General features: G+C 69.2%; 54 protein-coding genes and 1 pseudogene (2 of these 55 running past the window's edge). 32 read left to right on the plus strand and 23 right to left on the minus strand.

The features are described from left to right. On the minus strand, positions 1 to 315 hold the beginning of the coding sequence (locus AB0H56_RS15010) for a hypothetical protein (RefSeq protein ID WP_357162529.1). It extends 615 nt beyond the left edge of the window; the window shows 315 of its 930 coding nt (coding positions 1–315); its start codon is at positions 313 to 315; its stop codon lies off the left edge, out of view. Positions 316 to 566: 251 nt separating this feature from the next. Between AB0H56_RS15010 and AB0H56_RS15015 the strand changes: the two genes are divergently transcribed. Further along, positions 567 to 998, plus strand: coding sequence for a MarR family transcriptional regulator (locus AB0H56_RS15015; protein WP_357162532.1), 432 nt, complete (start codon positions 567 to 569; stop codon positions 996 to 998). An 8-nt stretch (positions 999 to 1006) separates the two neighbouring features. Further along, positions 1007 to 1429, plus strand: a complete 423-nt coding sequence (locus AB0H56_RS15020; RefSeq protein WP_357162535.1) for an organic hydroperoxide resistance protein — start codon at positions 1007 to 1009, stop codon at positions 1427 to 1429. 198 nt (positions 1430 to 1627) lie between these two features. On the opposite strand, the gene AB0H56_RS15025 is transcribed toward AB0H56_RS15020, so the two are convergent. Together AB0H56_RS15025 and AB0H56_RS15030 are read right to left on the minus strand one after the other, a co-directional pair. Next, positions 1628 to 2167, minus strand: coding sequence for a TIGR04338 family metallohydrolase (locus AB0H56_RS15025; protein WP_357162538.1), 540 nt, complete (start codon positions 2165 to 2167; stop codon positions 1628 to 1630). Between the two features lie 374 nt (positions 2168 to 2541). Then, positions 2542 to 3342 (minus strand): DUF2786 domain-containing protein, encoded by an 801-nt coding sequence (locus tag AB0H56_RS15030; RefSeq protein WP_357162913.1) that lies wholly within the window; start codon positions 3340 to 3342, stop codon positions 2542 to 2544. Between the two features lie 198 nt (positions 3343 to 3540). Between AB0H56_RS15030 and AB0H56_RS15035 the strand changes: the two genes are divergently transcribed. From AB0H56_RS15035 to AB0H56_RS15060, 6 genes are all read left to right on the plus strand, one after another. Beyond that, positions 3541 to 4818, plus strand: a complete 1278-nt coding sequence (locus tag AB0H56_RS15035; protein ID WP_110037807.1) for an ABC transporter substrate-binding protein — start codon at positions 3541 to 3543, stop codon at positions 4816 to 4818. A gap of 45 nt (positions 4819 to 4863) precedes the next feature. Continuing rightward, the gene (locus AB0H56_RS15040; RefSeq protein WP_357162542.1) at positions 4864 to 5841 is read left to right on the plus strand and encodes a sugar ABC transporter permease; all 978 of its coding nucleotides are present in this window, start codon (positions 4864 to 4866) and stop codon (positions 5839 to 5841) included. A 92-nt stretch (positions 5842 to 5933) separates the two neighbouring features. Then, the gene (locus tag AB0H56_RS15045; RefSeq protein WP_357162916.1) at positions 5934 to 6740 is read left to right on the plus strand and encodes a carbohydrate ABC transporter permease; all 807 of its coding nucleotides are present in this window, start codon (positions 5934 to 5936) and stop codon (positions 6738 to 6740) included. 119 nt (positions 6741 to 6859) lie between these two features. Beyond that, complete coding sequence (locus AB0H56_RS15050; protein WP_357162545.1) at positions 6860 to 9163, plus strand: transglycosylase domain-containing protein; 2304 nt, start codon at positions 6860 to 6862, stop codon at positions 9161 to 9163. Positions 9164 to 9332: 169 nt separating this feature from the next. Next, positions 9333 to 9794, plus strand: a complete 462-nt coding sequence (locus tag AB0H56_RS15055; RefSeq protein WP_357162548.1) for a GyrI-like domain-containing protein — start codon at positions 9333 to 9335, stop codon at positions 9792 to 9794. Between the two features lie 2 nt (positions 9795 to 9796). Then, a complete protein-coding gene (locus AB0H56_RS15060; protein ID WP_280217514.1) occupies positions 9797 to 10228 on the plus strand; it encodes a GyrI-like domain-containing protein in 432 nt (143 codons plus the stop codon). 222 nt (positions 10229 to 10450) lie between these two features. On the opposite strand, the gene AB0H56_RS15065 is transcribed toward AB0H56_RS15060, so the two are convergent. The 4 genes from AB0H56_RS15065 to AB0H56_RS15080 form a co-directional block, all read right to left on the minus strand. Then, a complete protein-coding gene (locus tag AB0H56_RS15065; RefSeq protein WP_280338342.1) occupies positions 10451 to 11560 on the minus strand; it encodes an inositol-3-phosphate synthase in 1110 nt (369 codons plus the stop codon). After that, on the minus strand, positions 11553 to 12110 hold the full coding sequence (locus AB0H56_RS15070; protein WP_110037815.1) for a PadR family transcriptional regulator: 558 nt from the start codon (positions 12108 to 12110) through the stop codon (positions 11553 to 11555). Before AB0H56_RS15070 ends, AB0H56_RS15065 begins: the two co-directional genes overlap by 8 nt. Before the next feature lie 139 nt (positions 12111 to 12249). Further along, positions 12250 to 13041 carry a DUF1707 domain-containing protein gene (locus tag AB0H56_RS15075; RefSeq protein ID WP_357162553.1) on the minus strand — a complete coding sequence of 264 codons (792 nt, stop codon included), beginning with the start codon at positions 13039 to 13041 and terminating at the stop codon, positions 12250 to 12252. A gap of 7 nt (positions 13042 to 13048) precedes the next feature. Continuing rightward, positions 13049 to 14122, minus strand: a complete 1074-nt coding sequence (locus tag AB0H56_RS15080; RefSeq protein ID WP_357162556.1) for a DUF1707 domain-containing protein — start codon at positions 14120 to 14122, stop codon at positions 13049 to 13051. 123 nt (positions 14123 to 14245) lie between these two features. On the opposite strand from AB0H56_RS15080, the gene AB0H56_RS15085 reads away from it, so the two are divergent. From AB0H56_RS15085 to AB0H56_RS15095, 3 genes are all read left to right on the plus strand, one after another. Continuing rightward, positions 14246 to 14665 carry a DUF5318 domain-containing protein gene (locus AB0H56_RS15085; protein ID WP_186817370.1) on the plus strand — a complete coding sequence of 140 codons (420 nt, stop codon included), beginning with the start codon at positions 14246 to 14248 and terminating at the stop codon, positions 14663 to 14665. Between the two features lie 840 nt (positions 14666 to 15505). Further along, positions 15506 to 17713 carry a transglycosylase domain-containing protein gene (locus tag AB0H56_RS15090; protein WP_357162919.1) on the plus strand — a complete coding sequence of 736 codons (2208 nt, stop codon included), beginning with the start codon at positions 15506 to 15508 and terminating at the stop codon, positions 17711 to 17713. 81 nt (positions 17714 to 17794) lie between these two features. Further along, complete coding sequence (locus tag AB0H56_RS15095; RefSeq protein ID WP_357162922.1) at positions 17795 to 19474, plus strand: glycosyltransferase 87 family protein; 1680 nt, start codon at positions 17795 to 17797, stop codon at positions 19472 to 19474. On the opposite strand, the gene AB0H56_RS15100 is transcribed toward AB0H56_RS15095, so the two are convergent. Both AB0H56_RS15100 and AB0H56_RS15105 read right to left on the minus strand, forming a co-directional pair. Then, positions 19475 to 21040 carry a TerD family protein gene (locus tag AB0H56_RS15100; protein WP_357162559.1) on the minus strand — a complete coding sequence of 522 codons (1566 nt, stop codon included), beginning with the start codon at positions 21038 to 21040 and terminating at the stop codon, positions 19475 to 19477. Positions 21041 to 21068: 28 nt separating this feature from the next. After that, positions 21069 to 22430 (minus strand): TerD family protein, encoded by a 1362-nt coding sequence (locus AB0H56_RS15105; protein ID WP_357162561.1) that lies wholly within the window; start codon positions 22428 to 22430, stop codon positions 21069 to 21071. A gap of 168 nt (positions 22431 to 22598) precedes the next feature. Here AB0H56_RS15105 and AB0H56_RS15110 point away from each other — a divergent pair, with 168 nt between their 5' ends. Genes AB0H56_RS15110 through AB0H56_RS15120 form a run of 3 tightly spaced genes read left to right on the plus strand, consistent with a single transcriptional unit; the run spans position 22599 to position 24699 of the window. Next, positions 22599 to 23222 (plus strand): AIM24 family protein, encoded by a 624-nt coding sequence (locus AB0H56_RS15110; RefSeq protein ID WP_357162564.1) that lies wholly within the window; start codon positions 22599 to 22601, stop codon positions 23220 to 23222. Between the two features lie 9 nt (positions 23223 to 23231). Beyond that, positions 23232 to 23930 carry an AIM24 family protein gene (locus AB0H56_RS15115; protein WP_357162567.1) on the plus strand — a complete coding sequence of 233 codons (699 nt, stop codon included), beginning with the start codon at positions 23232 to 23234 and terminating at the stop codon, positions 23928 to 23930. Positions 23931 to 23934: 4 nt separating this feature from the next. Continuing rightward, a complete protein-coding gene (locus tag AB0H56_RS15120; RefSeq protein WP_232995822.1) occupies positions 23935 to 24699 on the plus strand; it encodes an AIM24 family protein in 765 nt (254 codons plus the stop codon). Between the two features lie 162 nt (positions 24700 to 24861). Here AB0H56_RS15120 and AB0H56_RS15125 read toward each other — a convergent pair whose 3' ends face one another. From AB0H56_RS15125 to AB0H56_RS15140, 4 genes are read right to left on the minus strand one after another with little or no spacing between them, the layout of a single operon-like run. Continuing rightward, positions 24862 to 25665, minus strand: a complete 804-nt coding sequence (locus AB0H56_RS15125; protein ID WP_357162925.1) for an HAD family hydrolase — start codon at positions 25663 to 25665, stop codon at positions 24862 to 24864. A gap of 38 nt (positions 25666 to 25703) precedes the next feature. Continuing rightward, positions 25704 to 28580, minus strand: coding sequence for a phosphoribosyltransferase domain-containing protein (locus AB0H56_RS15130; protein WP_357162570.1), 2877 nt, complete (start codon positions 28578 to 28580; stop codon positions 25704 to 25706). After that, positions 28577 to 29782 (minus strand): HpcH/HpaI aldolase/citrate lyase family protein, encoded by a 1206-nt coding sequence (locus tag AB0H56_RS15135; RefSeq protein WP_357162573.1) that lies wholly within the window; start codon positions 29780 to 29782, stop codon positions 28577 to 28579. Before AB0H56_RS15135 ends, AB0H56_RS15130 begins: the two co-directional genes overlap by 4 nt. Positions 29783 to 29809: 27 nt before the next feature. Beyond that, entirely contained in the window at positions 29810 to 30925 is a 1116-nt protein-coding gene (locus tag AB0H56_RS15140) for a hypothetical protein (RefSeq protein ID WP_357162576.1), read from the minus strand. Between the two features lie 285 nt (positions 30926 to 31210). Between AB0H56_RS15140 and AB0H56_RS15145 the strand changes: the two genes are divergently transcribed. After that, complete coding sequence (locus AB0H56_RS15145) at positions 31211 to 31786, plus strand: TerD family protein (RefSeq protein ID WP_019049996.1); 576 nt, start codon at positions 31211 to 31213, stop codon at positions 31784 to 31786. A 69-nt stretch (positions 31787 to 31855) separates the two neighbouring features. After that, on the plus strand, positions 31856 to 32962 hold the full coding sequence (locus AB0H56_RS15150; RefSeq protein ID WP_110037830.1) for a DUF475 domain-containing protein: 1107 nt from the start codon (positions 31856 to 31858) through the stop codon (positions 32960 to 32962). A gap of 72 nt (positions 32963 to 33034) precedes the next feature. Here AB0H56_RS15150 and AB0H56_RS15155 read toward each other — a convergent pair whose 3' ends face one another. Beyond that, positions 33035 to 34405, minus strand: a complete 1371-nt coding sequence (locus AB0H56_RS15155; protein WP_357162580.1) for a hypothetical protein — start codon at positions 34403 to 34405, stop codon at positions 33035 to 33037. A gap of 133 nt (positions 34406 to 34538) precedes the next feature. On the opposite strand from AB0H56_RS15155, the gene rpsF reads away from it, so the two are divergent. From rpsF to AB0H56_RS15180, 5 genes are all read left to right on the plus strand, one after another. Further along, the gene (gene rpsF / locus AB0H56_RS15160) at positions 34539 to 34826 is read left to right on the plus strand and encodes a 30S ribosomal protein S6 (RefSeq protein ID WP_357162583.1); all 288 of its coding nucleotides are present in this window, start codon (positions 34539 to 34541) and stop codon (positions 34824 to 34826) included. Positions 34827 to 34925: 99 nt separating this feature from the next. Then, positions 34926 to 35483, plus strand: a complete 558-nt coding sequence (locus tag AB0H56_RS15165; protein WP_110037832.1) for a single-stranded DNA-binding protein — start codon at positions 34926 to 34928, stop codon at positions 35481 to 35483. Between the two features lie 31 nt (positions 35484 to 35514). Then, on the plus strand, positions 35515 to 35766 hold the full coding sequence (gene rpsR, locus AB0H56_RS15170; protein WP_232995826.1) for a 30S ribosomal protein S18: 252 nt from the start codon (positions 35515 to 35517) through the stop codon (positions 35764 to 35766). 17 nt (positions 35767 to 35783) lie between these two features. Then, on the plus strand, positions 35784 to 36236 hold the full coding sequence (gene rplI / locus AB0H56_RS15175) for a 50S ribosomal protein L9 (RefSeq protein WP_019050002.1): 453 nt from the start codon (positions 35784 to 35786) through the stop codon (positions 36234 to 36236). A gap of 589 nt (positions 36237 to 36825) precedes the next feature. After that, positions 36826 to 39921, plus strand: a complete 3096-nt coding sequence (locus tag AB0H56_RS15180) for a replicative DNA helicase (protein ID WP_357162588.1) — start codon at positions 36826 to 36828, stop codon at positions 39919 to 39921. Here AB0H56_RS15180 and AB0H56_RS15185 read toward each other — a convergent pair whose 3' ends face one another. The 3 genes from AB0H56_RS15185 to AB0H56_RS15195 form a co-directional block, all read right to left on the minus strand. Continuing rightward, positions 39922 to 40146, minus strand: coding sequence for a hypothetical protein (locus AB0H56_RS15185; RefSeq protein ID WP_357162591.1), 225 nt, complete (start codon positions 40144 to 40146; stop codon positions 39922 to 39924). A gap of 295 nt (positions 40147 to 40441) precedes the next feature. Further along, positions 40442 to 40744: a MarR family winged helix-turn-helix transcriptional regulator gene (locus AB0H56_RS15190; protein ID WP_357162594.1), complete on the minus strand. Its 303-nt coding sequence runs from the start codon at positions 40742 to 40744 to the stop codon at positions 40442 to 40444. A gap of 42 nt (positions 40745 to 40786) precedes the next feature. After that, entirely contained in the window at positions 40787 to 41161 is a 375-nt protein-coding gene (locus tag AB0H56_RS15195) for a MerR family transcriptional regulator (protein ID WP_357162597.1), read from the minus strand. A 329-nt stretch (positions 41162 to 41490) separates the two neighbouring features. Between AB0H56_RS15195 and AB0H56_RS15200 the strand changes: the two genes are divergently transcribed. After that, positions 41491 to 41910, plus strand: coding sequence for an ATP-binding protein (locus AB0H56_RS15200; RefSeq protein ID WP_357162599.1), 420 nt, complete (start codon positions 41491 to 41493; stop codon positions 41908 to 41910). 30 nt (positions 41911 to 41940) lie between these two features. Here AB0H56_RS15200 and AB0H56_RS15205 read toward each other — a convergent pair whose 3' ends face one another. Then, positions 41941 to 42501: a TetR/AcrR family transcriptional regulator gene (locus tag AB0H56_RS15205; RefSeq protein ID WP_357162601.1), complete on the minus strand. Its 561-nt coding sequence runs from the start codon at positions 42499 to 42501 to the stop codon at positions 41941 to 41943. 60 nt (positions 42502 to 42561) lie between these two features. Between AB0H56_RS15205 and AB0H56_RS15210 the strand changes: the two genes are divergently transcribed. Genes AB0H56_RS15210 through AB0H56_RS15220 form a run of 3 tightly spaced genes read left to right on the plus strand, consistent with a single transcriptional unit; the run spans position 42562 to position 46188 of the window. Continuing rightward, positions 42562 to 43332, plus strand: coding sequence for an ABC transporter ATP-binding protein (locus tag AB0H56_RS15210; protein ID WP_357162604.1), 771 nt, complete (start codon positions 42562 to 42564; stop codon positions 43330 to 43332). Further along, the gene (locus tag AB0H56_RS15215) at positions 43332 to 44648 is read left to right on the plus strand and encodes an FtsX-like permease family protein (RefSeq protein WP_357162607.1); all 1317 of its coding nucleotides are present in this window, start codon (positions 43332 to 43334) and stop codon (positions 44646 to 44648) included. The genes AB0H56_RS15210 and AB0H56_RS15215 overlap by 1 nt, the downstream gene beginning before the upstream one ends. 40 nt (positions 44649 to 44688) lie before the next feature. Continuing rightward, positions 44689 to 46188, plus strand: a complete 1500-nt coding sequence (locus AB0H56_RS15220) for a carboxylesterase family protein (RefSeq protein ID WP_357162610.1) — start codon at positions 44689 to 44691, stop codon at positions 46186 to 46188. A gap of 22 nt (positions 46189 to 46210) precedes the next feature. Here the strand turns inward: AB0H56_RS15220 and AB0H56_RS15225 are convergent, their stop codons facing one another. Next, on the minus strand, positions 46211 to 46591 hold the full coding sequence (locus AB0H56_RS15225) for a Rid family hydrolase (RefSeq protein WP_357162613.1): 381 nt from the start codon (positions 46589 to 46591) through the stop codon (positions 46211 to 46213). 19 nt (positions 46592 to 46610) lie between these two features. Between AB0H56_RS15225 and AB0H56_RS15230 the strand changes: the two are divergent. From AB0H56_RS15230 to AB0H56_RS15240, 3 genes and pseudogenes are all read left to right on the plus strand, one after another. After that, a pseudogene (locus AB0H56_RS15230) lies at positions 46611 to 46811 on the plus strand (helix-turn-helix domain-containing protein); the annotation flags it as partial. A 31-nt stretch (positions 46812 to 46842) separates the two neighbouring features. Further along, a complete protein-coding gene (locus AB0H56_RS15235) occupies positions 46843 to 46998 on the plus strand; it encodes a hypothetical protein (RefSeq protein WP_357162935.1) in 156 nt (51 codons plus the stop codon). Positions 46999 to 47102: 104 nt separating this feature from the next. Next, positions 47103 to 47921, plus strand: coding sequence for an alpha/beta hydrolase (locus tag AB0H56_RS15240; protein WP_357162616.1), 819 nt, complete (start codon positions 47103 to 47105; stop codon positions 47919 to 47921). Between the two features lie 6 nt (positions 47922 to 47927). Here AB0H56_RS15240 and AB0H56_RS15245 read toward each other — a convergent pair whose 3' ends face one another. Beyond that, complete coding sequence (locus AB0H56_RS15245) at positions 47928 to 48698, minus strand: methyltransferase domain-containing protein (RefSeq protein ID WP_357162619.1); 771 nt, start codon at positions 48696 to 48698, stop codon at positions 47928 to 47930. 3 nt (positions 48699 to 48701) lie between these two features. Continuing rightward, positions 48702 to 49943 carry a serine hydrolase domain-containing protein gene (locus tag AB0H56_RS15250; RefSeq protein WP_357162622.1) on the minus strand — a complete coding sequence of 414 codons (1242 nt, stop codon included), beginning with the start codon at positions 49941 to 49943 and terminating at the stop codon, positions 48702 to 48704. Between the two features lie 303 nt (positions 49944 to 50246). On the opposite strand from AB0H56_RS15250, the gene AB0H56_RS15255 reads away from it, so the two are divergent. After that, a complete protein-coding gene (locus AB0H56_RS15255; protein ID WP_357162625.1) occupies positions 50247 to 51926 on the plus strand; it encodes a cutinase family protein in 1680 nt (559 codons plus the stop codon). A gap of 52 nt (positions 51927 to 51978) precedes the next feature. Here AB0H56_RS15255 and AB0H56_RS15260 read toward each other — a convergent pair whose 3' ends face one another. Together AB0H56_RS15260 and AB0H56_RS15265 are read right to left on the minus strand one after the other, a co-directional pair. Next, positions 51979 to 52860 carry a DMT family transporter gene (locus AB0H56_RS15260; protein WP_357162628.1) on the minus strand — a complete coding sequence of 294 codons (882 nt, stop codon included), beginning with the start codon at positions 52858 to 52860 and terminating at the stop codon, positions 51979 to 51981. A gap of 137 nt (positions 52861 to 52997) precedes the next feature. Further along, positions 52998 to 54176 carry an MFS transporter gene (locus AB0H56_RS15265; RefSeq protein ID WP_357162631.1) on the minus strand — a complete coding sequence of 393 codons (1179 nt, stop codon included), beginning with the start codon at positions 54174 to 54176 and terminating at the stop codon, positions 52998 to 53000. A gap of 106 nt (positions 54177 to 54282) precedes the next feature. Here AB0H56_RS15265 and AB0H56_RS15270 point away from each other — a divergent pair, with 106 nt between their 5' ends. The 3 genes from AB0H56_RS15270 to AB0H56_RS15280 form a co-directional block, all read left to right on the plus strand. Beyond that, positions 54283 to 54732 (plus strand): MarR family transcriptional regulator, encoded by a 450-nt coding sequence (locus AB0H56_RS15270; protein ID WP_280346812.1) that lies wholly within the window; start codon positions 54283 to 54285, stop codon positions 54730 to 54732. Between the two features lie 79 nt (positions 54733 to 54811). Continuing rightward, complete coding sequence (locus AB0H56_RS15275; RefSeq protein WP_357162634.1) at positions 54812 to 55636, plus strand: hypothetical protein; 825 nt, start codon at positions 54812 to 54814, stop codon at positions 55634 to 55636. 151 nt (positions 55637 to 55787) lie between these two features. After that, positions 55788 to 56657, plus strand: partial view of a wax ester/triacylglycerol synthase family O-acyltransferase gene (locus AB0H56_RS15280; protein WP_357162637.1) — the 5' portion only. The gene runs 477 nt beyond the window's last position; the window shows 870 of its 1347 coding nt (coding positions 1–870); its start codon is at positions 55788 to 55790; its stop codon lies beyond the right edge, outside the window.

Consider the following 56657-nt stretch of genomic DNA (forward strand, 5'->3'; position numbering starts at 1 on the left):
CGCGGTGCGTACCAATTGCGCGTCCAGCGGTGCCGGGTCGGCGAGTTCCGCGTTGAGCTCGACCGAGGTCAGCCGCTTGCGCGCCTCGTCGAACTCGCGCGCGGACTCCGGGTCGGCCTCGATCTGCCGGCGATAGTGCCCCTTTTCCGCTGCCCGGAATTCGGCGTGCCGAGAACGCACCGCGCGCCGTTTCTCCATCCGCTCGGTCGCGCGCGCGACGAGCGTCTCGACCGATTTCTCGATCGCGCCGCGGATGTTCTCCGGCACCTGGTCGTCGTAGTTGATGTCCGCGGTTGAAGTCTGTGTGTATCCCATTTCCGCCACCTTCGGTCGACACGGCCGCGTGCGCCGACGCCTTTGGGCGGTCGGCCACGACCACGTTCGTTCAGTTGCGGGCCCGATGATCAACACACCGATTGTCCTCCGCTGACGTCGTTGTGTCACCGATGATTCCGCTGTCTAAGCAGATATCTCGGAGCGGCCGCCCTACGGTCGATGCCGTGGCGTCGCCGACTCCGCGATACGGTAGATTGTGCACAACTGAATTGTGCGCTACAGTTTGGGTCATGACCGACGGACTCACCCTCGACGAGCAGCTGTGCTTCTCGCTCTACTCGGCCTCGCGGGCGATGACGGCGGTCTATCGCCCGAAGCTGGAACGGCTCGGGCTCACCTATCCGCAATACCTGGTGATGCTGGCGCTGTGGGAACGCGACGAACGCAGCGTCGGCGAACTCGGCAAGGCGCTCGACCTGGACTCCGGAACGCTCTCACCGCTGCTCAAGCGGCTGGAGGCGACCGGATACCTGGAGCGCAGGCGAGCGGCCGACGACGAACGTCGCGTCGACATCGTCCTCACCGAACACGGCAGGGCGCTACGGACGCAGGCCTGCGCGATTCCCGCCGAGATGGCCGAGCTCGTCGGCATCTCGACCGAAGAATTCACCGCGCTGCGCACGATGCTGCGCAAACTCACCGACACCCTCACACAGAAATGAGAGCTCCCATGCAGGTCCTCTACACCGCCGAAGCCCTCGCCAGCGGCGAAGGCCGCACCGGCACCGCGCGTACCACCGACGGCAAGCTCGAGGTGGTGCTCGCCCCGCCGAAGGAGATGGGCGGCGACGGCGCAGGCACCAACCCGGAGCAGCTCTTCGCGGCCGGGTACGCGGCCTGCTTCCACTCGGCGCTGCGCCTGGTCGGCAAGAAGGCCGGCGCGAACATCGCCGATTCGGCTGTGGGCGCGCGGGTTTCGATCGGCCCGAACGACAACGGCGGCTTCGAGCTCGCCGTCACCCTCGAGGTGACCCTGCCGCACCTGTCCCGCGACGACGCGCAGGCCCTGGCCGATCAGGCCCACCAGGTGTGCCCGTACTCCAACGCGACCCGCGGCAACATCGCCGTCGACGTGCAGGTCGCCGAGGACTGACCCCTGATCGCCCGAATCCCGCCGGTCGCGCACCGGCGGGATTCGTCGTGTCGGGGGCACCACAGGGACGCAACGCGCCCGGCAAGGTCTCGCGTCGGCTATCGCGACACGGCAAGGCGCACCACACTGTCCACCGCGTGCGGAGCCCGCCGCCGTACGTGTACCGCCGGGACAGAGCAGTGATGGGACGTCGGGTGTTCAGCCGAGCCGGACTCCGCATCCGGCGAAGGTCGCCCGGATCAGCAGTGCCGCTTCAGGTCCGATCACGCCATCGACCAATGCTAGGTAGCGGCTACAGAATTCGGGTCCGTGAGCTGCCTCGTCGTCGCCGCCCAGGTGATGGGCGAGTTCGTGCAGTACCACCAGCTCGCGCAATGCCCACGCGGTCGCCCCGGTGTGCAGCGGCACCGCCAACACCCCGGCCGCCGGTTCGTAGTGCGCGGCCGACCCGCCAGCTCGCGCACGGACCCGTACCGGCAACGCCGCCCTTTCCCATTGCGTGCGTATCCAATTCAGCGCGAGAACCTTGTCCACGTACGACTGCACCGACTCCACCGAGCCGAACCGCCGCTCTACCGGCAGCGTGAGCTGCGATCCGTACACATCGACGGTCCGGTGCCCGAACTCCTCCGCGCGATCGAACACCCCGCGCACCAACTGCTCGGCGTCATAGACCCTGGCCCGCTGCCCATCCCGGCGCCGCGCCGCATCACTCGCCACCGCGGCCGCCACCTCCACCCCGCACGCCGACCTCACCTCGGTACAGAATCGCTCGGCCTGTCCGCCCGCGCTCGGCGGCGACACCGCCCGCAGCGCCTACACCCCGCTCGGCGGCGACCCGATGCCCGGCATCACGCCCGCCTCGGCGCCGAAAACCCGTCTGGCGCCTATGAACGACTCCTCCGCCGCTCCCCGGCCGGCGCCGACCATCGGCTCGGTCTGCGGATACGTCGTTCGTGTGGACAGCTCCCGACGTCCGCTCCGCCGCAGCGGCGATGATCCATCCGGCGGCAGGGCCACGCCGTGGCGTTCGCCGGCATGTCGCGGGTGGCCTCGCGCAGGGGTCGGCCCTCACCGGTTCGCCCCGGCGACGCGCAGCGCGGCGGACCCGGTCATCGGCCCGTGAGTTTCGCCCGGGCAGCGGGCAATTCGGGTGACGTACCGAGCCGGGCCGCGCGACCCGCCCGGTCGCCGGCGCGGCGGGCGGCGGCGGAATGGCCGGTGGAGGTCTGTGGGCCACGCCAGGTGCCGCGCGCCTCGGAGGTGGCGGTGTAGAAGTCGGTGAGCGCCACTTCCTTGTCGCGCAGGGCAAGGGCGGTGCCGGTGGACTCCGACGGTGTCTCCTCGGCGAGGACCTCCGCCTTCACCTCCGCGAGGCGGGCGCCGACGCGCGCGGCGAAGGCCATCTGGAAGTTCAGGCGGGCCGTGACGCCTGCGACGGGAGCCTCCACCTTGCGGCGCACCGTGCGGCCGAAGCGCTTCTCGGCGACGATCTTGACCACGGTTGCCTCGCGGTAGGCGCCGGACTTGATGTAGTGGTCGGAGGCACGCACCATCTGGATCAGCAGGCTCGCGTACAGCGCCTCGCAGGTGTCGATGTCGGCGGCGAAGCCGTAAGCGTAGACCTGGGCGGAACTGCGGGCGACATCACAGCGCACATCGTTGGCCGAGGCGATCGCGACGAAGAGCTGGACGTAGGTGCGCAGTCCTTTTCGTCCCGGTTCACCGATCGGGATGATCCGCTGCACCGGCGCCGACCTGCGCTCGCGGTCGGCGACATGGGAACGGGCGACCGCGAGGTCGATGGAGGACTTCGTGGCCAGGCGCTGCGCCGCGGCGAGAAAGGCCTCGGCCTCGTGCTCGTTGTCGGTGGCCTCGGCCTTGCGCAGCAAACCGCCGATGCGGGTGAGCATGCGGTCGGGCGCCGACGGCGAAGGATTGGTCACGCACTCGAGCGTAGGACACCGCACCGACAACGGTTCCGCGCGGAACTGACCCGAAAGTAGGCGATGTGGCAGGACGATCGGGCGCGCGGACCGGCCACCATGTATGTTGACCCGTGCACCGCACGGGTGTGCTGCTGCTCACGTCTCGACCCTGGAGTGTCTGCGATGGCCTTGAAGTTTGTCCCGAGAGCGACGATGGCTGCTGCCTCGATTGCGTTGCTTACCGCATCGTTCGCCAGTGCCTGCTCCAGCGACAACGGAGGCAACGCACTCGACCAGAACCTGTCGGGCCGCGGCCCGATCACCTACGTCGAGGGCAAGGACACCACCGAGACCGGTGTGGTCAAGCAGCTCATCGACCGCTGGAACGCCGCCCACCCGAACGAGCAGGTGACGTTCAAGGAGCAGTCGGCCGACGCGAACCAGCAGCACGACGACCTCGCCGAGCACTTCCGCGCCAAGCAGGACGGCTACGACGTCGTCGCGCTCGACGTCCCGTGGACCGCGGAATTCGCCGCGAAGGGCTGGATCCAGCCGCTCAAGGACACCTTCGCCATCGACACGGCGCCGCTGCTCGCGCCCACCGTCGCCAGCGCCACCTACAACGGCACCCTGTACGCGGCCCCGCGCAACACCAACGGCGGCCTGCTGTACTACCGCAAGGATCTGGTGCCCAACCCGCCGCGCACCTGGTCGGAGATGATCGGCCAGTGCCAGGTGGCCCGCGACAACAACATCGGCTGCTACGCCGGTCAGCTCGCCCCCTACGAGGGCCTGACCGTGAACACCTCCGAGGTCATCAACGCCTTCGGCGGCAGCTTCGTCGGCGCCGACGGCAAGACCCCCACCGTGAACAGCCCGGAGTCGAAGGCGGGCCTGAAGGTCCTCGTCGACGCCTACAAGAACGGTGACATCCCCAAGGAAGCCATCACCTTCAAGGAAGGCGAGAGCGCCAGCGCGTTCGAGTCCGGCAAGCTGCTGTTCCTGCGCAACTGGCCCTACCTCTACGCCCAGGCCAACGCCGACACCTCGTCGGTGAAGGACAAGTTCGGCGTGGCCCCGCTGCCCGGCAACACCGGCGTCGGCGCCTCGACCCTGGGCGGCTACAACGCCGCCATCAGCGCGTTCTCCAAGAACAAGGCCACCGCGGCCGACTTCGTGCGCTTCCTGATCAGCGAAGAGGCCCAGCAGATCATCGCCTCCGGCGCCCTGCCCTCGGTGCGCGCCTCGCTCTACGACGACCCGGCCCTGATCGCGAAGATGCCGTACCTGCCCGCGCTGAAGGAGTCCATCGCCAGCGCCGTGCCGCGCCCCGTGACCCCGTTCTATCCGGCGGTGTCGAAGGCCATCCAGGACAACGCCTATGCTGCCCTGAACGGCACGAAGTCCGTCGACGACGCCGTCGCCGGCATGCAAAAGGGCATCGAGACCGCCGGTTCGTAGCGGAGCGCGCAGCGGACCCGACCAGACCGTAGGAGAGTAGAAACGGTGTCGGATCCTTCGGGAGCCAAGCAGCGCGGGCTAGCGCTGGAACTGCGACGATCCGGCAAGGCGTGGCTCTTCGTCACGCCGGTGCTCGTCGCGCTGGCCGTGGTCATCGGATATCCGGTGGTCCAGGCGATCATCATGTCCTTCCAGAAGGACTCGGGGATCGACCCGGCCACCGGAATGTTCATCGAGGGCGGCAGCGCCGGGCTGAGCAACTACACGCACTGGCTGCTGCAGCAGTGCAATTCGCTCGGCGGGGTCATCGACTGCCCCACCGGCACGCTCGGTTCCCAGTTCTGGTCCGCGGTCGGGGTCACCCTGTTCTTCACGGTGGTGATGGTGTCGATCGAGGCCGTGCTCGGGCTCGGCATGGCCATCGTGATGGGCAAGACCTTCCGCGGCCGCGCGCTGCTGCGCGCCGCGGTGCTGATCCCGTGGGCGATTCCCACCGCCGTCACCGCGCGGCTGTGGGAGTTCATGTTCCAGTACGACGGCGTCGTGAACCGCGTGCTCGGCACGCACATCCTGTGGACCTCGGACATGTGGGCGTCGCGGTTCGCGGTGGTCGTGGCCGACGTGTGGAAGACCACCCCGTTCATGGCGCTGCTGATCCTGGCCGGGCTGCAGGTGATCCCGGCCGACGTGTACGAGGCGGCCAAGGTCGACGGCGCGTCGGCGTGGCAGCGGTTCGTGCACATCACGCTGCCGCTGCTCAAGCCCGCGCTGCTGGTGGCGGTGCTGTTCCGCACCATGGACACGCTGCGCATCTACGACCTGCCCGCGATCATGACGCTGGGCAACCCGTCGACGAACACCCTGTCGATCCTGGTGGTCGAGCAGGTGCGCCAGGGCCCCAACAGCGCCGCCGCGCTCTCGACGATCACCTTCCTGCTCGTCTTCGCGATCGCGTTCGTCCTGGTGAAGGTGCTGGGCGCCAACGCCGTTCGCACGCAGGAAGAACAGCGGAAGGCGAACTGATGAGCACCTCGATGACGAAAGAGTCGCCCGCGACCCGCGAAGCCGCTGCGGTGCAGCCGATCTCGTGGCGCAAGCGCCTCGGCACCGTGCGGATGTACCTCGGCGTGCTGATCGTGCTGGTGTGGGGCCTCGGGCCGTTCTACTGGATGACGGTCGTCGCGTTCCGCGATCAGGCCTACACCTTCGACAGCACCCCGTGGCCCACCCACGTGACGCTGGACAACTTCCGCAACGCCTTCGACACCAGTCGCGGCAACAACTTCGGGCAGGCGCTGATCAACAGCGTGATCATCGGGTCGGTGACGACCGCGATCGCGCTGGTGCTCGGCGTGCTCGCCGCGTACGCGCTGGCCAGGATGACCTTCGCGGGCAAGTACTTGGTGTCGGGGCTGATCCTGTCGGCCTCGATGTTCCCCGCCGTGGTGCTGGTGACTCCGCTGTTCCAGCTGTTCACCGATCTCGGCTGGATCGGCGAGTACCAGGCGATGATCATCCCGAACATCTCGTTCGTCCTGCCGATGACGGTCTACATCCTTGCCTCGTTCTTCGCCGAGTTGCCGTGGGAGCTGGAAGAGGCCGCGCGGATCGACGGCGCCACCAAGGGGCAGGCGTTCCGGCTGATCATGCTGCCGCTGGCGGCGCCCGCGGTGTTCACCACCGCGATCCTGGCGTTCATCGCCTCGATCAACGAATATCTGCTGGCCCGCCTGCTCTCCGGTGAGCAGACCAGGCCGGTGACGGTGGCGATCGCCCAGTTCTCCGGCAACGATCCGCTGGTGCAGCCGTACGCGGCCATCATGGCGGCCGGTGTGATCGTCACGGTGCCGCTGGTGATCATGGTGCTGATCTTCCAGCGCAGGATCATCTCGGGTCTGACCGCGGGCGGCGTGAAGAGCTGACGGACGGCGCGTCCGCCGCCCCCAGCCGCTCCTCCCCGATTCCGTGACCAACCGCGGGTAGAGTCGCCTGCATCGATGCGCGCGTCGGTGCAGGTGTTCTTCCGTCGGTCCGGAAGGAGATGGTCGTGGCCTCCGAGGGTAGGCGTCGGCGGTCCGATGCGGACGCGCCGTACTCCTCGATCGCCGGCTTCAAGGACCCGCTCGGCCGGGACGAGCCACGCAAGGGCGCGGCCCGGCGGGCCCAGGCCGCGCGCCTGGCGGCCGACGGCGAGGATCCGCGACCGCCGCGCACCAGGGGCCAGAAGATCCGGCGGCTGCTGCTCGCGCTGTTCGTGATCTTCGTCTGCGTGCCGGTGCTGCTGTTCGTGGCGATCTACTGGAGCTCGGAGATCCCCGAACCCGCCGAGGTCGCGGTCGAGCAGCCCGCCACGGTGCTGGCCGCCGACGGCACCACGGTGCTGACGAAATTCATCCCGCCGCAGGGCAATCGGATCCCCATCCCGCTCACCGACGTGCCGCTGCCGGTGCGCGAGGCCGTGCTGGCCGCCGAGGACCGCAACTTCTACACCAACCCCGGCTATTCGACGAGCGGGTTCCTGCGGGCCGCCCGCGACAACCTGCTCGGCCACGACAACGCGGGCGGCGGCTCGACGATCACCCAGCAGTACGTGAAGAACGCCTTCCTCAGCTCCGAACGCACCGTCACTCGCAAGATGCGCGAGCTGATCATCGCGGCGAAGATGGCGCGGCAGTGGAGCAAGGACGAGATCCTGGCCGCCTACCTCAACACCATCTACTACGGCCGCGGCGCGTACGGGATCGCGGCCGGCGCCAAGGCGTACTTCAACAAGCCGGTGCCGGAGCTGACCCTGGCCGAGGGCGCCGTGCTCGCCGCGGTCATCCGCTCGCCCTCGGTGCTGGACCCGGAGAACCACCTCGAGCAGCTGAAGGCCCGCTGGCGGTACGTGCTCGACGGCATGATCGAGATGGGGGTGCTCGCCCCCGGCGAGCGCGACGCGACGGTGTTCCCGGAGATCATCCCGATCGCCGACATCCCGACCGAGCCCGTGGCGCTCGGCCCGGAGGGCCACATCCGCACCCAGGTGATGCGCGAGTTGCGCGCGGCAGGGCTGACCGACGCCGACATCAACACCGGCGCGCTGCAGATCACCACGACCATCGACCCCGTGGCGCAGGCGGGAGCCGTCGAAACGGTGCGCCAGCGGCTGCGCTGGCAGCCGCCGGAGCTGCGGGCCGCGGTGGTGTCGGTCGATCCGCGCAGCGGGGCGGTGCGCGCCTATTACGGCGGCGAGGACGGCACCGGTTTCGATTTCGCGCAGGCGCCGCTGCAGACGGGGTCCTCGTTCAAGCCGTTCGCCCTCGTCGCCGCGCAGCGCCAGGGCATTCCGACGACGCGGGCGATCGACAGCTCACCGGTGCAGGACCGCGGCACCACGATCACCAATGTCGACGGGGACTCCTGCGGACGCTGCCCGCTCACCGAGGCGCTCAAGCGCTCACTCAACACCAGCTTCTACCGGCTCACCATGACCATGGCCGACGGGCCGCGCTCGATCGCCGAGGCCGCGCATCTGGCGGGCATTCCCGAGCGCATCCCCGGGCTCGACGTCGAAACCCTCACCGAGGCGGGCGAACCGCCGCTCAACGGCATCGTGCTGGGGCAGTACCTGGTGCGGCCGCTCGACATGGCCTCGGCCTACGCGACGCTGGCCGCCTCCGGCGTGTACCACGAGCCGTACTTCGTGCAGCGCGTCACGACCGGGGCAGGCCACGTGCTGCTCGACCGCGGCGCACCGGAGAACCGGGTCGGCGCCCAGCCCGCGGAGCCCGAACAGCGGATCACCGCCGCGATCGCCGATGCCACCACCCAGGCCATGACCCCGATCGCCAACTACTCCAACGGGCACGGCCTGGCCGACGGCAGGCCGTCGGCCGCCAAGACCGGCACCACCCAGCTCGGCGAGAGCAAGGACAACAAGGACGCCTGGATGATCGGGTACACGCCCGCGCTGTCCACGGCGGTCTGGATCGGCACCGAGCAGCCGCAGCCGTTGCGTGGCGGCGGCGGTGGCGCGATCTGGGGCTCCGGGCTGCCGTCCGACATCTGGAAGCAGGTGATGGACACCGCGCTGGCGGGCACGCCGATCGAGCAGTTCCCCACCCCGGCGCTGCCCGGCGGCGGCTCGCCGGTCCCCGGGCCGGCGCAGGCGCCCGCGGCGCCGGGCGGCCCGTACGACATCCTGAACCCGCCGCGCAACGCGCCGCGCACGCCGCCGCCGGACATCTTCAACCCGCCGACCGCGACGTCACGCAACCCCGCGCCGCTGATCATCATCCCGCCGCCCGCGCCGCGGCCGTCCAGTTCGCCGGGCGAATTGTTCCCCGGTCTCGGCGGTGGATAGATCACGGATTGGCCACCCCGACCCGGCACCCCCGCGTTCATGGCAACATCGTTGGCCAGAGCGCGAGCCGCCCGACCGGCGTCGAGGAGTCCCGGCGCGAAACCTGTCATATCGATGCGGGAAGATATGCGCTCGAGCGACGACGAGACTAGACATAGGGGCTACGCAGGTGGATTTCAATGTCGTTGACCGTCCCGAGACGCTGATCGCGGGCACAGTGCTCCGCAGTCCGGCGCTCGCCGTGGAGGGGCCACGCCGTGCCAAGGTGGTGGAGGCGTGGCAGCACCTGCTGGCGAGACCCTCGTTACCGGGACCGATCGCGACGGGGTACGTCGATTTCGCGACGGAGATCAACTCCTACCTGACCCACATCGTCGGTTACGAGTGCAAGACCCTCGCCGATCTCGCGGTCGGCGACGTCTTGGCGCGCATCCCGGCGGGCCGCTACGCCCGGTTCTCCGCCACCGGCGACAACCGTGGCGACACCATCGTCGGCCTGTGGCGCCAGATCTGGGACGCCGAGGCCGCCGGGGAATTCGAACGTGCCTACGCCGGCGACTACGAGCAGTACCCGGACGACCGCACGGTCGAGATCTTTGTTTCGCTGATCGACGAGAAGGGGGGCGAGTAGCCATGACTGTCGATTTCGAGATCGTGACTCTCGACGACGGGCTGATCGCGGGACTCACCGTCCCGCTGGCCGGTCGCGAGGTGACAGCGCGCGACCTCGACCTGGTGAACTTCACCTGGGACCGCTACCTGGCCAGGGAGAAGACGGTGCCGCGCGCCGCGGCCTACATCGGCCAGAACGACCACGCGGTCGCGGTGCTCGGCTACGAGGTGTCCGGCCTGGACGACATCGACTCCGGCGACGTGCTCACCCGCATCCCCGCGGGCCGCTACGCCAAGTTCGTCGTCTCCGACAAGCCCTACGACCTGCTGCGCACCGCGTGGGCCCAGGTGATCAAGGCCGAGAACGCGGGCACCATCACCCGCTCGCACACCGCCGAGCTGGAGCGCTACACCGGCCCGACCAGCGTCGAGGTCTACGTCTCACTCGACTGAGCAGCACGAAAAAGGCCGGGCCACAGGGAAACACCCTGGGTCCCGGCCTTTGTCGATTTCGCAGCTGACACGACCCGACCTCGAGGAGGGTCCGCCGACGCAGTCGGCGCGTCGCGGCCGTCCCGCCGATCAGGCGCCGGTGCGCAGGCGACGAAGGAGCAAGCACCGGTGCCTGATCAGCGGGACCAAGGGGCCGCGACCTCGAGCGCGCCAGCGCTCCAACTACTCAGCGCCGATGATGAACGCCTCGAGCTGGGTGCGCGCGACGTCGTCGGCGATCTGCTCCGGCGGGGACTTCATCAGGTAGGCCGAGGCTGGGATGACGGGTCCACCGATGCCGCGGTCCTTGGCGATCTTGGCCGCGCGGACGGCGTCGATGATGATGCCCGCCGAGTTCGGCGAGTCCCACACCTCGAGCTTGTACTCCAGGTTCAGCGGGGCGTCACCGAAGGCGCGGCCCTCGAGGCGGACGTAGGCCCACTTGCGGTCGTCGAGCCACTCCACGTAGTCCGAGGGACCGATGTGGACGTTGCGGTCGTGCACCTTGCCCGCCAGCGAACCGGTGAGGTTCGAGGTGACGGCCTGGGTCTTGGAGACCTTCTTCGACTCCAGCCGGTCGCGCTCGAGCATGTTCTTGAAGTCCATGTTGCCGCCGACGTTGAGCTGGTAGGTGCGGTCGAGCACCACGCCGCGGTCCTCGAACAGCTTGGCCATCACTCGGTGGGTGATGGTCGCACCGACCTGGGACTTGATGTCGTCACCGACGATCGGCACACCGGCGTCGGTGAACTTCTTGGCCCACACCGGGTCGGAGGCGATGAACACCGGCAGCGCGTTGACGAAGGCGACGTTCGCGTCGATGGCGCACTGGGCGTAGAACTTGTCGGCCTCTTCGGAGCCGACCGGCAGGTAGGAGACCAGGACGTCGACCTGGGCGTCCTTCAGGGCCTTGACCACGTCGACCGCGGGCGCCTCGGACTGCTCGATGGTCTGCGCGTAGTACTTGCCGATGCCGTCGAGGGTCGGGCCACGCAGGACCGTCACGTCGGTGGGCGGCACGTCGGAGATCTTGATCGTGTTGTTCTCGCTGGCGAAGATCGCCTCGGCCAGGTCGAAGCCGACCTTCTTGGCGTCGACATCGAACGCGGCGACGAACTTCACGTCCTTGACGTGATAGGGACCGAACTTGACGTGCATGAGGCCGGGAACCGTGGAGTTCTCATCGGCATCCTTGTAGTACTGCACGCCCTGCACCAGCGACGATGCGCAGTTGCCCACACCGACGATCGCGACGCGAACCTCGCCGGACCCAACCTTGTTGACATCACTCATGGCCGCTCTTTCCCTCTTTCTGTGGTGCCGCCTTCGTCGATTGCTCCGCCGCAATCAACTCGTTGAGCCAGCGCACTTCGCGCTCGCTTGATTCCAATCCGAGCTGGTGGAGCTGGCGGGTGTAGCGATCCAGCGAGCCGCTGGCCTTCTTGATCGCTTCGCGCAGCCCTTCTCGGCGCTCCTCGACCTGGCGCCGCCTGCCCTCCAGGATCCGCATCCTCGCCTCGGCGGGGGTGCGGCTGAAGAAGGCGAGGTGAACGCCGAAGCCGTCATCGGTGTAGTTCTGCGGACCGGTGTCGGCGAGGAGTTCGTTGAACCGTTCCCGCCCGACCGGCGTGAGCCGGTAGACGCGGCGCGCACGGCGCGCGGTCGCGCCCTCCGGAATCTCCTCCGCGATCAACCCGTCGGTCTGCATCCTGCGCAGCGTCGGGTAGAGCGAACCGTAGGAGAAGGCCCGGAACGCACCGAGCAGGCCCGTCAGCCGCTTGCGCAGCTCGTAACCGTGCATGGGCGCGTCGAGGAGCAGGCCGAGAATCGCCAATTCGAGCACCGCGACCTCACTCCCTGACTGTGTCGGCCCGACAGACCGAATGGACCTAACCGATGGATGCGACTTCCCACTATATCGGAGCGATACATCAGGGCATAGCCGGATGACGCAGATCACTGCGTCATGGCTGGTCGGAGGGCTACACGGGGTACACGGCGATGGGCTCGCCGTTGAGCCGGATCTTGAGGTAGCCGCTCTGTTCGGCCTCGTTCTTGACGTAGATGTTGATCTCGGGCTCGGCGTCCTTGCCGCCGCCGGGCGGGAAGCGGACCAGCACGTGCGAGACCCAGCCACCGGGCACCTTCGTGGTGACCGGGGCGCCGGACATGAGCCGGGCGTAGCGGGCGATGTCGACGGCGGCCAGGTCGAAGGACTTGGTGTCCGGCGTGCGGGACCCCTGGGAGCCCCACGCCTTGAACGACCCGCGATAGATCTGGTCGTCCTGCTTGCCGGGCCGGTCGGACTTGCGTTCCACGACGACGTAGTCGGGATAGAGGGTCACCTCGTCGACCTCGGTCGACCCGTATTTCGCGCGGTAGTCGGCCAGGAAGTACGCGAAACCGTTGCCGGTGGTGAGGTCGGGCAGTGGGTCGTCGAGCACGGCGTCGCCCACCGTGCGGCCGAGCAGCCCGGCGCCCGCGCCGAGCAGACCGGCGAGCACGATCGCGCCCGCCGGGATCCACCAGCGCCGGGGCATCCGGGGGACGCCACGCGCGACCGGGGTGGCGGCGAGGCTGCCGGGGATCTGCAGGTCGTCGACGAGGCGGTCGAGCGCGCCGAAGGTCTCGGCCTTCATGGCGGTCGCGGTCCGTGTGCCGTGCTCGCGTTCGGTGAGCTGGCCGTCGGCCAGGGCCGCGTCGAGCAGGGCGCACACGTCGGCGCGGTCGGCGTCGCGGGCCCGCAGGTTCTTCGCGGGGGACGGGGTCTTCATCGCCGGGTCATCCTTTGTACGGGTAGGTCTGCAGCACTTCGCCCGTGAGCGCGATGGTCATGTGCCCCGACTGGGCGACCTCGTTGCGCACGAAGATCGTGATGGCGGGCCTGTCGACCCAGCTGTCGTTCGCGATCCGGAAGTGGGTGACCGCGCCGTCGCGCACCAGCAGGGTGGCGGGCGCGGTGCTCAGGGCCTTGCCGAGCGCGTCGGCGTCGATCTGGGCGAGATCGATCTCGACGGTCTCGCGTTTACGTGTGCTGACCTGCGAATTCGAGCGTTCGAAACCGCCACGGTAGGTCCAGGCGGCGGTCCAGTCGGCCTCCGGGGTCGCGCGGCGCACCGCCGAGGCGTGCTCCTCGTGCAGCACCGCCTCGTCGACGCGGGTGTCGCCGAACTTGGTGCGGTAGTCGTCGCGGAACTGGAGGAAGCCGGCCTGGGTGGTCAGCGTCGGCGTCGGGATCACCAGGGGCGCCGCCGCGTTGTAGTTGACCGTGGCGGCCTCGCGCGCCGCCGGTGACGGCTTGTCGTCACGAACGGTCAACACGAACCCGCCGACGGCCACGACGACCGCCGCCGCCGCGGTGGCGATGCGGAAGGTGTTGCGGGCCTTCGGTTTGGTCGGCACGACCGGTCGCTGCTGCAACTCGGCGACCAACGTGGACAGGTCACCGAGAGTGCGGGCCTGCTCGGCCAGTTCGGTGGAGGCCGAATGTTCCTCGGCGTCGAGCTGACCGTCGGCGCGGGCGGCGTCGAGGGCGGCCACGGTGCGGGCGCGATCAGCGTCGCGGGCCCGGGTGCGCGCCGGGTATTCGCCGGAGTGCCTGCGGCCGAAGCGCTTCCGCTCTGCCGTCGATTTTTCACCGAAAACCGCAGGTGACTGCAGGTCCGCGGTCAGCGCCGCCAGCTCGCCCAGCGTCCGCGCTGTCCCCGCTCTCGCTGACCTGTCGTGGTACTCGTCGGCCCCGAGCTGGCCTTCTGCGTAGGCCGCGTCAAGCACGGTCGACACCTGCGCGCGATCGATATCACGCGCCCTCGTCACGGAATCGGTGGCTCTGCGAGCCGGTCCGGAATCAGCCATCGTTGCGGCTCGCCTCACCTGCGGAAACACCCGGGCCGACCCCGGTATCGGGAGTTTACGGCGAGAGCACCGAAGACGCGGTGCCACCGGCACCGCAAATCAATCCCGGCTACTCTGGTGATCGTGCGAATTCAGCGGCAGGTGGTCGACTATGCGCTCCGGCGCAGGTCGCTGCTGGCTGACGTCTACGCGGGCCGGGTCGGTGTCGCCGAAGTGTGCGACGCGAATCCCTACCTGCTCCGGGCCGCCAAGTTCCATGGCCGGGGCAGTGAGGTGACCTGCCCGATCTGCCGAAAAGAGCAGCTGACGTTGGTTTCCTGGGTGTACGGCGACGGGCTCGGCCAAGCGGCCGGGTCGGCGCGGACGCCCGAGGAACTGGTCAGGATGGCAGAGTCGAACGAGGAGTTCTCGGTGCACGTGGTGGAGGTATGCCGCTCGTGCAGCTGGAACCACCTGGTGCAGTCGTATGTGCTCGGGAAGGCACCCGCACCAGCCCGCCGTCGGTCGAGCCCGCGAGCGGGGCGGCGCTCTGCCGCCGAGTGATGCGCCGCCGAGTGCTGCGCCGCCGAAGGACGCGCTGCCGAACGGGCGGCGTGTGATGCGCCACTGTTCGAGGTGCAAGGTATCCGCGCCGGTTGTCCGGCGCGGATGTCGTGTGTCGGTTGAACCTTACAAGTTATGGAGATCTGGTCAGTGAGTTCGCCCTACGAGCCCTCCCCCTACGGTGACGATCCGCAAGGCCGTCCGGCCAGGGGCGGGCAACCAGGTCTCCCTCCCCGTTCCGGCGGTCAGCCGCCGCGCCGCCCAGGGCCGCAGGACGGGCCGCGTCAGCCGGGTGGTCCCGGGCCGGGTGGTCCCGGGCCGGGTGGTCCCGGGCCGCGTCAGCCGGGCGGGCCTGCCCAGGGTCGCGGTCCCGCTCCGGGTGGGCGCGGGCCGCAGGGTGGTCCGCCGCCGAACCGGCAGGGCCCGCCGCCGGGCGGCATGCCGCCGCGCAGGCCGGGTCAGCCGCCGCAGCGCCCCGGCGGGCCGCAGGGCGGGCCGGCGCAGAATCCGCCAGGTGCGGGCAGGCCGCCGCAGGGCAGGGCGGGTCAGCCCGGTCGTCCGGCGCCCGCGGCCGGCGCCACCCAGAAGCTGCCGCGTCCCGGCGGCGCCGACGAGTCGACCGTGCGCGCGAGCGGGCCGGATTCCGGCCGTAACGCGCGCGTCGCGGCCGGTGCGGGCGCGGCCGCGCGTCCCGGTGCCGGTCGCCGTCCCGGCGGGCCGACGACCGGCGAGCGCCGCGCCGCCGGCGCGGGCGGCACCCCGCCGCCCACCGGACCGCGCAACCGCCGCGACGGTGGCGGGGGCGACGACGGCTCCGGTAAGGGTGGTTCGGTGAGGAAGATGCCGTGGCGGGCCATTCGCCGGACCATGTATGTGCTGATGGCGCTCGCCATCGTCGTGCCGAGCGCGGTGTTCCTCGTCGCCTACACGGCGGTCTCGGTGCCCAAGCCGGGCGACCTGCAGACCAACCAGGTGGCCACGATCCTGGCCAGCGACGGCACCACCGAGATCAGCAGGGTGGTCCCGCCGCAGGGCAACCGCACCGAGGTCTCGATCGACCAGATCCCGCCGCACGTGCGCAATGCCGTGATCGCCGCCGAGGACCGTGACTTCTACACCAACCCCGGCTTCTCGGTCTCGGGCTTCGCCAGGGCGGCCCGCGACAACATCCTCGGCAAGGAGAGCGCGGGCGGTGGCTCCACGATCACCCAGCAGTACGTGAAGAACGCGCTGGTCGGTGACGAGCGCTCGATGCAGCGCAAGATGCACGAGCTGGTGATCTCGGCCAAGATGGCCCGCCAGTGGAGCAAGGAGGACATCCTCGCCGCCTACCTCAACACCATCTACTTCGGCCGTGGCGCGTACGGCATCGACGCCGCCGCCAAGGCCTACTTCGGCAAGCCGGTGCAGGAGCTGACCGTGGCCGAGGGCGCCGTCCTCGCCGCGACCATCCAGCTGCCCTCGCTGCTCGACCCGGAGAAGAACCCCGAGGGCGCGAAGTCGCGCTGGAACTACGTGCTCGACGGCATGGTCGCGGGCAACAACCTGCCCGCGGCCGAACGCGCCTCGATGCAGTACCCGCAGGTGGTCTCGCTGTCCGCCAACGACGACGAGACCCAGAACTCCGGGCCGGAGGGCCTGATCAAGAACCAGGTGCTCAAGGAGCTGTCCGCGGCGGGCATCAGCGAGCAGCAGCTCAACACCGAGGGCCTGCAGATCACCACGACGATCGACCCGAAGGCGCAGGAGGCCGCGGTCAGGGCCGCGCAGTCCAAGCTGGAGGGCGAGCCGGAGAACCTGCGGACCGCGGTCGTCTCGGTCGACCCGCGCACCGGCGCCGTGCGCGCCTACTACGGCGGCAACGACGGCCAGGGCTACGACTTCGCCAACGCGGGCCTGCCGACGGGCTCCTCGTTCAAGGTGATCGGCCTGGCCGCCAACCTCGAACAGGGCGTTCCGCTCTCGCAGCTGTACGACAGCTCGCCGATCACCGTCAACGGCATCCAGATCGGCAATGTCGAGGGCGAGTCCTGCGGCATGTGCACCATCGCCGAGGCGCTGAAGCGATCGCTGAACACCAGCTTCTACCGCATGCAGCTGGACATGCAGAACGGGCCGCAGAAGATCAGGGAGATGGCCTACAAGCTCGGCATCCCCGAGGAGCTGCCCGGTATCGGCGAGACCCTCACCGAGCCCAACGGCGCGGGCCCGAACAACGGCATCATCCTCGGCCAGTACCAGTCGCGTCCGCTGGACATGGCCTCGGCCTACGCCACGCTCGCCGCCTCCGGCATGTACCACGCGCCGCACTTCGTGCAGCGGGTCGTCACCGCCGACGGTCAGGTGCTGCTCGACCGCGGCGAGCCCGCCGGTGAGCAGCGGGTCAGCGCGGCCGTGGCCGACAACGCCACCGCGGCGATGAAGCCGATCGCGGCGTACTCGCGCAACCACAACCTGGCGGGCGGCCGCGAGTCGGCGGCCAAGACCGGTACCCACCAGCTGGGCGACACCGGCAACAATCGCGACGCCTGGATGGTCGGCTACACGCCGTCGCTGTCGACCGCGGTGTGGGTCGGCACCGAGCAGGGCGAGCCGCTGCGCAACTACGGCGGCGGCAGCATCTACGGTTCGGGCCTGCCATCCGACATCTGGAAGGCGACGATGGACGGCGCGCTGGCGGGCACGCCGAACGAGTCGTTCCCCAAGCCCGCGCCGATCAAGGGCCAGGCCGGTGTGCCGGAGTGGTCGGCGCCCTACACCGCGCCGTCCACCACGCCGCCGACCATCGAGGCGCCGGTGATCGTGCCGTCGCAGGTCGAGATCCTGCCCGGCATCCGGATCCCCGTGCCCGGCGTGCAGCAGCCCGCCGGTCAGCCCTCGCAGCAGACGCCGGAGACCACCACCGGCCCGCTACCTGGTCAGCCGACGGCGAGCCCCGAGGGGACGACGCCGGGCAACGGCAACGGCGGGGGCACCCGACCCGGCGGACGCGCCGGGAACAACGAGGACGAGGGCGGCGCCGGAACCACGCCGACGAGATCCCGGTAACCACCGGTAGCCTCGGAAGTCGTGACCGATCAGCAACTCGCGGACCTGCCTGCGTCGAGTGATACCCGGCAGGGTCGCGCGGTGCACTACGTCGCGCCCGCCCAGCTGGCCCCCGACCTGCGCTCGGTCGACGCGCGCGATCGGCCGAGCCGCAACGACTCGCTGACCGCGCAGCTGTCGACGGTGATCGGCGGCCCGGTCGGCGATCACGCGCTGATCGGCCGGGTACGGTTCTGGACGCCGCTGCGGGTGATGTTCGTCTTCACGGTGATCTTCCTGGCGCTCGGCTGGTTCGCGAAGGCGCCCTGCATCCAGCAGACCAGCGACGGCGCGGGCGGCCTGATGCTGGACTGGACCGACGGCCGCCAGTACGTGGCCATGTGCTACTCCGACACCGTCCCGCTCTACGGCGCGGAACGGCTCAACGAGGGCGCGTTCCCGTACAAGAAGTCCTGGATCGAGGACACGCCCGACGGCGGCACCGAGGTCAGGTACATGGAGTATCCGGTCCTTTCGGGTCTCTATCAGTACGCGGCCATGCAGATCGGCAATGTCTGGGACCATCTGCCGCTGCCCGGCGCGCTGTCGGTGGTCGTCTACTTCAACGTCGTCGCGCTCGGGCTGGCGGTGGGCTGGCTGATCACCATCTGGGCGTCCTCGCGACTGGCCGGACGCCGGGTGTGGGACGCGGCGCTCATCGCCGTCTCGCCGCTGGTGATCGTGCACGCGTTCACCAACTTCGACGCGCTGGCAACGGCGTTCGCGGCCACCGGCCTGCTGGCCTGGGCCCGCCGCAAGCCGGTGCTCGCCGGCGTGCTGCTCGGCCTCGGCGGCGCGGCGAAGCTGTATCCGCTGCTGCTGCTCGGCCCGATCCTGGTGCTGTGCCTGCGGGCCGACCCGATGCAGCGACTACCCGCGGCCCGTGCGGGCCTGCGACTACGCGATGTCGACAGCATCGCCTCCGCGCGCACCTGGCTGCGCGAAACCCCCGCCAGGACACAGTTCTTCGCGCTGCGCCCGCTCGGTGCCGCCACCCTCGCCATCGTCGCCGCCGCGGGCACCTGGATCGCGGTGAACCTGCCGATCGCGGCGCTGTACCCGGACGGCTGGCGGGAATTCTTCCGGCTCAACACCACCCGGCACGCCGACCCGGACTCGATCTACAACGTGATCACCTCGTTCACCGGCTGGAGCGGATTCGACGGCGAACTCGCGCACGGCGAGCCGCCGACCATCCTGAACACGGTCTCGCTGCTGCTGTTCGTGCTCGCCTGCGCGGGCATCGCCTACGTGGCGTTGACCGCGGCGCGGCGCCCACGTCTGGCCCAGCTGTGCTTCCTCGTGGTGGCCGCGTTCCTGCTGACGAACAAGGTCTGGAGCCCGCAGTACTCGCTGTGGCTGGTGCCGCTGGCCGTACTCGCCCTTCCGCATCGCCGAATCCTGTTGGCGTGGATGACGATCGACGCCCTGGTCTGGGTGCCGCGGATGTTCTACTACCTGGGCGAGGACGCCAAGGGCCTGCCGGAGCAGTGGTTCACCGGCACCGTCGTCCTGCGCGACCTCGCCGTCATCGGCCTGTGCGCGCTGATCATCCACCAGATCCTGTGCCCACAGGACGACCTTGTGCGCCGCGACTACGTCGACGATCCGGCGGGCGGCATCCTCGACCGGGCGCCCGACCCGCTGCTGCCGTGGCTGCCGGAATTCCTGCGACCGCGGCAGGCCCATGCGGCCGCGCGGCCCGCCGCCGTCGGGGACTGACTACATCCGCAGGTAGCGGGCCTGGAGTTCGGGCTCGGCGGGCAGCATGTCGAGGTCGAGCTCCCAGGGGTTGCCGGTCCACGGATCGAACAGCGGGGTGCCCGGCACCGTCGGCAGATGACGGCAGGACTGGGCCAGCAGCGACAGCGGACCGTCACCGAAGTCGACCCCGCCGCTGCCGACGATCACCAGCGACAGCCCGATGAGATCGCCGCGCACCATCAGCTGACCGAGCCGCACGATGTCGGCGGGCTGGTAGCCGTGCGGGAAATCGGCGGCCACCAGGATTCGGTGCTCCGACGGCGGCACGGCCTGCCCACTGTTGTAAGCGATTTCGGCGAGCTCGGCCGCGTGCGCCAGTGCGCCGACGCGGGCCGCGATCTCGGTGTGGTCGCCGACCACCGGACCGGCGAGCAGTGGGGCCAGCGGCGCGGCGAGCCCGCGCAGGCCGCCGGTGAGATCGATGAGATCGACCTTGGTCGGCTTGTCCGGCAGTGCGGCGACGAGCCGGGCCACCAGCGCGCCGACCACCCGGGAGGCGGCGGCGCTGGACTCGGTGTCGACCCACAGCGGCCGATTCAGCGGCACCGGAACGCAATACGGCACGCGCAGCGTTCCCCGGTCGAGTGCGTACAGCTCGCCGAGCCGGATGCCGTCGCTGCGTACGGCTTTGGTCGTCCATGCCGGGGCGAGCCAGGACGCCAGCGCGGCGGGCATCACGGCGTCGGCCTCGGCGATCTCGCGGGCGAGCTGGTCGCTGTCGCGCCGGTGGTCGGCGTCGGCGACGGCGACCAGTTCGTCGTAGCGACGCTGCGCGGCGGCCCTGGCCGCGTCGGCGGCCGGGGTGTTGCGGGTGGCCGGGTTCGAGACCGCTTCCGACATCTCCTGATCGAGCCGCTTGGTGGCGTATTCGCGCGCGGAGATCATCGCGGCGGCCGAGCGGGCGGCGTCCTCGAAGATCATCCACATGCGCTGCAGGCCGTGGTCGACCTCGAGCGGGACACCCGGTGCGCCGACGGGCTGCTGCGCGAGCGTCTCCGTCGGCGCCATCGGCTGTGCCGACGCGGCCGGAACGCCGTGCGCGGTCGGCGCGTCCGCCATCGCCGCGGCCGCGGGGACGCCGTGCGCGGTGAGCAGCCGCGCCGCGCCGCCGTCGTAGCCCTGCCCCAGTGCGCGCAGCTTCCAGGCGCCGCCGCGGCGGTACACCTCGAGGCAGATCAGCGCGCTCTCCCCCGAGCTCGGGGCGATCACGAATTCCGCTGCGGGCGCGCCGTTCTCGGCCAGCATCGCGGTGACGGTGCCGAGCACGTGACTCGCGGCGACGAACAGCAGCACGGCGTTCGCGTCCGGCCGCACCTGCGACAGCGAGAGCTCGATCGCCCCGCCTGCCAGGCGCACGCCGGGCGCGGCGGGCCGCGACGCGCACACGTGATCGTGCTCGTCGCGGACCCGCAGATCCTCGCCGACCACCAGCGCGCCGAGATCGACCGCGCCGGTGGTCTGTGCGGTGAACCGCACGGTGTCGGCGGTCAGCGCGGTGTTCTGGCCCGCCTTCAGGTGAATCACGTCGTATGCCCTGCTCTGTTCGTGCGGTCTAGTTCCCGCCGAGGAACCGGCCCAGCTGGGGCACGGCCTCACCGGGATGCTTGGCCTGGAAGCCTTCGCCCAGCGCCTGCATCTTCCAGTCCGCGCCCACCCGGTACACCTTGGCCATGGCCATCGCCGTGAACGGCATGCCGCCTGCGAGGGTGTAGCGGGCGAGTTCGCCGTTGTTGCTGCCGTCGATCAGGCGGCAGAAGGCGTTCTGCACCTGCTCGAACGTGTGCCCCTTGTAGGAGGTGACGATGAACAGCAGCGAGTTGATGTGCGCGGGGATCCTGGTGAGGTCGACCAGGATCATCTCGTCATCGCCGTCACCCTCACCGGTGAGGTTGTCACCCTGGTGCCGCACCGAGCCGTCCTTGGAGGACAGCTGGCCGTAATAGGCCACATCGACCAGGTTGTTGTCGGCGAACAGGCAGACCGACGCGTCCAGGTCGATGTCGACCGTACGGTTGCCGAACATGCCGCGCGTGCGCACCGGGTCCCAGCCGAGACCCATCTTCACGAAGGTCAGCGCGACGCCACCCTCCTTGCGGAGCGTGACGCGCTGCCCCTTCTGCAAGCTGACCGGGCGATCCTTGCTCAGGCTCACCTCACCGGTCGGCTGCGGCGGCGCCTGCGGCGGCTGGCCGGGCGGCGGGTAGCCCTGACCGGGCGGCGGCGGGTAGCCACCGGCGGGCGGCTGCTGCGCGGGGGCAGGCGGCGGCGGGTAACCGCCACCGGGGGGCGCGTAGGCGGGCGCGGCCTGCTGCGGGTAGCTCGGCGCGGACTGCGCCGGGTAGGCGGGCGGCGGCGGGGGCGGAGCCTGCTGCGGGGCGGCCTGCTGCGGCGCGGCTGCCGGGGCCGGCGAATCATCCACCTGCACACCGTGATCGGTGACCAGCGCGGCGAAACCACCCGCGTAGCCCTGACCGACCGCGCGCACCTTCCAGCTGCCCTGGCGTCGGTAGAGCTCGAGCGCGATCACGATCGACTCGCTGTTGAGGCCCTCGATGCGGTACTCGAACAGCTGGTTGCCCGCCGCGTCGGAGACGATCGCGGTGGGCGGGGCGAAGCGGCCGAAGTTGCTGTTCGCGTCGTCGAGGGTGATCACCGCGCGGATCTGGTCGATCTCGGCGGGCACCGCGGGCAGCGAAACGGCAAGGGAGGCCGCCTGACCCGCCGGGCCGGGGCGCAGATCGACGCCGGGCCCACTCGGCTGGTTGTAGAAGACGAAGTCGGCATCCGTGCGGACCTTGCCCTGCTCGGTCACCAATAGTGCGGACAGATCGGCAGGGGCGGTGAGCTGGAGCGAGATCACCACGTCACTGACGGCCAGTGGACCGTTCTGGCCCTTGGCGAGTGTTGCAGACAAGTTCGACCCTTCGCTTGTCGGTGCGGTCGTCTGCCACTCTACGAGAAAGCGGCGACGAGCGTCCGCGCTCCACGACCGGCGCGTGTACCCGATCGATCCGCTAGGGTGACGCGCAGTTAGGTATCGGGCATTTCACCCGCCTGTGCAGAGGGGACACCAGGGCCGATCATGGCGCAGCTGTTCGAACAATCGAAGAAGGTGATCGAGGCCCGTCTCGCGGGGACAAGTATCCGCGCGATCTCCGGCTCGATGGTCGCCTACGAAGGCAATGTGCAGTTCAAGTCGGCAGGCTTCGGCGGCGGCGAGGGCGTGCTGTCCGGGCTCAAGCGCCGCGCGACCGGCGAGAAGCTGTCGCTGATGGAGTGCACCGGCAACGGTCGCGTGTTCTTCGCCGTGAACGGCCAGAACGTCACCGTGGTCGACCTGAACAACGAGACATTGCAGGTCGAGTCGCAGCAGTTGCTCGCCTTCGCCGGGAATCTGCGCACCGATGTGCGCTTCGCCGGGGTCGGCGGCATGTCGGCGGGCAACGGCCTGTTCACCACCACGGTGTCCGGGCAGGGCCAGGTGGCGCTGCTGTCGGCCGGTGGTCCGCTGATCCATCTCGAGGTCTCGCCGCAGTTCCCGCTGATCGTCGACCCGGACGCGTTCGTCGCGGCCCGCGGCAACCTCAACCAGTCCTTCGTCACCGATGTCTCCTGGCGCACGATGGTCGGCCAGGACGCGGGCGAGGCGTTCTCACTGCGGTGGGACGGCCAGGGTGTCGTGCTGATCCAGCCGGCGGAACGGTAGGGGACGGCGATGTTCGAGAAAGTCAACAGCAAGGTCGTCAAGGTCGACGTCGGCCAGGCGGGCGGCGTCGTCGCCAGGACCGGCGCGATGCTCTTCTATCAGGGCCAGGTCGGCTTCGCGCCGCACCAGATCCCCGGCGCCGGACCCGGCATGGGCGGCGGCGGACTCATGCGCATGGCCGGCGCGATGATGGCGGGCGAGCACGAGCGCACCATGCTGGCGCGCGGCAACGGCACCGTCCATTACGGATTCGCCGGGCTCGAGGTGCAGGTGGTGCAGATGCAGCCGGGCGCGGTGCTGCGCGTCGAGGCGTCGCGGCTGCTCGCCAACACCGCGGGCCTGCAGGCCTCGGTGGTCTCGGTGGCGAGTTCCGGCGGTGGCGGCGGCGGTGGCGGCCTGATGGGCGCGCTGCGCGGCGCGGCCGCCGGTGTCGTGACCGGGCAGGGCATGTTCACCACGCAGCTCAGCGGGCAGGGCGCGGCGGTGCTGCTCGCGCACGGCGGATTCCTGGAACTGCAGGTGGGCGGGCCGAATCCGGTGGTGGTCGACCCGCAGGCGTTCGTCGCCGCGTACGGCAATGTGCAGACCGAGCTCAAATCGGCGATGGGCTGGCGCGACGCCGTCGGCCGCGGTGCGGGCGAGGCGATGCAATTGCATTGCCACGGACAGGGTGTCGTGTACGTGCAGGCCTCCGAAGAGAAGTTGTGAGCCGATGAGCCAGATCCATTCGCCGATGACTCTCGGTGCCAGCGACAACATTCCGGGCAACAGCTACGCCTACTGCATCGACCTGACCGCGCCGTGGTTCATGCGCAAGGGCGCGATGATCGCCTACTACGGGCAGATCCAGTTCCAGATGCTCACCCACGGCCTGCAGGGCAACCTCATGCACATGGTGAGCAGCCAGTTCTCCGCCCCGCTGTTCGCCGGCGACTACGTGGTGGCCGAAGGCCACGGCAAGCTGATCATCGGCGACCGCGGCTACGACATCAATTCCTATGATCTCGAGGACGGCAACCTCACCATCCGCGGCGCCAACCTGCTCGCCTTCGAGCCGGGCCTGGCGCTCAAGCAGTCGATCGTGCCGGGCTTCCTCACCCTCATCGGCACCGGCAAGTTCCTCGCCTCGTCCAACGGGCCGGTGATGTTCGCCGAGCCGCCGCTGCGCGTCGATCCCGAGGCGCTGGTCGGCTGGGCCGACTGCCCCTCCCCCAGCCACCACTACGACCAGGGCTGGATCGGCAGCTTCCTGGCGGCGGGCGCGGCCAGGATGGGCGCGAACTCGGGCGAGGAGCGCCAGTTCGACTTCACCGGCGCCGGCACTGTTCTCATCCAGTCCTCGGAGAAGGTCATGAGCGACAACGCCCTGGTCCGCACCATCGAGGGCCAGCTGCAGAGCGGGATCACCGTCGGCGGACTGCAGCGCATCCAGGGCGTGGTCGCCCAGCAGTTGGCTGGTCAGCAGCAGCACTACTGAGGCGGTCGGCCGGCGACGACGAGTCGATCGGGCCGGGACGGTGACGGCAGGGTTGGCTCCGGGGCTGGGCCGAGTCATCACGCCGGGCGAATCAGGTTGTCGCCGTACCCGGCCGACGGCTGCGGGCGTGGCCGGGTCGCGCCACCGCGCCCGTCGTGTGGATCAGGTCGTGGCTGTGACCACGGCGGGCTGCAGCGCCGCCGCGTGGAACCAGTCGAGGATCTCCTCGCCCGCCAGGATTCCGGCGGCCGTGGTGACGGTGAGGTTCGGCGCGGTGAAGGCGAGTTCTTCGAGTTCACCGTGGCGCGGGCGGATGGCGGTGTCGGCGGCGCGCAGCATCTCGGCGTCCAGCGCGCCGTCACCAGCGGCGAAAACACGCGCACCCGTGGCCAATTCGCCCACTTCGAGCAGACGACGGCGGACCTCGGCGACCGCGATGCTCTTGCACACCGCGTCGGGCATCGCGTAGACCTTGCGACCTTGCTGGGAGGCCGACCAGCCGTTCGCCCGGCACCAGGCGTCCCACTCGGCCAGGAAACCGGCGGGCATCGCCTCCGGTCGCACCACCAGGTAGCAGAACAGCTCGTCGGCCTCGCGATACTTCGTCACCCAGGAATCGTCGATCCGCGCGCGTAATTCGGCGCCGACCTCGGCGAGGGTGGCCCCGCTCGCGCGCACCTGCGCGTCGATCCCCGCCCGCCACAGCGGATCGGCGACACCGTCGACCAGGATGTTGCCGCCGTTGCTGGTGATCGCGAAGCGCCAGGGCGCACCCGGCAGCGCGATCCGCTGGAACTGCTCGATCGTGCGCGTGGTCGTCGGGATCACCGCCGCCACCTCGGTGAGCGCCCGCAGGCGTTCCACGGCGGTCACGGTCATGTACGACAGCGGCTCGCCCTCGTAGTGTTCGACGCACACCTTCTCGACCGCGTCCGCGCCGCCGAAGGCGTTGCGGGAGTAGATCATCGTGCGGTCGAGGTCGGTCGCGACGAGCGCCGTCGGGGTCACTGGTCCAGCTCCTTGATCAGCCCCATGCAGGAGTACGCGAGATCGGGTACCACCTCCACTGGCACATTCCTGGCGGCGGCGAGCAGCCGGATGTGTGCGTGTTCGGGGGCGTCCGCGTCACGCACCAGCACCCGCCACGGTACGCGGCGCAGCAGCACGCGCGTCGTCTCGCCGACGCCCGGCTTGACGAAATTGACTGTGGCGACGCCATATTCGACTTTCACCCGTTCGACCGAAGCCCAGCCGGACCAGTTCGGCGTGCGATCGGAGGCCTGGATCTCGGCGACCGCGGCGGGCACTCGGTCGCGCACCTTCTCGAAGGCGGCGGTGACCGCATCGAGCAGCTGGTTCGAGACGTCCTCGCCGGCCAGTTCGCGATAGAACTTCGCGCCGTGGAAGTCGCCGGGCCCGATCAGCGTGTCGTTGAGGACAGTGCGCGAAACCAAGCCGGACACGGTGGAATTCAGGCAGGCCGAGGCGATGAGGAAGTCGTCGCGGGTGCCGTAGGTGCGCACGCAGTTGGCGGGATCGGCGAGAACGACCAGCTCGTCGTTGAACCGGGCCCCACCCGCCGCGTGATACGCGTCGAGCGCGGCGGTGAGTTCATGGGTGATCGCACCCTTGCCGGTCCACCCGTCGACGAAGACGATCGACGCCGGATCATGGTGGTGCGCCAGATAATCCAGCGCCACCGAGTCGATACCGCGATCACGCACGATCGACACCGCGTAGTGCGGCACGTCGAGTGCCGGCCTCCCGACACCACTGGCCAGCCAGCGCCGCATCAACACCCCGACCGGCGTCCCCGCCCTGGCCAGCGACACCAGCACGATGTTCTCGCCGCGCTCCGCGATCACCAGTTCGGCCACCGTCGCCACGGCCAGCGCCAACCGCTCGGCACTTTCGGCCAGCACTCGATCGAACAGCTCCCGATACTCCGCGTCGGGCTGGTACTCCACCGGCAGCGATTCCGCGTAGTGCGCGATCCCCGCCTGGATCCGCCGCTCCCGCTCGGCCACATCGGCCTCGAGATCAGCGTGCGAAAGATCCTTCAACAACCACGAGACATCTTCGGCCGCATACGAACCGAACTCGGGACCATGCAGCGGTTCGGGCAGAATCCGCGCTGTGGCGCCGCCGAGCCGACTGGCACAGGTGGTCGGCCGCCGGTCGCCGTCCTCCGCCGAGTCCTTCGCCGCCGGGCCGGCATTCCCACCACGCACCGTCGCCGACGATGCTGCGGAGCCGTTGGCCGCCAAACCGGCATCCACGCCGGACACTGTGGTCTGCGGCGCCGCCGAATTCCTGGCCGCCGGGCCAGCATTCGTGCCGCGTGCCGTCGCCGACAGTGCCGCCGAGTCTTCGGCTGCCAGGTCGGCGGCGCGCGACGGCTCTCCGGCGATTGGTCTCGCGTCGCCGGTCTCCGCGTCCGACGCGGGTGAATCCGGGGCTGGTGCGGCCGTCGACTTCGGCACGGGAGCGACGACACTCGCATCTTCGGTAGCGGGTGTCGCCGCACTATCAGCGCCGGGCAGGCTGGTGGGCCTCCCGGCGCGGCTCGTGTGCAGTGCGCGTGGGTCGGCGCCCGGCACGACAGCTACCACCACGTCGGCGCCCGAGGCCGTGAGCACATCGACGAGCCCGCCGTCCGCGACGAGTTGCGGTGTGTCGGCGGGCGGGTCGAGGACGACCAGCAGAACGGGGGTGACATCGCTGTCGGTCCACTGCGCGTTGTAGAGGTAGCGATCGGCGGTCGGGTCCGGTTCGGGGGCGGTGAAGCGGAACCCACGGCGCAGCGGATAGCCGGGCTCGTCCAAGACGTAAGCCGGTGAGCGGGTGGTGGTTTGGAAGCGCGCGGGGGTACCCGCGTCGGCGAGCTCCGCCGCCAGCCGCAGCGGCAGGTACATGAGTTCCTCGTGGCCGAGGACGATCACCGGGCGACCGGCGAACCCGGCGTCGAGACACACTTGGACCTCGGCGTTCGCGGCCTTCAGCGCGATATCGAATGCTGCCGCATCCGTGCTCAGGATTCCGTGCCGTCCGCCCTCGGGAACATCGGCGGGCCACGGCAATTCGAGCCTGGTGAACGAACCTCGCCGCGCCGCCACCGGGTTGAGCGCCGGATCGGGGAGCGCGGTGACCTTGTCGATCAGCCCGGCGGGCAGGTCGACACGGCCCGTAGCCAGGCAGACGGTATCGATCCGCGCGCCGAGCTCGGCGGCGAACACCTCGAACTTGGCGCGATCGGCGGCGGTCCGCATGTCGACCAGCGAGGCGAGCACATAGTGCGCGCGCGGCGCGAAATCGTGCAGGGCGCGCACGGCGTCGATCGCGGTGTCGCCGGTGGAGATCTCGTCGTCCACCAGCACCAGCGGCAGGTCGTTGGCGAAGATTCCGGCGGGCGCCGGTTGCAGCAGGTGCGAGGTGGCGTGCGAATGCCCTTCCTCGAATCCGGCCAGCGTGGTCGCGCGGGGTTCGTGCCTGCGGGTGGAATGCAGATAACAGGTGGCGTCGAGGCGCGCGGCCACGCAATGCCCCAGACCCGTTGCCGTTTCGGCGAAGCCGAGCACGACGGCATCGCGATCACCGAGCGTCGCGCGCACGAGATCGCCGAGCTGATCCCCGGCGCCGATCACCACGCGCGGATCGGTGGGCAGATGTTTGCCGAGCACCGTCGACACCAGCAGGTGCGCGCGGCGCGGATTGCGCCGCAGACCCGGCCGGACCAGCGCGTCGATCGTGTACCCCACTGGCACAGGGTGTTCGGCAGTTTCCTCGGCGTACTCAGCGGCTCCACGCGCCACGAAGGACTCGCCGTGATGCAGCTCGATCCCGAGATGCTTCGTCGCCCAGGGCTGATCGATCGAGCTCATTCGGCGATCATCGCCGTCAGCAGATCCACGAAGGACACTCCCTTGTTCGCGACCCCGAACGCGCGGGCCCGGACCAGGGTCTGGCGAGCCCAACTGCGATGCGGGCGCATCTCGTTCATCTTGTTGCGGTACTCCGAGGCCGCGACCCCACCCACATCGGCCTCCATGATGTGCAGCGCGTCGGCGTACTCCTCGTGCGTCACCACCGACAGCGCGTGCACCGCGGCCACGTGCGAGGGGTGGATGACGGTCTTGCCCTGTATCCCGTTGGCCCGATCCAGGGTGATCTCGCGCAGCAGCCCGTCGAGGTCGCGGCTCACCAGGTACTGCCGGAACGGAACGGCGTCGGATTCCTCGAACGGCGCGGTCCGCAGCAGCGGACGGAACATCCGCTCGTGATCGGCGAAGTACTCCCAGACCGGCCCGGTGATGATGAAGCCGGTGCCGTCGGCGCGGCCGAGGTAGTTGACGATGTCGGCGATCACGTCGGCGACCACGCGCACGTCGTAGATCGTCAGGTCGCGGTCGCGGCGGATACCGAAGGTGGCGCACATGTCGGTCGCGCCGATACGGACCGCGAGCAGGTGCTCACGGTATTCGTCGAGCAGCTCGGCGATCCGGGACAGCTGCTCGTCGCGGGTCTGCCGGTGCACCAGGTTCGCCGACTCGAGCACCGGCATGCCGTAGATCGGCCGGTCCAGCCTGCGCCGCGCGTCGGCCAGCGCGGCCAGGTAGGCGGGCCCGGTGACGGTGTCGAACTTGGGGAAGACGAATCCGGTGAGCACCTCGGCGCCGCGCCCGAGCCGGTCGACCACCTCGGTGACCGTCTGCGGGTCGCGCACCCGGATGAACAGCATCGGGTTCGGATCCTCGCTGCGCGCGAGCAGGTCCAGCGTGGCCACCGCGTGCTCCTTGGCGGCCTCCACCTGGTGATCGGCCACCGCGTCCTCGAGGTCGATCACCATCGAGCACACCCCGCGAGCCGCCCGGCGCCGGATGGTGGCGGCCAGGTCGGGGCGGGTCGCCGGCACGTAGAGCGTGGCCCCGAGCGCGGTCGCGAGGAGTTCCCGATCGTCGACGATCGGTTCCGGTTCGACGAGGAACAGCTCACGGGCGCGCGGCCCGTGCAACTGCCGGAAGTGACGGAGCGGGACCTGTTTACGCAGGCAGATCTCTGTAGCGACGGCGTATCCCGCGGTCATACCCCCCACCTCATCTGTCGGGCCATCTCACTTCTTCTCGTGCTTTCTCATGCGTTCGACTACGCCGGCGATGAATGTCGCGACGGTATCCAGTTCGGAAACATACGCCCAATAGTCTGGATGACGACCTGTCAGTCCAGATGTTATGCGCTCCAGCCGCTCGGCCTGCGCATCGAGGACCGAGCCCCACTCGGCGACCAGCCCTCGATCGACCGCGAGCATCTGCGCGTCCCGTAGCCGGAATCGTACGGTGCGCGCCTGCGCTTCGGGGTCGGCCCGTACGCCGCGCAACAGTTCGAGGCGCCGGGTCACGGCGTCGACCAACTGCTCGGCCTCGGCGAGGTGCTGGCGCGCGGTCGCGGTCAAATCAAGGGCGGTCTCCGGGTCGTGCTCGGCCGCCGCGACACGCGCGCGGACCAGCGCGGCGTCCGCGGCATCGATATCGCGTCGGCTTTCTCGCTCATTGTTGGTCAAGTCCGCCGAACTCGCAGCGTTGAACTCGCGCAGCAGCGCCGAGTAGGCGGGCCCGAGCGCGTCCGCGCGGTTGCGGACCGCGGCCAGCCTGGTGGTCACGGAGGAGATCGCGTTGGTCGCCGCACCGGCCCGAGAAGGGGCCTGCGCCAACGCATCCGACAATTCTTTGGTGGCCTGTTGCACCGCCGCCGCGGCGGTGCGCGCGGCGGCGACGGAGGTACTCGGATCCACCGCGGACGCTGTGATCAGATCGTCATTCAGCCGCCTTACGCCGGCGGCCACCGACGGATACGAGCCGTACCCGGACGACTCCGCCGCGGCCAGCGCCCGCTCGGCCTCCGTCCGCACCTGCGCCAGCAGCTGCGGCACCGCCCCGCGCACCCGCGCCGCCTCCGCCAGTCCGGCGCTGTGCGCGTGATAGAACTCGTCCACCCCGCGGGCCGCGTCGGTCAGCTGGCGCACCAGCGCGTCGGCCCTGGCCGGACCGTCGGCGATCGGCGTGCCCGCGGCCTCGGCGGCATCGAGCTCGTCGGTGAAACCCAGATACGCGCCCGCCGCCGCGTAACAGCGCGCACGCACCGGCTCCCACACCGCGCCGATCGCGCGGTCGGGGAAAACCTGTTCGCTGGCAAGCACACCCGCCTCCGCCGCCGTCTGCCGCTGATCCATGTCGAGGAAAGCGGCCGACGTCGCGGCCCGCGCTCCGCTGATCCAGTCATGATCCGCCCCCGACCTGAACCATCCGCGTCTGCGAGGTGTCACCGTCACGTCCCCTTTCCGAACCGCGCGGCGACCCGACCACGCACAGTCCCGATGGTAGGAGATTCGCAGCCTTCACCAGGGCTGCAGCTTGTTCCTACGCAAGTTTCGCGAAACCTATTACTGTCGTAGCCGTACCCGGCGATTCGGACATGCTGGGAAACGACACAACGGACTAACCGAAGGGATTCCCGCATGGGTGTCAGTCTGTCCAAGGGCGGCAATGTCTCGCTGACCAAAGAGGCCCCGAACCTGACCGCGGTCGCGGTCGGCCTCGGCTGGGACGTGCGCACCACCACCGGCACCGACTTCGACCTCGATGCCAGCGCGATCGCCACCGGCGCGGACAAGAAGGTCGTCTCGGACAAGCACTTCGTGTTCTTCAACAACCTGAAGTCCCCCGAGGGCGCGATCGAGCACGCCGGCGACAACACCACCGGTGAGGGCGAGGGCGACGACGAGGTCATCAACGTCGACCTGGCCAACACCCCGCCGACCATCGAGAGCATCTTCTTCCCGGTCTCGATCTACGACGCGGAGACCCGCTCGCAGTCGTTCGGCCAGGTGCGCAACGCCTACATCCGCGTCGTCGACCGGGCCAACGGCACCGAGCTCGCGCGCTACGACCTGTCCGAGGACGCCTCGACCGAGACCGCTATGGTCTTCGGCGAGCTGTACCGCAACGGTGCCGAATGGAAGTTCCGCGCCATCGGGCAGGGCTACGCCTCCGGCCTGGCCGGTATCGCCCGCGACTACGGCGTCAACGTCTAGTCACCATCTCGGACGGGGGGTTCGTCGACTCGGGCCCCCTGTCCGCGTGACACAGAAAGGTCCCTCCGCGTGATAACGCGCATTTTCGGCCTGTCCATCGTCATCACGGTGCTGTCGCTGGTCGTCGCCTACCTCTACGGTGGCCTGACCGCCCTCGCGCTGTGCGCGATCCTCGGCATCCTCGAGGTGTCGCTGTCGTTCGACAACGCCGTCATCAACGCCACCGTCCTGGAACGGATGAGCGAGTTCTGGCAGCGGATCTTCCTGACCATCGGTGTCGTCATCGCCGTGTTCGGTATGCGACTGGTGTTCCCGCTGGCCATCGTGTGGGTCACCGCCGGACTGAATCCGGTACAGGCCTTCGATCTGGCCCTCAACCCGCCGGAGAACGACGCGCCGTACTTCCCCGACGGCAGCCCCAGCTACGAAACCCTGCTGACCGACGCGCACCCGCAGATCGCGGCGTTCGGCGGCATGTTCCTCGCGCTGCTGTTCCTGAACTTCATCTTCGAAGACCGCGAGATCACCTGGCTGAGCTGGCTGGAGAAGCCGCTGGCCAAGGCGGGCAAGCTCGACATGCTCTCGGTCGTCATCGCGGGCACCGGCCTGGTGCTGACCGCGGAGTTCCTGGCCAAGGACGACGATCGCTCGACCGTCCTGGTCGCCGGTCTGCTCGGCATGATCGTCTACATCCTGGTCGACGGCCTCGGTTCGATGTTCCACACCGAGGAGCTCGAAGAAGGCCCGCACGGTCCGTCCGGGCTGGTCAAGGCGACCGGTAAGGCCGCGTTCTTCCTGTTCCTGTACCTCGAGGTGCTCGACGCCTCGTTCTCGTTCGACGGTGTCATCGGCGCGTTCGCGATCACCTCGGACCCGATCATCATCGCCCTGGGCCTCGGCCTCATCGGCGCGATGTTCGTCCGCTCGATCACGGTGTACCTGGTCCGCCAGGGCACGCTCTCGGAGTACGTGTACCTCGAGCACGGCGCGCACTGGGCGATCGGCGCGCTGGCGACCATCCTGCTGGTCTCGATCGGTGTGCACGTCAACGAGCTGATCACCGGTCTGGTCGGCGTCGCGTTCATCGGCGCCGCGCTGATCTCGTCCATCCTGCGCAACCGCAAGGGCGAGCCCGACGCGGTCGACGAGTCGAAGGAAACCGCGCCGGTCGGCTGACAGGCGTTGTAGCAAGCCGGAAATGCCACAGCGGCGGCGAGTCCCTCGGGATTCGCCGCCGCTGTCGTTTCGTTAGGCCACCGGTTGCGGCAGCCGCTTCGGCGCCGGCCGTGTTGTCGCGCCGCGTGTTCCGGCCCGGATGAACAGGAAGAACAGGACGCACAGCAGCGCCGAGCGCGTCCACACCCCGAACTGGACTACCCCCTCCAGCAGGTCGTAGTCCTCGCCGGCGCCCATCGCGGCGAAGTACCGGAACACGCCGATCCCGACCGCCGCGTCGGCCACCAGATAGGCCGCGACCAGCGACCACGGCACCTCCAGCAGCACCAGGAACGGAATTATCCACAGGGTGTACTGGGGTGAGTGCACCTTGTGAAAAAGCATGAACCCGCACAGCATCGCGCCGCTCACACCCACCCACGGGAACGCCGACGTGGGAGTCCAGCGGCGGTAGCCGAGCCACATGGCCAGCGCGAACGAAGCCAGGATCAGGGTGGGCGAGGCGGCGGCGACCATGTCGTGCCAGTCGTTCGAGGTCTCGGCGGCGCGGCCGAAGATCAGCTGATGCCCCCAGTACCAGATCGAATTGGTGGTGATGTCGGCCTGGCGCAGCTGCTGGAAGACGATCGAGGCCCGCCACCCCTCCAGCCCGGCCAGCACGAACGGCAGGTTCACCGCGGCGACCGTGCCCATCGCCGCGAGCACGGTCTGGGCCGCGCCCGCGATGTCGAGTTCGCCCAGCCGTCGCCCTTCGCGCGGGCGCCCCTCGGTGAGCACGTACAGCGCCAGCGGGAGCACGAAGATGCCCGGATAGATCTTGAAACAGAAGCCGATCGCGAGCAGCACCGCGGCGATGATCCCGCGGGTGCGCACCGTCAGGCCGGTCAGCGCGGTCATCACGTAGACCGCGCCCACCGCCGCGCACACCACCGGCAGTTCCCAGTTGTGGAAGGCATAGAGCACCAGCGGCGGCCCGATCGCCCACAGCAGGGCCGCCGGACCGGCCATCCTGGCCAGCATCCACGCCGTGAGCAGGGCGAACGGGGTGAGCAGCAGCGCGGAGCGCCACAGGAAGTCGGCGTCGTTGTCGACCCCGATCGCCGCCGCCCACATCAGCAGGCCGCTGAGCACCGGGTACTCCACCGCGCCGCCGACGAGTGCGCCCTCCTCGGTGATCCCGCCGTTCACGTACGGGAACACGTGGTTGTCGATCTCGCGGCCGCTCCAGAGGAACTGGATATCGGAATAGCAGACGTCGGCGTCCTTGCGGATGTCGAACACCAGGCTGCGGCCGATGTCGTCGATCGCGCCGCCCGCGCAGCGCGCCTTGTTGGCATAGGCCAGCGCGAGGGTGAGGCCGCACAGCAGCACGATCAGGAACGTCAGCGCCGAGGCCGTCGCCACGCCGCGGGTTGCCCGCTGCGACGTGTCGGCCTTGGTCATGGCGACCACAGTATTCGATCGATTTCGCTGCTCACGACCCGCTCATGTAGCCTTGTCGGGTTGCTGACGCAACGAACCCTCCTGCCATGGAAAGTCCATGGCCGTTTCCTAGTCCACAGGAGGTGATTGGTCCGTGCGTCAATATGAAGTGATGGTCATCCTCGACCCCAGCCTGGACGAGCGCATCGTCGGGCAGTCCCTGGATTCCCTGCTCAACGTCGTCAAGACCGAGGGCGGCAAGGTCGACAAGGTCGACATCTGGGGCCGCCGCCGGCTCGCCTACGAGATCCGCAAGCAGGCCGAAGGCATCTACGCGGTCGTCGAACTGACCGCGACCCCGGCCACCGTGAGCGAGCTCGATCGCCAGCTGGGCCTGAACGAGACGGTGCTGCGCACCAAGGTTCTGCGCAACGACAAGTAGTCCGCACCCTCTTCTCGAATTCCGTGTCAGAGCCTAGCTTTAGGCTCGAGCACGAAATCCCGAGACGCGGACTGCACCCCCGAGCAGGAGGAACCCCACATGGCAGGCGACACGGTCATCACCGTCATCGGAAACTTGACGGCAGACCCGGAGCTTCGTTTCACGCCCGCGGGCGCAGCGGTGGCGAATTTCACCGTCGCTTCGACTCCCCGCGTATTCGATCGCAACACGAACGAATGGAAAGACGGCGAGGCCCTGTTCCTGCGCTGCAACATCTGGCGTGAAGCAGCGGAGAACGTCGCCGAGAGCCTGACCCGAGGCGCTCGCGTCATCGTGAGCGGACGGCTCAAGCAGCGCTCCTACGAAACCCGCGAGGGCGAGAAGCGCACGGTCGTCGAACTCGAGGTCGACGAGGTCGGCCCCTCGCTGCGCTATGCGACGGCGAAGGTCTCCAAGGCCGGTCGCGGCGGCGGAGGCGGCGGCTTCGGTGGTGGTTCCGGTAACGCCGGTGGTGGTAGCGCAGGCGGCTACAACGCCAACAGTGGCGGCGGACAGTCGGGCGGCGGCAACGCCGGCAACGACGATCCGTGGGGTAGCGCGCCCGCGGCCGGCTCCTTCGGGGGCGGCGGCCGCATGGATGACGAACCGCCGTTCTGAGGAACGGCACTCATAGTACGGAGAGAAAACCATGCCTAAAGCGCCCGCGCGCGAAAAGGTGCTGAAGAAGAAGGCTTGCACTTTCTGCAAGGAGAGCAAGTCCGGCATCGTTGCCATCGATTACAAGGACACCACGCTGCTGCGTAAGTACGTCAGCGACCGCGGCAAGATCCGCGCTCGCCGCGTCACCGGCAACTGCGTGCAGCACCAGCGTGACATCGCTGTGGCCGTCAAGAACTCGCGTGAGGTGGCGCTGCTGCCTTACGTGTCGACCGCTCGCTGAGAAAGGGAGTCAGACAGATGAAGCTCATCCTCACCGCTGATGTCGACAACCTCGGTGCTCCGGGCGATCTCGTCGAGGTCAAGGACGGCTACGGCCGCAACTACCTGCTGCCCCGCGGCCTGGCCATCGTGGCCACCCGTGGCGCCCAGAAGCAGGTCGAGGGCATCCGCCGCGCCCAGGACGCCCGCAAGGTGCGCGACCTGGACCACGCCAACGAGCTGAAGCAGGCCATCGAGGGCCTGGAGTCGGTGTCGCTGGCCGTGAAGACCGCCGACAGCGGCAAGCTGTTCGGTTCGGTCACCACCGCCGACGTGGCCGGTGCCATCAAGGCCGCCGGTGGCCCCGTGGTGGACAAGCGCAGCATCGAGCTGCCGAAGTCGCACATCAAGGCGACCGGCAAGCACGGCATCGTGGTGCACCTGCACCCCGACGTGGCTGCCAAGTTCAACCTCGAGGTTGCCGCGAACTGAGTTCGCTGAGAACCACCCCCATGTTCCGCATGGGGGTGGTTTCTCATTGCCTTTTTCGGGCGCGAATCGCGATAGCTGCTCGGTAACCGGCGATCTTTCCCGCGCAGGTCGGAGGTAGCGGCCGATGGTCGGCAACTCGCTGACCTCCCGTTATTCAGCCTGTGGATGATTGCCGAAACCAACCGGCAGATTTGTGACTCCGGTCATAGCATGCACCTCCGCTGTTTACCCAACACGCCCGGCTGTTCACCTTGACCGACACGCCGAAACTTCTTTCATCCACAGGCGCCAAGTTGGGTAAAACGGGCGCTAGCAGGGCGTTCCATCGCACTGACCTGGGTTTTCCCCACGTTTTCCACAGAAGCTGCACAACACTGGGTGAACTACCCCCAAGTTATCCACAGTTGTGTGCACATATCGGGTTGGCGCCGCCCGAAATCGTCGCCTAGGTTCGTCGCATCGCCCTGCGCACGGCCCCGGGAAGCGCGCAGGCAACCGATAGCTGACATTCGTGTCGGTGCCCGGGAGTACAACGAGTTCATCGATGTGAAACCCCCGGTTCTGCGGGCAGAGAGGACGGTCGATTCTGGTGACTACCACCGGTGACCGCGCGCATACCGACTTTCCGCCCGAGCCGCCCGGCGAGGACTTCGGGCGTCAGCCCCCGCACGATATGGCCGCCGAACAGTCGGTCCTCGGCGGCATGCTGCTCAGCAAGGACGCCATCGCCGACGTGGTCGAGGTGCTGCGTCCCGGCGACTTCTACCGACCCGCCCACCAGGCCGTCTACGACACGATCCTCGACCTGTACGGCCGCGGCGAGCCCGCCGACCCCGTCACCGTCGCCGCCGGTCTCGACCGCCGCGGCGAGCTCAAGCGCATCGGCGGCGCCCCCTACCTGGTGACCCTCACCCAGACCGTCCCCACCGCCGCCAACGCCGGCTTCTACGCCGAGATCGTCGCCGAGAAGGCCATCCTGCGCCGCCTCGTCGAAGCGGGCACCCGCATCGTCCAGTTCGGCTACGCGGGCGCCGACGGCCAGGACATCGCCGAGGTCGTCGACCGCGCCCAGGCCGAGGTCTACGAGGTCACCGAACGCCGCACCACCGAAGACTTCATGCCGCTGGAAGAACTCCTCCAGCCCACCATGGACGAGATCGACTCCATCGCCTCCCGCGGCGGCATCTCCCTCGGCGTCCCCACCGGCTTCACCGAACTCGACGAACTGACCAACGGCCTCCACCCGGGCCAGATGATCATCGTCGCGGCCCGCCCTGGTGTGGGTAAGGCGCTCGCGTTGGACACCCCCCTGCCGACGCCACGTGGCTGGACAACGATGGGTGAGGTCGCGGTGGGTGACGAACTGCTAGGTCCCGACGGACGCGCGACGCGCATCGTCGCGACGACCGAAGTGATGTCCGACCGTCCCTGCTACGAGGTCGAGTTCTCCGACGGCACGGTGATCATCGCCGACGAGGAACACCAGTGGACGACACTGGCACCCACGCTGGCACCCCATCCGGCGGTTCGGACGACAGGCGAGATCGCGCACAGTCTGCGCACCCCTCGCGACAACTACACCCACGCCGTACCGAGCACCGCCCGTTCCAGGGCCCGCCAGATCGTCGACGTTCGCAAGATCGACCCGCTGCCGGTTCGTTGCGTCGAGGTCGACAATGCCGACCACATGTACCTCGCCGGCCGCTCGCTGGTGCCGACACACAATTCGACGCTCGGCATGGATTTCATGCGCAGTTGCTCGATCAAGCACGGACTTGCCAGCGTCATCTTCTCGCTCGAGATGAGCCGGACCGAGATCGTCATGCGTCTGCTGTCGGCGGAGGCGAAGATCAAGCTCGGTGACATGCGTTCCGGTCGGATGAGTGACGACGACTGGACCAAGCTGGCACGTCGTATGAGTGAGATCAGCGAGGCGCCGCTGTTCGTCGATGATTCGCCGAACCTGACCATGATGGAGATCAGGGCGAAGGCGCGGCGGCTCAAGCAGCGTCACGATCTGAAACTCGTGGTTGTCGACTACCTCCAGCTGATGACCTCCGGAAAGAAGGTCGAATCACGTCAGCAGGAAGTCTCGGATTTCTCGCGAAATCTGAAACTACTCGCCAAGGAACTCGAAGTTCCGGTGATCGCGATCTCCCAGCTGAACCGTGGTCCCGAGCAACGAACCGATAAGCGGCCGATGGTCTCCGACCTTCGCGAATCAGGCTGCATGCCGGCGTCGACCCGTATCTTGCGCGCCGACACCGGAGCGGAAGTAACCCTGGGTGAGTTGTTGTCCAGCGGAGAACAGCCGCTCGTGTGGTCGCTCGACGAACGCATGCGGATGGTCGCCCGCCCGATGGTGAAGGTTTTCCCCAGCGGGCGCAAAGAGGTGTTCCGGCTCCGCCTGGCATCCGGTCGTGAGGTCGAAGCCACCGGCAACCACCCATTCCTCACCGTGGACGGCTGGATCGCGCTCGACCAGCTGAAAGCTGGTGATCGGCTCGCGACGCCACGGCTGGTCCCCGAGCCCGTACACACGACCCGCCTTCCCGAGGCGGAAATCGTGATGCTCGCGCACATGATCGGGGACGGCTCCTGCGTCAAGCGACAGCCGGTCCGTTATGCCAGTGTCGACGAGGAGAACCTCGCCGCCGTCAGCAGCGCTGCTGAGCACTTCGGCGTCACGGCGGTCCGTGACGAGTACGCGGCTGCGCGAGTCACCACGCTGCGACTGCCTGCGCCCTATCGGCTCACCCACGGCAAACCGAACCCGATCGCGGCGTGGCTCGACTCGCTCGGTCTGTTCGGTCTCCGCAGCTACGAGAAGTTCATCCCCGAACCGGTATTCGCGCTGCCGAACGACCAAGTCGCGCTGTTTCTGCGTCATCTGTGGGCGACAGATGGGTCGGTGCGCTGGGACGCCAAAGCCGGGCAGGCCCGCGTGTACTACGCGTCGACGAGCCGTCGTCTCGTCGACGACGTGAACCAATTGCTGCTGCGCCTCGGTGTTCATGGTCGCATCAAGACCGTTCGGAAGGGCGATTACCGTCCGTGCTTCCACCTGAGGATCGACGGTGGCGAGAACCAGACGAAGTTCCTGCGCGATGTCGGCGTACACGGCGCCCGGGGCTTGTCCGCAGAGGCCGCGCTCGCCGAATTGGCACCGATGACTCGGAATACGAACGTCGACACCGTCCCGAGCGAGGTGTGGAACCGTGTCCGAACGCTGCTCGCCGACAAGGAGATGACGCACCGCGAGTTCTCCGCGGCAATGGGCTCTCGCTTCTGCGGCAGCACGATGTGGAAGCGGTCGCCCAGTCGCTCCCGACTGGCCCGTGTCGCGGCCGTCCTCGACGACGCCGACATCGACATGCTTGCCACGAACGATGTCTTCTGGGACAAGATCGTCGAAATCACCAGCCTCGGCGAACAGGATGTCTACGACGGAACCGTCCCCGGCACGCACAACTTCGTGGCGCAGGGCATTTCAGCTCACAACAGCCTCGAGCAGGACGCCGATATGGTCATTCTGCTGCATCGTCCTGACGCGTTCGAGCGCGATGATCCCCGCGGCGGCGAGGCCGACCTCATCGTCGGCAAGCACCGTAACGGCCCCACCGCCACGATCACCGTCGCCCACCAGCTGCACCTGAGCCGCTTCGTGGACATGGCCAGGGGCTGATCACGGGATCGTCGTCTCGATGAACTGCTCCAGCAGGGTGTTGTATACGGCGGGCTGTTCCAGGTTGGGGAAGTGCCCGGCCCCGTCGATCGTGGTTCGACGTCCGTGTGGCACCACCGCGAGCAGGTTGTCCACGGTCGCGGTGAGTTCGGGGGAGTCGAGAGCTCCGTCGACGGCGAGCACCGGCACCGAGATCAGCCGTGCGCGCGAGGTGACATCCGGCACTGGAACGGTGAAATCCTGTTCGGAGGCTGTGTGTTTCGCCAGGGTGCGGGCGGCCGATCGGCGCAGGTCGCACAGCAGGCCGCTGTCGAGATCGGCTGCTCGGCGGTAGGGGCCGATCGCCCATCGCGTGAAGGCATCCAGCCAGGCGTTCAGGTCGCCCCGCGCTGGCCGTCGAACATTCCGGAGTCCACGAAGGCGGCGTGCAACAGGATCACCGGGCGCCCTCCGCCCCCGGTGTCCCGGTAGGCCAGGACGCCGTCGGTGGTCTCGCATCGATATGTCTGACAGTGATTCATCATGCTTCCTGGTCCATCTCCACGGCGGCGAAGGGCTCGCGCAAGTGATGCAGGACCTTCAGGCAGGTGTCGATGTCCGCGTCGGTGAGGTCGCCGCCGACGCCGCGCAGCACGGCCAGTTCGCGGTCGGTCACCGCGGTGATCGCCGCCCGCCCCTTCGGCGTCAGCGAGATGAGCGGGGAGCGTTGATGTTTCGGGTTGGGCAGGGTCTCCACCAGTTCCGCCGCCGCCGCCTCGTTGACCACGCGCTGGACGAACTGGCGGCTCAGCGCCTGGGTCCGCCCCATCTGCGGGACGGTCATCGGTCCGTGCTCGTTGTCAATCTGAACGGATGACATCGTGGCTCACTGGAGACCCACATCCTCAGCGTGGTCCTCGCGTTGGCCGAGGGTGCGTCGCAGTTCGGCGTTGATCCGCTGCGCCTCGGCGAGCTGGTCTTCGAGAACGACGATGCGGCAGGCCGCCTCGAGGCCGGTGCCGGTATCGACGAGTTCGCGCACGCGGGCGGCGATGCGCAGCTGGTAGCGCGAGTAGCGGCGATGCCCGCCCGTGGAACGTTGCGGGGTCAGCAGTCGCGCGGCGTCGAGGCCTCGCAGGAACGCCGGGGTGACGCCGAGGATTTCCGCCGCCCGCCCCATCGAGTAGGCGGGGTAGGTGTCGTCGTCGAATTTCTCCTCGGCGCTCGCGCGGTCAGCGGGGTGGGAGTTCGGTGGTTGCACGTGGCCTTTCGGGTCGACGCCGACAGGCCCCGGCGCTGTGCGCCGGGGCCTGGGATCTACGAAGAGTGGAAGAACTTCATTGCTTTCACCACATCCGATGCTTCCCGGGATGCGGAACCGATAAGTGACTACTCAGTGACCACCTCCTGGATTGCCGGGGTTCTTCACAGTCAATTTACAACGAGTCCACTGCAATGTCTACATTCGTCAATGCAGATTTTTGTATGCCATTGCATGCGTTTATCTCAGACCATGGCGGTGTTTCGGGGTGTTCGGGCCGGGTAACTCCGCAGCACGCGAGAAAACGACACGGACAGGGGTGATCGTCGATGGCGACTCCGGCACTCGATCGCGGAAATCCCCGTGACGACGCCGCCGGGGCGGATCTGGACCTGGATCTGGATGCGGTCGCGGCGGGATCGGCGCGGGCACGGGTACGCGAGCTACTCGGGGAACTGCCCCCGACCGTGGTGGCCGATGTGGTCCAGGTGATGGACGAGCTGGTCAGCAACGCCTGCCGGCACGGAGCCGCACCCCGGCGATGCCGTGTCCGGCTGTACCCGCGGCAGGTGCGGGTCGAAGTCGACGACACCGGTCCCGGGACGCCGCGGCCGCGGGCGCCGCAGGGCACCGGGGGGCGCGGACTGATCCTGGTCGACCGGCTGGCCACCGCGTGGGCCTGCACCGCCGGGCGCGGCCACAAGACCGTGTGGGCCGAGCTGGACCTCGAGCCCCGCGGCCTGACCTGACCATGCACTGACCGCCGAGCCGCGGCTACGTCACCGGACGGCGGTTCCCGTATCGGCCGCGACGATGCGGGCGGCGGTGGGGGCGTGGTCGGGGTCGGCCAGCCATTGGCTCGCGACGCCGACGAGCAGGGCGAAGTAGTGGGAGCCGACGGCGTCGACGGTGTCGGGGTCGGCGGTGTCGGGGTCGAGGCCGCCGAAGGCGTGGGCGAGGGAGCGGCGGGCGGCGCGCTGGCCTTCGGCGAGCATCGCCTGGATCTCCTCGTCGTCGCGGGCGGCGGAGACCGATTCGAAGTTCACGTACCAGAGGGCGCGGTGCTCGCGGATCGAGGCGACGATCCGTTCCCAGCGCACCTCGTTGCCGGCAGGCCCCGGCGGATCGTCGCCGATGGCGGCGAAGAGCACGTCGCCCCATTCGCGGTTGAGCTCGTGCAGCGTGTCGGTGAGCAGGCGCTCCTTCGAGCCGAAGTGGTAGTTGATCGACGCCTGGTTGGCCCCGGAAGCCTTGACCAGCTCGCGCACGGTCGTCTTGGCGTACCCCAGCGTGAGGAGGCAGTCGCGCGCTGCTTGCAGAAGCTTGTCTCGGTTGCCCATGCGGCTATAGTATAGATAAACGTTCGTTTACAACGATCGTTTACACGCGAAGGGAAAGCCATGCACACCACTACTTCGAGCCCGCCGGTGCTGCGCCTGCGTGGACTGCGCTGCGAATACCCCGGGGAGAGCGGATCGGTGCACGCGCTGCGTGGCGTCGACCTCGACGTGGCCGCGGGATCGTTCACCGCGATCATGGGCCCGTCGGGCTCCGGCAAGACGACGTTGCTGCACTGCGCCGCCGGGCTCCAGACGCCCACCTCCGGCCGCATCACCTTCGACGGGCAGCCGCTGGAGGCGATGGATCAGACCCAGCTGGCGAAGCTGCGCAGGCGCCGGATCGGCTTCGTCTTCCAGTCGTTCAATCTGCTGCCCGCGCTGTCGACGGTCGACAATGTCGAGCTGCCGGTGCGCCTGGACGGGCGACAGCCCGACCGGGACCGCACCCTGGCGCTGCTCGCCGGGGTCGGCCTGCGCGAGCGAGCCGGGCACCGGCCCGATCAGCTCTCCGGTGGCCAGCGTCAGCGGGTCGCGATCGCGAGGGCGCTGATCACCGACCCCGAGGTGGTGTTCGCGGACGAGCCGACCGGAGCGCTCGACATCCGCAGTGCCCGTGAGGTTCTCACGTTGCTGCGCGGCCTCGCTGATCAGGGGCAGACGATCATCATGGTCACCCACGACCCGATCGCGGCCTCCTATTCCGACGAGGTCCTTTTCCTCGCCGACGGCAGCCTGGTCGACCGGGTCGCGCGGCCCTCGGCGCGGGAGGTCGCGAATCGGATGGCCGTGCTGGTCGAGTCGGCCGAGCGGGCCGCGGAGGTGCGGTCGTGATGATCGGTCTGGTTCTGCGCTCGTTCGCGCACCATCGTGCGTCCGCGATCGCCACCGGCGTCGTGGCGGCGGCGGGGACAGCGCTGGTCACCGCCATGGCGGGCCTGCTTGGCACCGGTCTCGCCGCGGACATCTCGGCCGACGGCGATTTTCTGGTGCTGTTCCCGCTCATCCTCGGCGGGTGGGTGCTCGCGATCGTCCTGTTCGCGATGGTCTCCACGATCGGGGTGGCCATGCAGGGCCGGGCCGGCGAGATCGCGGGGCTGCGGCTCGTCGGCGCGACACCGTCGCAGGTGCGGCGGATGGTTGTCGCCGAGACCGCGGTGGTGGGACTCGTTGCGGTGTTGCCCGGCCTCGCCGTTGGGCAGTTGCTCGGTGCGGGACTGCTGGCGGGTATCCGCGCGGGCGGCCTCGTCGACGACTCGACCGGCTATTCGCCCGGCGTGCCGTTACCGCTGGTCGGGGCCGCGCTGATGCTCGCCGCGGGCATCGCCGCCGCCTGGATCGGCAGTCGCGCCGTCGCCTCGCGCAGCCCGGTCGAGGAGCCTGCGGCGCGAACGCGGGCGCGCGCGAACCGCGCTCGTCCGATCGCGGCGGCCGCGCTGCTCGTCGCCGGGCTCGCCTCCTCGTTCACCGTTCTCGCCATCGACGCGGCCGACATCTTGACGACCGCGCTCACCGGGCCAGGCTGCGTGCTCGTCGCGGTGGGGCTGAGTCTGCTCGCACCGGAGCTGATCGCGCTGGCGGAGTTCGCTTTCGGGAAGATCCCCGGCGTGCGCGGAGGTGCCGCCGGGCATCTCGCCGCCCTCAATCTCGCCGCCGCCCCGGAGCGGGTGCGTCCCGCGGTCACCTTCCTGACGCTGTTCATCGGTGTCGCCGCGGGCACCCTGTCCATGCAGGACATCGAGAATCAGTACGGGACGGTGGGCGGGGACGGGCAGCTCATGGCGGCGATCAACTATCTGGTGGTCGCCCTCATCGCGGCGTTCATGGCAATCGCCCTGTCCAACAACCTGATCGCCTCGATCGCCCGGCGCCGCACGGAATTCGCGACACTGCACCTGATCGGCGCCACCGGGGGCCAGTCGCGGCGCATGCTCATCGGGGAAGCGGCCGCGGCGGTCGCGGTGAGCGCCGTCGTCGGCAGCCTGGGCGCCTTCGCGAGTACGGCGCCGTTCGCGATCACCAAGACCGGCGACCCACTGGCCGCGCTGGCTCCGGTGCCGTACGCGCTCGTCATCGTCGCCGGCGCGGTCATCACCCTGAGCGTGACCACGCTGACGGGCGGCCGCGTGATCGCCGCGGCCGCGGCGTGATCGGCGTCCGCGGCGACCCCACCGCGGGCAAACTGGTTCGATGAGCCAGTTCACCGAGGTAGGCACGACCGCGGGAAGGGTGCGGGGCCGTTGGGAAGGCGGCCTAGCCGTCTTCCGCGGTATCCCGTACGCGGAACCACCGGCCGGGCCGCGCCGCTTCCTCGCACCCGTGGCGGCGCGTCCCTGGTCTGGCGTCCGCGACGCGCTGCGGTTCGGCCCGTCGGTTCCACAAGCGGGACAACGGGGTTCGGTGATGACGTCCACCACCGAGGTGCCTTCGGACGGATCGGCGCAGTGCCTGACGCTCAACGTCTGGACACCCGAGCTCGGGGCAGCAGCCGCCCTACCGGTGATGGTGTGGATCCAGGGCGGCACGTACCTCGAAAACCACACCGCGAACCCGCATTACGACGGTGCCCTGCTCGCCCGATCCGGTGTGGTGGTGGTGAGCATGAACTATCGGGTCGGCCTCGACGGGTTCGGCCACATCTCCGGAGCGCCGGACAATCGGGGAATTCTGGACCAGATCGCGGCCCTGCGATGGGTCGGGGACAACATCGCCGCGTTCGGCGGCGACCCCGGCAGGGTGACCGTCTTCGGTCAGTCCGCGGGCGGCGCCTGCGTCGCCGCGCTGCTCACGATGCCGACCGCGCGCGGACTGTTCGGGCGCGCGATCTGCCAGAGCATGCCGGGCACCTACTTCTCGCAGCGGCTCGCCGCCACCGTCACCGCGGCGATCGCCGACGAGCTCGGCGCGCGACCCGAGCTCGATGATCTGACGCGCCACACCCCCCGCGCGCTGACCGAGGCGACGGCTGCCGTGCTGACGAGGATGCCGCAGCGCGCGGATTCCTGGGGTCCCATGGCGTTGACGCCGACACCGTTCTCGCCGGTAGTCGACGGAATCGTGCTCCCGGACGCGCCGTGGCGCGCCCTGGCAGGCGGTGCCGCGCGCGGTATCGACCTGCTCGTCGGGCACACCCGTGACGAGTTCCGGCTCTACACCTCCCGGCCTGGCACCGAAACAGTCGACCCCTTCGACCATCTCCCGCCCGGCTCGGATCTTCGCGATGCCTACGCTGCGGCCTATCCCGACGCTTCCACCGCGCAGCGACGGGAAATCCTCAACGCGGACTGGCTGTTCCGCATGCCGAGCCTGCATCTGGCCGCGGCCGCTCATGTGGGCGGCGGGCGCGCGTGGCTGTATGAACTGCGCTGGAGTTTCAGCTCCGAACAGGGCGCCTCCCACTGCCTCGACTTCCTGCTCCTCTTCGGCACGCTCGGCGCCGACGAGATACGCCGCCACCGCGCCGCGCACCCGGGCGCCGCCGACGAGGTCGACGGCGTCTCCGGGGCAATGCGCGCCGACTGGGTGGAGTTCGCCACGACAGGCAACCCCGGCTGGGCTCCCTACACGCCGCGGGATCGCACCACCCGGGTCTACGACGCGACCGCCACCGCCCGGCCCTACCCGGAGGAACGTTCCAGGATCATCTGGAGCGCCCACCGGTTCGCCACATCGGACCTGCTGACCGAATAGACGGTCGCCGCGGTACGAGCGGCTAATCGAGGATCGCGTAAGCCTCGACCTCCACGAGGACGTCGGGTTCGAAGAGGTAGTCGACGCCGATGGCGGAAAGGGGCGGGAGCGGATCGGGGAGCGCGAGTTCCTCGGCCACTTGGTTGATGCCGTCGAGGAACTCCGGGTACTTGTCGGGGGTCCAGTTCGTGACGAAGAAGCGGAGGCGGGCGACGTCGGCGAAGGTCGCGCCGGCGCCGGCCAGGCCGCGCGCGGTGTTGCGGAGAGCGCACGCCAGTTGTCCGGCGAGGTCGCCCGGCGCGACCGGGGTGCCGTCGGCGTCGCGCGCGATCTGGCCCGCGACGTGCACGTGCCGGGCGCCGGTGCTGATCGAAACATGGTGGTACGGAACGGGACCGAACATTTTCGGTGGGGTCAAGAGCTGGTCGCTGCAGATCATGGAGGCGCTGTGCGATCAGCCGCTGCGGTTCAACGAGCTGCGCCGGGCGATCCCGGCGGTGACGCAGAAGTCGCTCACCACGGCGCTGCGCCGGCTCGAGCGCAACGGGATGGTCGAGCGGGTGGTCATCCAGACCCGTCCGATCGCCGTCGAGTACCGGATCTCGTCGGTCGGCCGCACCTTGCACCCATCCGGCAACGGGAGTCGCGTACTCGATGAACAAGGAGTTCGCGTTCAACCAGTTCCGGCGGGGAACGGCGCATCGCCTGCTGGAGCGCGCGCCCGTTGGCGCGGAGATGCCGCTGCTCGTGCGTGGCCGGGCGGCCGGCTACGACGTGCCGGAGCGGCCGCGATGGAGTGACATCTGGTGAGCGTGCGCCGTGTCAGCGCGGGCGTCAGGGGCGTGTCAGGTCCGTATCAGCGCGGGGCGTGAGAGTACTCGCATTCACCGAGTACGAACCGAGGAGTTGAGCGAATGTCCGCGCTGCACACCGCATCTGACCACACCACCTGGACCGGCACCGTCGCTGTGGACGACACCGCGCTTGCCGTCACCGACACCGGCGGCGACGGGGTGCCGGTGCTCTACCTCAACGGCCAGTTCGCGACCCAGGGCTACTGGCGCAAGACGATCGCCGAGCTCGGTCCCGGCTTCCGGCACATCACCTTCGACGAGCGGGCGCGTGGTCGCAAGTCCGGGACCTCGGCGGACTACTCGTTCGAGGCCGCCGTGCGCGACGTCGACGCGGTCCTCGCCGCCCGCGGGGTCGACCGGGCGCTGATCGTGGGCTGGTCCTACGGCGCCGTCGTCGGGGCGCACTGGGCGCGGCGGAACCCGGAGCGCGCGATCGGCGCTGTCCTCGTCGACGGCGCGTTCCCCTACGACTGGCTCGACGACGCGATGGAGCAGCGCATCCGCACGCTGTTCAAGCGGCTGAGCCCGATCATGCCGCTGCTGCGCCCGACCGGACTGGTCCCGCGCATGAACGCCGAGCAGCAGGCCGAGAGCAATATCGAGCTCGGCAAGCTGTCGCGGGAGAGCGCGCTCGGCCCGGTGCTCGACGCGATCACCGTGCCGGTGCGGTACGTGGTGGCCTCGGGCACCTCGTTCGGCAGCAAGAAGGACGAGCAGGAGAAGATCCGGAGCGGCCTTGACGCGGCCACCACCCGCAACCCGAACATCCGGATCGGCGCGAAGGTGCCGAGCAACCACGGCGCGATCCTGCGCAAGGACTTCCGCGCCATCGCCGCGTCGGTCCGCGAGGTCGCCGGGCTGGACCGGGCGGCCGGGTAGGTGGGCCTAGGCTGCCGCCAGCTCGGCCCGCAGTTGCAGGAAGCGGAACAGGCCGGGACGGCCGACGACGGTTTCGTAGCGGTCGACGACCTCGTCGACGAAGGCGGGCACCTCGGCGGCGGGCAGACGGGCGGTCCAGTCCGTGAAACCGACCGTGCACCAGCCGACGAAGGCGTCGCGGGAGCCGAAGTCCCAGTCCCGGTCGGTGACGGACTGTTCGGTGACCGCGAGGCCGGCGGGCGCCACGATCGCGGGCAGGGCAGCGGGGTCGATGTGGACGTACGGGCGGGAGAAGCCGGCGAACGCCGCCGACCAGCGGGGTTCGCCGGTGACCGCCGTCGCGACGTCCTCGACGCTCGGGCGCGTGCCGTCACAGACGTACTGCACGAGCACCCGGCCACCCGGCGCGAGCGCCGCGGCGATATCGCGATACGCGGTCTCTTGGTCGGTGACCCAGTGCAGGGCGTTGAAGGAGACGACGAGGTCGAATTCGGGCGGGAAGGTCATGGTCGTGACGTCGCCGACCTGGAAGCCGACGTTGGTGAGCTGGTCGTCGGCGGTGCGGGCGACCTCGATCATCCGCGGTGACGGGTCGAGGCCGAGCACGGATCCGCCGGGCACGCGGGCCGCGATCAGGCGCGTCACGTAGCCGTCGCCACAACCGATATCGAGCACCCGCTCCGAACCCGCCACCGACACCGACTCCATCGCGGCGGTGGCCATCGCGCGCTGGAGTCCGCTGATGTGGGCGTAACCCGCGCCGTCCCAATCGGCCATCGGCTACGACCCACCCTGCGGTGGGGCCTCGCGCTTGATCGGTGGCGCGTCGTCGGGCGCGAGGTACGCGCCGATCTTGCGGAACAGCGCGTCGCCGCCGTTGGAGTAGCCGCCCGAGGCACTGAACGCCTCGGGCAGATAGGTGACGGCCACCGCGATCGCGATCTTCTTCGACGGCAGATAGGCGTTGACCGCCGCGCAGCCGTAGAACAGCGGGTTCTGATACGACCAGTCGCCGGTGAGCCACAGGCCGAGCCCATAGGTCTGGAAATCGTCGAGCGGCCGGCAATTCACGCAGCCGGGGACCGCCGTCGTCTTCCCGCGCAGATCGGTGGTCGTCATCGCCCGATACGACTCCTCGGAGAGCAGTTCGCCACTGCCGATGGCGACGGCGCTGCGCTCCAGATCGCGAATGTCGCTGGTCTGGATGGCGCCGTGGCTCAGCGTCCACGACGGGTTCCAGTAGGTCGCCTCCTCGTAGAACGGGACGTCGGCGGCGAGGCCGAAGTACTCGCGGCGTTCGGAGGTGAAGGAGTGCAGCACCGGCTCGGGAATGTAGGGGGTCAGGTTCGGGGTGGTGTTCTTCAGGTCGAGTGGGTCGAGCACTTTCTCCTGGAGCGCGTCCGCGAGCGACTTGCCGGTGATCCGCTCGAGCGCCAGTCCGAGCAGCACGTAGTTGGTGTGCGCGTAGGCCCAGTTGGTTCCCGGTTCGAACCACAGCGGGTCGTCGATCGCGAGTGCCAGCTGGTCACGGGTGGTCCAGGCCTTGTACGGGTCGGCGTAGGCGATCTCGGCGAACTTCTCGTTACCCAGCACGAAATCGTGGTAGCCGGAGGTCATCTGGGCGAGTTGACGCAGATTCACGCGGTCGGCTTCGGGAATGTCGGGCAGGTATTTCGAGAGTTTGTCGTCGAGGCTCAATTTCCCCTCGTCGGCCAGGATCAGCAGCAGCGTCGAGACATAGGAGATGGCGACGGCACCGTTGCGGAAATGCATGTCGGTGGTGGCGGGAACGCCGGTCATGGATTCGCCACGCGCCTGCGTGACGATCTCCTCGCCGTCGATCGTCACGCGCACGATCACCGATTTCAGGTGCGCTTCGCGCATGTAGTCGTCGACGATCCGCATGATCGCGTCGGCGCGCGCCGGGTCTTCGTGGTTCTCGGCGCTGTCGTCCGAGGAACACGCCGCGGCCAGGAGCCCGAGCGTGCAGAGCAATGCCAGAACATTCCGGGAAACGGACATCGGTCACCTTCTTGGATACCAACTCGAACAGGCGGAGATTCGATCGTCCCGAGGACCCGGAAAACGCGGCACAGCGATAGGCAATTCTATGGTCCCGCCGGTCGATCAGTCGATAGCCGACGGGCGAGCAATTACACGGCGACTCTGAGCCCGGCTCCCCCGCCGCCCGCCACCGCGGGGGCGTCCGGCCGGCGGTTCCTGTTCGCGCCAGTAACGATCTCGTGGGGTGCCGCGACAATCCCCGTGACAAACGGCCCGTCGGGGGGCCTGCCCACCTGTAGGTTTTCCGAACGGGATCAGACTATGAATCTGCGCGAGTTCCTTGCGAAACATCGCATCGCCTCGGCTGTCGCCGCGCCCGCCGCGCTGGGCGTCGCGGCCATCGTCGCCGCGTCGTTCGCGGTGACTTCGGGACCCGAGTCGCCGACGTACCAGCTCACGACCTCGGTCACCGAGTGCCGCGAGATGGTGACCATCTCCGTCGCAGGCCGCAACGACACACCCGTCGAAGGCACGACGGCGATGCTGCTCGACGCCAACGGCAACCCACTGCCCGCCGCGCTCTCGGGCGACCACTCCAGCGTGTGGGTCGATCCGGTGGTGAACGCGCCACGGGACGACCTCGCCGAGGGCGAATACGCGGCCGTGTACATCGCCTACCCGGCCGACATGTCGACCTACGAGGACGCGGTGAACGCCGGCGTCGCCAACACCCAGCGGGTGATGCGGGAGATCTCGGCGGCCTGCCCCGACACCAAGTTCTCCATCGTCGGCTACAGCGAGGGCGCCGATGTGGTGCGCCGCGTCGCCGAGGGCATCGGCAACGACGACCCGGCCGACGGCTACGCGACCGTCGACCCCGATGACGTGCTCGGCGTCGTGATGTTCGCCGACCCGGGCCGCAAGGCGGGCGACGGCCCGTTCATCGGCGCGGAGGACCCCTTCGCCAACCCCGACGGCTTCGACCAGAAGTACCAGAACGGCACGAAGCCGATCTCGGGTCAGGGCGCGACCACCGGCGGCGGTTTCGGCGCGCTCAACGGCAAGATCGCCTCGTTCTGCTCCGAGGGCGACCTCACCTGCGCGGCGCCGGAGAACATCTCCCTGCTGCAGCTGGCCGCGAACGTGGGCAGGCAGATCAACGTCGACGACCTGCAGCGCGACGGCCTCACCCCGGCCACCGGCCAGGACATGGCGTTCACCCTCGGCCGGATCGCGATGGCGGCCTTCGCCGACATCGCCGCCAACCCGAACTGGATGGCCAGCGACGAGACCTTCCTCGACGTGCTGCTGAAGGTCTCGGACCCGGACTACAAGCCGGGTGAGACCAAGGCGCCCGCCAAGGCCGACACCATCGCCGCCGAGCAGATCTCGCCGCTGGCGTACCTGCCGCAGAAGATCTTCAACGAGATCGTCGGGCTGATCGTGACGAACCAGAACACGATCCCGGTGGCGATGAGCGATCCGTACCAGCTCACCCTCGGCCCGAACGGCACCGGTCACCACTTCGACTACTGGCGTGATTCCGACGCAGCCAACGGCAAGCCGCTCACCTCGGCCGAGTACGCGGCGGCATGGCTGACCCACCTGGCCAAGCAGGCGCAGGCGGGCGAGCAGGTGAACACCAAGTCCGCGCCGGAGGACGCCGATGTGACCGCCGCGCTCGCGGCGCCGACCAAGCCCGCGACGACCACCACCGCGGCGGCGCCGAGCAGCACGACCGCCAAGTCGAGCACGACGACCAAGACCACGGAGCCGTCGACGACCGCGCAGACGAGCGCCGGCACGACCGCTCCGTCGACCACGGTCGCCCCGTCGACGACCACCCCGTCGACCACGACGCAGGCGCCGGTGGTGCAGGAGCCCGCGACGAACCAGGCCGGCGCGCCCGCCCCGACCACGACGACCCCGGCGCCCACCACCACGGTGGCGCCGACCACCACCGTCGCGCCGACGACCACCACGCCGGCTCCGACGAACTAGGCACCGACGCGAAAACCCCGGTGGGCCATCGCCCGCCGGGGTTTTCGCGTGTTCAGGCCCGGACGGGTTCCGCGTCGCGCACCCGCGCGGTGGCGCTGCGGGTGCCGATGATCGACCCGATGATGACGAGCGGGAAGCCGATCGCCATGCCGATCGTCAGCGGTTCGCCGAGCGCGGCGATGCCGAGGACGATCGCCACCGCCGGATTGATGTAGGTGACCACGGTGGCCCGCGCCGGGCCCACCTCGGCGATGAGCGCGAAGAACACGAGAAACGCGGCGGCCGTGCAGATCACGGCGAGCCCGAGCACCGACCAGGCCGCGTCGGCGGGGATGTGCTCGGGCCAGGACACCGCGGTGAACGGGGTGTAGACCAGGGCCGCGAGCAGCAGCGACGCCGTGACCACACCGAGCGCGGGCAGGTCGGCGAGGGTGCGGTCGTAGATGATCGGGCCGATGGCGTAGCCGATGGTCACCAGGGCCACCGCAGCCAGCGCCGCCGGGGCGGTGAGGTCGATGTCGAGGCCGACCAGGGCCGCGACACCGGCGAAGCCGACGGCGAGACCGAGCGTGCGGCGACCGTCGAAGCGGTCGTGGCCGAGCGTCGTCACCAGGACGACGGCGATCAACGGCACCGCGGCGAGCAGGATGCCGACGGTGGAGCTGTGCAGGGTCTGTTCGGCGTAGCCGAGCAGCACCCACGGGCCGATGATCTCGAGGGCGGTGTAGGCGAGCAGCATCCGCCAGCGGGCGAGGACGCCGCGGAAGGCGTTGGTGTACAGGGCGATCGGTAACAGGAGCAGGCCGCCGATCGCGGTGCGGCCGAACGCGACGACCACCGGGTCGATGCTCTCGACCGCGATGCGGATCATCGCGTACGGCACACCCCAGATCACTCCGAGGGCGAGGAACAGGACCCACCCGCGCCTACTCACCCGGCTCACCCACCATTTCCGATCCCGTGGCGAGCACGGCGCTCCCCAGTTCATCCTATGATTTCGGTGAGCAGGTCCCGGCGCTAGTGGCTGAAATGACAACTTTCACCAATATTCCGCCACTCGGCGCAGAGCTCCTAGACCGCAACAGGTTCCGGGACCACCGGCTTTGCCGCCCGCGCCGACCTGGTCGCCACGATCAGCACCACCAGCCCGGTCGCCGCGAACCCGACGCCGACCCACAGCGGCGAGACCCAGCCGAACCCGGCGCTGATCGCCAGACCCGAGAGCCATACACCGAGGAAGTTGCCGACATTGAAGGCGGCGATATTGGCGGAGGACGCGAGAGTCGGTGCGGCGCCCGCGTGATCGAGGACCCGCATCTGCAGACCCGGCGTGGCGCCGAAGCCGAAGAAGCCCATGGCGGGCAGCAACAGCAGCGCCGCGATCTTGCTGTCGGCCAGCAGCGCGAAGGCGGCGAGGGCGATCGCGAGCGCGAGGGTGAGTCCGAGCAGCGTGCGGGTCAGCGCGCGGTCGGCCCAGCGGCCGCCGAACAGGTTGCCCAGGAACAGGCCGACCCCGAACAGTACGAGCAGCCAGGGCACCAGTTCGTCCGCGAAGCCGGTGACGCGGGTGAGCAGCGGTTCGATGTACATGAAGGCACCGAACATGCCGCCGAACACCAGCACCGTCATGGCCAGCGAGTACCAGACCTGGGTGTTGCGGAACACCGACAGCTCGGCACGCAGGTCCGGACGGGTCGCGGTGGCCGGCGCATCGGGGACCAGCGCGGTGATGCCCGCCAGGGCGAGCAGACCGACGACCGTGATCACGGCGAAGGTCGCGCGCCAGCCCCACTGCTGGCCGACGAACGTGCCGAGTGGAACGCCCAGCACATTGGCGATCGTGAGCCCGCCGAACATGATCGAGATGGCCCCCGCCTTCTTCTCCGGCGCCACCAGGGTGGCGGCGAGCACGGCGCCGATGCCGAAGAAGGCGCCGTGCGCGAGCGCGGCCAGGACCCGGCCGCCGAGCAGGGCGGCGTAGCCGGGCGCGAGCGCCGAGGCCGCGTTGCCGACCGTGAACAGCACCATGAGCAGCTGCAGGGCGCGCTTGGGCTGCCAGCGGTTGACCACCGGCGTGAGCGCGAGGGCGCCGACGACGACGGCGAGCGCGTAGCCGGAGATGAGGTAGCCCGCGGTCGGCACCGAGACGCCGAGGTCGGCCGCGACCGGCGAGAGCAGCCCGGCGATGACGAACTCGGTGAGTCCGATGCCGAAGCCCCCGAGCGCGAGGGCGATGAGGCCGAGTGGCATGTGCACGCTTCCTTTCACCATGAGCCGATAACCAGCGTGTGCAACTAACTGCACGCGACGATAGTTGCACACGCGCTCTATTGCAACCGCCAGGTATGCTCGGCACATGGGTATTGCAGATGACGCCGTCGAGGTGCGCGCGACCGGCTGGCGCACCCTGGCCGCGCTGCACGGGCACATCGAGACCGCGCTCGAGCGTGAGCTGGTGCGCGCGCACGAACTCTCGGTCGTCGAATACACCGTGCTCGACGCGCTGGCCCGCCAGGACGGCTGGCACATGCGGATCTCCCAGCTCGCCCGCGCCGCCGCGTTGTCGGCGAGCGCGACAACACGATTGGTGAACCGGCTGGAGGATCGCGGCTTCCTCGTCCGGGTGCTGTGCGCCGACGATCGCCGCGGCATCTACACCGAGCTCACCGAAACCGGAAGAGCCGCTTACGAAAAGGCGCGCCCGACGCACGATCGGACCCTCGAACAGGCGCTCGCCGACGCCGAGGAGATCCCCGAACTGGCCCCGCTCGTCGGCTTTCTGCACGGCGTCCCGGCGCCGCGCTGAGCACGACACTCCGTGTGACATCCCCGGGCAACGCGCCGATCATGGTGACTGCGCGGTGCCTCGATGCAATGATCGGCGGGTGACTCAGTGGCTCCCCCTCCTCGGCTCGCTCCCCGTCGCCGCCGCAGTTCTCGCCGGCGTCATCGTCAACAACCGCACGCACCGCGAGGGCATCGCGGCCGCCGACGAGCGCGGCAGGCAGGCGCTGGACGCCGCGCAGCGCCACGTCGAGCTGTCGAACATGGTTGGCGACCAACGTGATCACGAGGCGTGGCGCCGGGAAGCGGTGCTCGCCGCGGTCGCCGCGATCCTGGAGACCTCGGCCTCGGTGCGCGCCGATCTGACCAGCTGCGGCGAGTGGGACCTGGTCACCGCGGAGGAGATCGACGGGGTCGGCGCGCAGATCCACAAGGTCATCTGGGACCGCCCGACCGCGATGCTGACCAGGCTGCGGGTCGTCGCGCACCGCCGCATCCCGAACAAGTGCGAAGACCTGCTGCGCACCCTCACCGCCGCCCAGCACATCACCATGCAGCGGCTCAAGCTGCACATCGACCCCGAGGCCACGGTCGAGGAACTCGAGGAGATGGCCTCGCTGTGGCAGAAGGCGATGCGGCACGCGGCCGAGCAGGAGCGGGCGCTGGTGGAGACGACCCGGGCCGAACTCGGCATCGACATCCCCACGAAAGGCACTGCGGTCCAGCCGGTCCCGGCCCCCGCGCCGCCGGTCGCCGAACCGCAAGTCGAGGCCGCGGCGGAGGAGCCCGCCGCCGAAGAGCCCGAACAGCCCGAGCAGGTCGAACAGCCCGAGGTGCCCGCGGCCGAGCAGACCGCGCAGCTGCGCCTCGCCGACGCGGCCGAGGACCCCGCCGACCCGCGTCAGGCCGAGCCTGCCAAGGTGTGAGCGCCGCGCGGGTGCCCCTGTTCACCTGACGCGAGGCGGGTGATCCGGGTAACTTGGAACTCGGCATGTGATGCGTCACCATGCCGACCCGACAGCGTGGTCGATCGTCTGAAGACATGCACGTACCACTCTCGTCAGGGGGCGATCTGTCATGGAGTTCATCGCACCGTTGGATGCGCTGTTCCTGCTCGCGGAATCCCGTGAGCACCCGATGCACGTCGGCTCGTTGCAGTTGTTCGAGCCGCCCGAGGACGCGGGGCCGAACTATCTGCGCGAGTTCCGCGACACCCTGCTCGCCGACCAGACCTGCAGGCCGACCTTCCGCAAGCGCCCGGCCACCTGGCTCGGCGCGCCGCAGCTGGCCTGGACCCAGGACGCCGAGGTCGACCTGGACTACCACGTCAAGCGCAGCGCACTGCCCGCGCCGGGCCGGATGGGGCAGCTGCTCGATCACGCCTCCACGCTGCACAGCGCCCTGCTCGACCGGCACCGCCCGCTGTGGGAGCTGCATTTCGTCGAGGGCCTGGCCGACGGCCGCTTCGCGCTGTATTCGAAGATGCACCACGCGCTGATCGACGGCGTCTCCGCGCAGCGGTTGCTGCGGCGCACGCTCACGACCGAACCGTCGAGCACGCCGATGCCGCCGTGGAACCTGCCGCGTAAGGAACGCGCGCGGGCACCGCGCACGGAACGCGGCGGTCTGCTCGGCGGGCTGGCCGCGGCGGGCTCGTCGACGGCGGCGCTGATGCGGGCCACTCGCACCGGCCTGCTACAGCAGCAGTTGACGCTGCCGTTCGAGGCGCCGCGCACGCTGTTCAACGTGCCGATCGGCGGCGCGCGGACCTGCGCGGTGCGCAGCTGGTCGATGGACCGGATCAAGCAGGTGAAGAAGGCGACGGGCACCACGGTCAACGATGTGGTGCTGGCGATGTCGGCGGGCGCGCTGCGCGGCTACCTGCTCGAGCGCGACGCGCTGCCGGACAAGCCGATGATCGCGCTGGTCCCGATGTCGCTGCGGGAG

Source organism: Nocardia sp. NPDC050717 (assembly GCF_040654275.1).
Classification (GTDB): domain Bacteria; phylum Actinomycetota; class Actinomycetes; order Mycobacteriales; family Mycobacteriaceae; genus Nocardia.

Coding starts and splice junctions, on each gene's coding strand:
- AB0H56_RS15235 (WP_357162935.1), top strand. CDS start 46,843: ATGAACAAGGAGTTCGCGTTCAACCAGTTCCGGCGGGGAACGGCGCAT.
- AB0H56_RS15075 (WP_357162553.1), bottom strand. CDS start 13,041: ATGAAGACCCCGTCCCCCGCGAAGAACCTGCGGGCCCGCGACGCCGAC.
- AB0H56_RS15265 (WP_357162631.1), bottom strand. CDS start 54,176: ATGCCACTCGGCCTCATCGCCCTCGCGCTCGGGGGCTTCGGCATCGGA.
- AB0H56_RS15015 (WP_357162532.1), top strand. CDS start 567: ATGACCGACGGACTCACCCTCGACGAGCAGCTGTGCTTCTCGCTCTAC.
- AB0H56_RS15205 (WP_357162601.1), bottom strand. CDS start 42,501: ATGGGCAACCGAGACAAGCTTCTGCAAGCAGCGCGCGACTGCCTCCTC.
- AB0H56_RS15240 (WP_357162616.1), top strand. CDS start 47,103: ATGTCCGCGCTGCACACCGCATCTGACCACACCACCTGGACCGGCACC.
- AB0H56_RS15145 (WP_019049996.1), top strand. CDS start 31,211: ATGGGTGTCAGTCTGTCCAAGGGCGGCAATGTCTCGCTGACCAAAGAG.
- AB0H56_RS15035 (WP_110037807.1), top strand. CDS start 3,541: ATGGCCTTGAAGTTTGTCCCGAGAGCGACGATGGCTGCTGCCTCGATT.
- AB0H56_RS15045 (WP_357162916.1), top strand. CDS start 5,934: ATGTACCTCGGCGTGCTGATCGTGCTGGTGTGGGGCCTCGGGCCGTTC.
- rpsR (WP_232995826.1), top strand. CDS start 35,515: ATGCCTAAAGCGCCCGCGCGCGAAAAGGTGCTGAAGAAGAAGGCTTGC.
- AB0H56_RS15050 (WP_357162545.1), top strand. CDS start 6,860: ATGGTCGTGGCCTCCGAGGGTAGGCGTCGGCGGTCCGATGCGGACGCG.
- rplI (WP_019050002.1), top strand. CDS start 35,784: ATGAAGCTCATCCTCACCGCTGATGTCGACAACCTCGGTGCTCCGGGC.
- AB0H56_RS15115 (WP_357162567.1), top strand. CDS start 23,232: ATGTTCGAGAAAGTCAACAGCAAGGTCGTCAAGGTCGACGTCGGCCAG.
- AB0H56_RS15135 (WP_357162573.1), bottom strand. CDS start 29,782: ATGACCGCGGGATACGCCGTCGCTACAGAGATCTGCCTGCGTAAACAG.
- AB0H56_RS15165 (WP_110037832.1), top strand. CDS start 34,926: ATGGCAGGCGACACGGTCATCACCGTCATCGGAAACTTGACGGCAGAC.
- AB0H56_RS15190 (WP_357162594.1), bottom strand. CDS start 40,744: ATGACCGTCCCGCAGATGGGGCGGACCCAGGCGCTGAGCCGCCAGTTC.
- AB0H56_RS15210 (WP_357162604.1), top strand. CDS start 42,562: ATGCACACCACTACTTCGAGCCCGCCGGTGCTGCGCCTGCGTGGACTG.
- AB0H56_RS15110 (WP_357162564.1), top strand. CDS start 22,599: ATGGCGCAGCTGTTCGAACAATCGAAGAAGGTGATCGAGGCCCGTCTC.
- AB0H56_RS15020 (WP_357162535.1), top strand. CDS start 1,007: ATGCAGGTCCTCTACACCGCCGAAGCCCTCGCCAGCGGCGAAGGCCGC.
- AB0H56_RS15125 (WP_357162925.1), bottom strand. CDS start 25,665: ATGATCTACTCCCGCAACGCCTTCGGCGGCGCGGACGCGGTCGAGAAG.
- AB0H56_RS15080 (WP_357162556.1), bottom strand. CDS start 14,122: ATGGCTGATTCCGGACCGGCTCGCAGAGCCACCGATTCCGTGACGAGG.
- AB0H56_RS15120 (WP_232995822.1), top strand. CDS start 23,935: ATGAGCCAGATCCATTCGCCGATGACTCTCGGTGCCAGCGACAACATT.
- AB0H56_RS15155 (WP_357162580.1), bottom strand. CDS start 34,405: ATGACCAAGGCCGACACGTCGCAGCGGGCAACCCGCGGCGTGGCGACG.
- AB0H56_RS15140 (WP_357162576.1), bottom strand. CDS start 30,925: ATGGATCAGCGGCAGACGGCGGCGGAGGCGGGTGTGCTTGCCAGCGAA.
- AB0H56_RS15200 (WP_357162599.1), top strand. CDS start 41,491: ATGGCGACTCCGGCACTCGATCGCGGAAATCCCCGTGACGACGCCGCC.
- AB0H56_RS15215 (WP_357162607.1), top strand. CDS start 43,332: ATGATCGGTCTGGTTCTGCGCTCGTTCGCGCACCATCGTGCGTCCGCG.
- AB0H56_RS15250 (WP_357162622.1), bottom strand. CDS start 49,943: ATGTCCGTTTCCCGGAATGTTCTGGCATTGCTCTGCACGCTCGGGCTC.
- AB0H56_RS15030 (WP_357162913.1), bottom strand. CDS start 3,342: ATGCTCACCCGCATCGGCGGTTTGCTGCGCAAGGCCGAGGCCACCGAC.
- AB0H56_RS15225 (WP_357162613.1), bottom strand. CDS start 46,591: ATGTTCGGTCCCGTTCCGTACCACCATGTTTCGATCAGCACCGGCGCC.
- AB0H56_RS15255 (WP_357162625.1), top strand. CDS start 50,247: ATGAATCTGCGCGAGTTCCTTGCGAAACATCGCATCGCCTCGGCTGTC.
- AB0H56_RS15065 (WP_280338342.1), bottom strand. CDS start 11,560: ATGAGTGATGTCAACAAGGTTGGGTCCGGCGAGGTTCGCGTCGCGATC.
- AB0H56_RS15270 (WP_280346812.1), top strand. CDS start 54,283: ATGGGTATTGCAGATGACGCCGTCGAGGTGCGCGCGACCGGCTGGCGC.
- AB0H56_RS15090 (WP_357162919.1), top strand. CDS start 15,506: ATGCCGTGGCGGGCCATTCGCCGGACCATGTATGTGCTGATGGCGCTC.
- AB0H56_RS15245 (WP_357162619.1), bottom strand. CDS start 48,698: ATGGCCGATTGGGACGGCGCGGGTTACGCCCACATCAGCGGACTCCAG.
- AB0H56_RS15220 (WP_357162610.1), top strand. CDS start 44,689: ATGAGCCAGTTCACCGAGGTAGGCACGACCGCGGGAAGGGTGCGGGGC.
- AB0H56_RS15130 (WP_357162570.1), bottom strand. CDS start 28,580: ATGAGCTCGATCGATCAGCCCTGGGCGACGAAGCATCTCGGGATCGAG.
- AB0H56_RS15060 (WP_280217514.1), top strand. CDS start 9,797: ATGACTGTCGATTTCGAGATCGTGACTCTCGACGACGGGCTGATCGCG.